Raw genomic sequence first — 41,500 nt, 5'->3', positions numbered from 1 at the left:
TGTTTACGATCGCGCGAGCTAAGGCGAGACAAGGCGAAAACGGCAGAGAAAGCGGAATGTACTTGAGGTACATGAGCCGTATCGCCGACGCGCAGCAGATCGTAACCAGGCTCTTAACGGCTGATCGGCTTGTAGCGGATCCGCTTGGGCTTGGCGGCTTCCTCGCCCAGGCGTTTCTTCTTGTCGGCCTCGTATTCCTGATAGTTGCCGTCGAAGAAGGTCCATTGCGATTCGCCTTCCGCCGCCAGGATGTGGGTGGCGATACGGTCCAGGAACCAGCGGTCGTGAGAGATCACGAACACGGTGCCAGCGTATTCCAGCAGCGCGTCTTCCAGCGCGCGCAGGGTTTCCACGTCCAGATCGTTGGAGGGTTCGTCCAGCAGCAGCACGTTGCCGCCCTGGAGCAGGGTCTTGGCCAGGTGCAGGCGGCCGCGTTCGCCGCCGGAGAGCATGCCCACTTTTTTCTGCTGATCGGCGCCCTTGAAGTTGAAGCGGCCGAGGTAGGCGCGGCTGGACATTTCGAACTTGCCCACGGTGAGGATGTCGGCGCCGGCGGCCACGTCCTCGAACACGGTCTTGTCGCCGTCCAGGCCCTCGCGGGTCTGCTCGACAAAGGCCATCTGCACGGTCTGGCCAATCTTGACCTCGCCGCTGTCCGGCTGTTCCTTGCCGGCAATCATCTTGAACAGCGTCGATTTACCGGCGCCGTTGGGGCCGATGATGCCGACGATGGCGCCCGGCGGGGCCTTGAAGCTGAGATTGTCGATCAGCAGGCGGTCGCCGAAGCCCTTGGACACGCCGTTGAACTCGATCACCTCATTGCCCAGGCGCTCGGCCACCGGAATGAAGATTTCCTGGGTTTCGTTGCGCTTCTGGGTTTCGTAGCTGGACAGCTCCTCGAAGCGGGCCAGACGCGCCTTGGACTTGGCCTGGCGGCCTTTCGGGTTCTGGCGCACCCATTCCAGTTCCTGCTTCATCGCCTTCATGCGCGCGCCTTCGCTCTTGGCTTCCTGCGCCAGGCGGGCTTCCTTCTGTTCCAGCCAGCTGGAGTAATTGCCTTTCCACGGGATGCCTTCGCCGCGGTCCAGTTCCAGAATCCATTCGGCGGCGTTGTCCAGGAAGTAGCGGTCGTGGGTGACGGCCACCACGGTGCCGGGGAAGCGCACCAGGAATTGCTCCAGCCATTCCACCGATTCCGCGTCCAGGTGGTTGGTGGGTTCGTCCAGCAGCAGCATGTCGGGCTTGGACAGCAGCAGCTTGCACAGCGCCACGCGGCGCTTCTCGCCGCCGGACAGCGGGCCGATCTTGGCGTCCCACGGCGGCAGGCGCAGCGCGTCGGCGGCGATTTCCAGCTGGTGTTCGACGTTGTCGTTGGCGCCGGCGGCGATGATGGCTTCCAGCTTGGCCTGTTCTTCGGCCAGCGCGTCGAAGTCGGCGTCCGGGTCGGCGTAGGCGGCGTACACCTCTTCCAGGCGCTTCTGCGCGCCCATCACGTCGCCCATGCCGCTTTCCACTTCCTCGCGCACGGTTTTTTCCGGGTCCAGCTGCGGTTCCTGCGGCAGGTAGCCGATCTTGACGCCGGCCAGGTGCTGCACCTCGCCTTCGTATTCCTTGTCCGCGCCGGCCATGATGCGCAGCACGGTGGATTTACCGGCGCCGTTCAGGCCCAGCAGGCCGATCTTGGCGCCGGGGAAGAAGGACAGGGAGATGTCCTTGATGATCTGGCGCTTGGGCGGAACGATCTTGCTCACGCGGAGCATGGACATTACATATTGTGCCATCGGTATTCACGCTGGATTGAAAGGGGATAAACCGGGATTCTACCAAATCCCCCGGTTTAGGCCAGCCACGCGGCCGCGTAGCCGGCCGCTAGAACAGTAGCGCCAGCGCCGCGGTCGCCAGCATGGCGAAGGCGCAGGCCACCTTGGCCACCGCGCCGACGATGAAGCCGATGAAGGTGCCGATGCCGACCTTGCCGGCCTGGAAGGCGTCCTTGCGGGCGATGAACTCGCCGATGATGGCGCCGACCAGCGGGCCGAGCAGCACGCCGGCCAGGCCGAAGAACATGCCGACGATGCCGCCGATGAAGGCGCCCCACAGCGCCTGGCTGCTGGCGCCGCTGGCCTTGGCGCCGAGCAGGCCGGCGAAGAAATCAATCACCAGGCCCAGCGCGGTGAGCAGGGCCATGATGATCAGGCTGATGGCGCCCAGGTGGTTGAAGTTGTCCAGCCAGGCGGCCAGCAGCAGCCCGCCGAACATCAGCGGCAGGCCGGGAATGATGGGCAGCATGGTGCCGGCCAGGCCGGCGATGACGAGCAGGGCGGCGAGACTGTAGCCGGCGATTTCCATGGTTGTCCTTGCGGGGGAGGGCGCCCGCGGCGTGGCCGCGGGCCGGGTGTCAGCGGGTGTACTCTTCCAGTAGCTGCAATTGCGCGCAATGCGGCTTGCCGCGGGAGGTGCGGCGCTTGTAGCTGCCGTCCGGCAGCATGTCCCAGGCGTTGACGTTGTCGTCCAGGTACAGACGCAGTGCTTCCTTGATCACCCGACGCTTGAGCTTGGCGTCGACGATGGGCACGCAGGTTTCGATGCGGCGGAAGAAGTTGCGGCCCATCCAGTCGGCGCTGGCGATCAGCAGGTCTTCCTTGCGGTCGTTGTGGAAGTAGAACACGCGCGGGTGTTCCAGGAAGCGGCCGACAATGGAGCGCACGCTGATGTTGTCGGACAAGCCCGGCACGCCGGGCCGCAGCGCGCACACGCCGCGCACGATCAACTGGATCTTGACCCCGGCCTGGCTGGCGCGGTACAGCGCGTGAATCACCTGGCTTTCCAGCAGGGCGTTCATCTTGGCGATGATCTGCGCCGGTTTGCCGGCCTGGGCGTGGGCGATTTCACGGTCTATCGCCTCCATCACCATGCTGTGCAGCGTGAACGGGCTCTGGAACAGCAGCTTGAGTTGGCTGGCGCGGCCCAGGCCGGTCAGCTGCACGAAGATGTCGTTGACGTCGCTGGCGATCTGCTCATTGCAGGTCAGCAGGCCGAAGTCGGTGTAGAGGCGGGCGGTGCGCGGGTGGTAGTTGCCGGTGCCCAGATGCACGTAGCGGCGCAGGCCGTGTTCTTCGCGGCGCACCACCATCAGCATCTTGGCGTGCACCTTGTAGCCGATCACGCCGTAGACCACGTGGGCGCCGGCGTCCTCTAGCCGGCTGGCCCAGCCGATATTGGCTTCTTCGTCGAAGCGCGCCATCAGTTCCACCACCACGGTCACCTGTTTGCCGGCGCGGGCGGCGGCGATCAGCGATTCCATCAGCACCGAGTCGGTGCCGGTGCGGTACACCGTCATCTTGATGGCCACCACGTGCGGATCGGACGCGGCCAGCGTCAGCATGTCTATCACCGGCTGGAAGCTCTGGAATGGGTGATGCAGCAGGATGTCGCCCTTGCGGATGGCGTCGAACAGCGGTGTCTTCTTGCGCAACATCTCCGGCAGCGTGGGGATGAAGGGCGTGAACTTCAGATCCGGCCGATCCACCAGGTCCGGCACCTGCATCAGCCGCACCAGATTGACCGGGCCGTTGACGCGGTAGACGTCGCGCGGCTTGAGGTTGAACTGGGTCAGCAGGAATTCTTCCATGTGCGCCGGGCAGGTGTCGGCGATTTCCAGCCGCACCGCGTCGCCGAACTGGCGCTGGCGCAATTCCCCCTGCAGCGCGGTGCGCAGGTTTTTCACGTCCTCGTCTTCCACCGTCAGCTCGCTGTCGCGGGTCACGCGGAACTGGTAGCAGCCCTTGACCGCCATGCCGCTGAACAGCTCGTGCACGTGGGAGTGCAGGATGGAGGACAGGAACACGAAGGTGTGGCGATGGCCGTCGCTGACTTCGGCCGGCAGCTTGATCACGCGCGGCAGGATGCGCGGCGCTTGCACGATGGCGATGCCGGAGGCGCGGCCGAAGGCGTCGCGGCCTTCCAGTTCCACCGCGAAGTTAAGCGATTTGTTCAGCACCTTGGGGAAGGGGTGGGACGGGTCCAGACCAATAGGGGTCAGGATGGGCATCAGCTCGCGGAAGAAAAAGTCCTGCACCCATTGCTGCTGCGCCTGGCTCCACTCGCTGCGGCGCAGGAAGATGATGTTTTCCTCGCGCAGCGCCGGGAACAGCACTTCGCTCATCACCGCGTACTGGTCGCGCACCAGCTGGTGCGCGGCGGTGGCCACCTTGGCCAGCGCCTGTTCCGGCGTGGAGCCGTCGGCCAGGATGCGCTCCGGCGTGGCCACGGCGGTTTCCTGCAGCCAGGCCACGCGCACTTCGAAGAACTCGTCCATGTTGGAGGACACGATGCACAGGAATTTCAGCCGTTCCAGCAGCGGCAGGTTGGCGTCTTCGGCCTGGGCCAGCACGCGGCGGTTGAATTCGAGCAGGCCCAGTTCGCGGTTGATCAGCAAGTCTTGCGTGTGTGACATACGGGGTTCAAGCCAACAGTGGAGAGTTCAGGGAAAAACAAAGCCCTCGCTTGGAGGGCTGGGCATGGAGATTAGTTCTGCGGCGGGGTATAGCCCGCCGGGGCGTCGGCGCCGTCGCCGAAGAAGTAGGCTTCCAGCTGCGCGGCCAGGTACTGGCGGGCGCGGGCGTCGGCCAGGCTCAGGCGGTTTTCGTTGATCAGCATGGTTTGATAGCGCAGCCAGCCTTGCCAGGCTTCCTTGGATACATTCTCAAACACACGCTTGCCCAGTTCGCCCGGCAGCGGCGGGAAGTCGAGGGCTTCGGCTTCGCGGCCCAGCTTGACGCAATTGACGGTTCTGCTCATGGCGCAATCCTTAAAATATCGGAAAAAGGTTAATTCAACATTGTGTCACAGAGATGAAACGCTTCCAACCACGGCGCGGCCCTAGTCTTACAAGACCTTGACGAAAACCTTGGACCGGCGTTGATAGTTGTAGAACTGCTGCCGCGCCAGCGGCAGCGCGCTCTTGTCCGCCTCGGCGAAGCCGCGTTCGACGAACCAGTGCGCGGTTTGGGTGGTGAGCACGAACAGCGATTGTAGACCCTGGGTGCGCGCCTGGTATTCCACGTGCTTGAGCAGCATTTCGCCGAAGCCGCCGTCGCGCTTGTCTTGCGCCACCGCCAGGCAGGCCAGTTCGGCGGTGCCGGCGTCGGTGAACGGGTGCATGGCCACGCAGCCGTAGATCTTGCCGTCGTGTTCCAGCACCGAGTACTCGCCGATTTCCACTTCCAGGTGTTCGCGGCTGCGCTTGACCAGCACGCCTTGTTCTTCCAGCGGCTGGATCAGGCCGATGATGTCGCCGATGTCTTCGATGCTGGCGTTGCGCACCCGTACCAGAGGATCGCGCGCGATCATGGTGCCGTTGCCGCCGCGGGTGAAGTGCTCCACCAGCAAGGCGCCGTCGGCGTGGCGGCTGATCAAGTGGGCGCGCGGAATGCCTTCGCGGGTGGCGCGGATGGCGTAAGGGAGATAGGCGCTGACGTCGTCCTGCAGCTGGCCGGAGGCCAGCAGGTCTTCGGCCTGCTGAGCGGTCAGCGTGCTGATCAGTTCCTCGTTCAGCATCACGCCGCGCTGCTCGATCACGAAAATCAGTTTTTCCGCCTTCAGGGTGATGGCGACGTGGGTGGCCAGCTCTTCCATGGTCAGGTTGAAGGCCTCGCCGGTCAGCGAGTAGCCGATGGGCGACAGCAGCACCAGTTCGCCATGATCGAGGCGGGCGCGGATGGCGGCGCCGTCGGCGCGGCGTACCTGGCCGGTGTATTGCATGTCCACGCCGTCCAGCACCCCCAGCGGCTGGGCGGTGACGAAGTTGCCGCCGGCCACGCGCAGGTGGGCGCCGTGCATCGGCGAATCGGGCATGCCCATGGACAGCAGCGCCTCGATATCGCAGCGGGTGGCGCCGGCCGCCTGCTTGACCACGTCCATGGTGGCGGCGTCGGTGACGCGGCGGTCGCGGTGGAACAGGCGGGCGATGCCGTGGCGTTTCAGCAGTCCCTCGATCTGCGGGCGGATGCCGTGCACCAGCACGATGCGCACGCCCAGGCTGACCAGGAGGTTGATGTCTTGCGCCAGGCTGGCGAATTCGCCGTCCTGCAGGGTTTCGCCGCTGACGGCCAGCACGAAGGTCTTGCCGCGGTAGGCGTTGATATAGGGGGCGGCTTCGCGAAAGGAAAGCACGAATTCGCGGGTAAGCATGAGGGCTGCGGCTCCGGCCGGGAAACTAGGGTTCAGCCGGATAGCGTAGCAGGAATGACGATGTTTTGCAGAAGGACGATGACGGGCGCGCATGAAAAACGCCCCTGGAAAAACCAGGGGCGTGCGTGGGTGGCCGCGAGCGGCTCAGCTGCCTTTTTTCTGCAGGATCTGCTGGACCTTGAGAATGTTCAGCGCCTGCGACAGCTGGTTGTCGTTCTTCGGATTGGGATCGCGCGGGCCGAACTGGCTCTTTTCTTCCGGCTTGGCCTTGTCCTGGCCGTCGTCCGGCTTGGCCGGCGCGGGGGCCGGCTTGGGCGCGGCCGCGGGCTTGGCGCTGCTCTTGGCCGGGGCCTTGTCCTCGCCGTTGGGATTGGCCAGGTGGTTTTCCAGGTCCACCTCGCGCAGGCGCAGCGCCTGTTCGGCCGCAGTCAGCGTGCCGTCTTCCACCACCACGTCGGGCACTATGCCCTTGGCTTGGATCGAGCGGCCGTTGGGCGTGAAGTAGCGCGCGGTGGTCAGCTTGATGCCGCCGGCGTTGCCCAGCGGCATGATGGATTGCACCGAGCCCTTGCCGAAGGTCTGGGTGCCGACCAGCACCGCGCGCTTGTGGTCCTGCAGTGCGCCGGCGACGATTTCCGACGCCGAGGCCGAGCCGCCGTTGACCAGCACCACCAGCGGCACGTTGCGGGCATCCTGCGGCAGCTTGGACAGCGGGTCGCTGCCGTTGGGGCGCGCGTAGTTCTGCAGATTGGCGGTCAGCCGCATCTTGGCGTCAGGAGTACGGCCCTCGGTGTACACCACCAGTTGGTTCTTGGCCAGGAAGGCGGCGGAAACGCCGACCGCGCCGTTGAGCAGGCCGCCCGGGTCGTCGCGCAGGTCCAGCACCAGGCCCTTCAGGCCCTGCTTGTTCTCCTTGTACAGCGCCTGGATGCCGGCGGCCAGATCCTCGGAGGTGTGCTCCTGGAACTGGGTGATGCGCACATAGCCGTAATCCGGTTCCAGCAGCTTGTACTTGACGCTCTTGGTTTTGATCACCGCGCGCGCCAGCGTGAATACCAGCGGTTTGGTTTCGGTCTTGCGGGCGATGGTCAGCGTGACCTTGGTGCCCGGCTTACCGCGCATCTTCTTCACCGCGTCGGTCAGGGACAGGCCGCGCACCGGGGTGTCGTCGATCTTGATGATCAGGTCGCCGCTCTTGATGCCGGCCTTTTGCGCCGGGGTATCCTCGATAGGGGACACCACCTTGACCAGGCCGTCCTCGGCGCCGATTTCGATGCCGAGGCCGCCGAATTCGCCCTGGGTGCCTTCCTTGAGTTCCTTGAACGCATCCGGGTCCATGTAGTCGGAGTGCGGGTCCAGCCCGGTCAGCATGCCCTTGATCGCCGCGGTGATCAGCTTCTTGTCTTCCACCGGATCGACATAGTCCTGCTTGATGCGGCCAAACACTTCGGCGAAGGTGCGCAACTCGCTCAGCGGCAGCGGGGATTCGCCCTTGTCGGCAAAGGCTTGCATGCTCAGCGTCAGCACGCCGCCGGCCATGGCGCCGGCCACTAGCCAGGCAATCTTCTTCATTCTTTGGCTGCTCATGATTTGTTATCTGTCTCCGTTGCCCGGTTCAGCGCGCCCAGGCTTGCGGGTTTAGGGGGCGTCCCATGTGTCGGATTTCAAAGTACAGGCCGGATTCGCCGCTGTCCAGTGTTCCGGTGTTGCCGATTGTGTCACCGGCCTTGACGCCGCTGCCCACGGATTTGCCTATTACCGATAGTCCGGTATAGACCGTCATGTAGTTGCCGCCATGGTCGATCAGGATGGCGTTGCCGAAGCCGCGCAGTTGATCGGCGAACACCACGGTGCCGTCGGCCACGCTGCGCACCGGGGTGCCGTTGGCGGTCTGGATGAACAGGCCTTTCCAGCTGACGCCTTGCTGGCGCGGCTTGCCGAAGCGGCCGACCAATTGCCCGGCCACCGGCATCTTCATTTTGCCCTGCAGGCTGACGAAGGCGCGACCGGCGGCGCTGTCGTCGGCCACGTCGGTGATCGCTTCCTCTTTCACCGTGACCGTCCGCTTGGCTTCCTCCGGCACTGGCTTGCCCTGTTTCTTGGCGCTTTCCGCCAGCTTGCGACGGCGCTCGTTCTCTTTGCGCGCCGCTTCGCGGGCGGCGGCCAGTTTGGCCTTGCGTTCCTCCGCCGCCTTGCGCGCGGCTTCGGCGCGGCGGCGCTGGATTTCCCGGTTGATCTGGGCGATCAGGCCGGTCAGGCGCTTTTCGTTTTCCTGCAGCTGGCTGAGCTTGCTTTGGCCGGACTTGATCTCGCCGGTGACCTTGCTCAACTCCTGCTGCTGGCTGGCCTTGTCCTGCTGCAGCGAGCTCTTTTCCTGGCTCTTGCGGTCCGACAGCGAGTTGAGGCGGGCCAGTTCCTGCTCCAGCTGGAAGGACAGTGCTTCCAGTTCATGCTGGTGGGTGATCAACTGGGCGACCAACTGCTGCTGGGCGCGGGCGATATGCTGATAGTAGGCGAGGTCGCGCGCGTTCTGATTGGGATCATTCGCGTTCATCATCAGCTTCATCGCATCGTGCTGGCCGTTCTTGTACTGGCGCGCCAGCATCTGGCCGACGCGCTGGCGCACCGCGGCCAGGTTGTTGCGGCTGGCGTTGATCTGGGCGCGCAGCGCTTCGAGCTGCTGCTCGGAACTGCTTTGTTTCTTTTCCAGCTTTACCAGCGCCTGGTTGGTCTGGGCGATGGCCTGTTCCGATTCCTTGATCGCCGACTGGGCCTCTTTCTGCACCACCTGTTTCTGGGCGATGTCCTTTTTCAGCGTGTCGATTTCCTTGCGCACCGATTTGAGGTCTTGCTGATGCGGCGTGGTGGACAGCGCGGCGGAAGCCGGCGGCGCGGCGTGGCTGGCTGCGGCGAGCAGGGTCGCCATCAGGACATAGGATTTCATTGCCGGGAATGTGCTTTCTCTTGGGCCGCGAGCCGGACGCCCCGTCCTCGAGCGAGGGGTCCGGCTCCTTGACGCCGGCGAAGCCGGCGGCGGCGGGTCTTGGAGTCCGTTCTAAAGTCTCGCCAGCCAGAGCGAAACAAGGCGCAAACGCTTGAAGCAGCGGAATGCACAAAGCGGTACATGAGCATTCAGAAAGCGTTTTTAACGCTGTATTGCTGAAGCGCAGCAGACTATTAGAACAGATTCTTATTGGAATTCGATCAACGATTGACCAGTCATCTCCGTTGGTTGTTCCAGGCCCATCATCGCCAGCAGCGACGGTGCGATGTCGCGCAGCGAACCGCCGGCGCGAATCCGGGCCGGACGGCCGACGTAGAGGAAGGGCACCGGGCTCAGCGTGTGCTGGGTGTGCGGCTGATGATGCTCGGCATCGTACATCTGCTCGCAATTGCCGTGGTCGGCGGTGATCAGCACTTCACCGCCGGCGGCGCGCATCGCTTCCACGCAGCGGCCTATGCAGCCGTCCAGCGCTTCCACCGCCTTGACCGCGGCGTCGAAGATGCCGCTGTGGCCGACCATGTCGCCGTTGGCGTAGTTGCAGATGATGGCCTGGTACTGGCCGGAGGCGATGGCGGCGACGATCTTGTCGGTGACTTCGCCGGCGTTCATTTCCGGCTGCAGATCATAGGTGGCCACCTTGGGCGATGGCACCAGGATGCGATCCTCGCCGGGATAAACCTGTTCCTCGCCGCCGTTGAAGAAATAGGTAACGTGCGGGTATTTCTCGGTTTCGGCGATGCGCAGCTGTTTCAGGCCCTGGCTGGCCAGGTATTCGCCAAAGCCGTTGCTGATCTTTTGCGGCGGATAGGCGATGGACAGTTGGCTGTAGGCCTCGCCGTAGGAGGTCAGCGTGGCGAAGTCGGCGAACTTGGGCTGGCGCGCCTTGAAGCCGTCGAAGGCCGGGTCGGTCAGCGCGCTGACCAGCTGGCGCGCGCGGTCGGCGCGGAAATTCATGAACACGACGACATCGCCGTCCCGCATGCCGGCCGTTTCGCCGATGGCCGTGGCCTTGACGAACTCGTCGTTCTCATCGCGGGCGTAGGCGGCTTCCAGCGCTTCCAGGCCGCTGCGGGCATGGTACAGGCCTTCGCCTTCCACCAGCAGGCGGTAAGCCGGTTCCACGCGTTCCCAGCGCTTGTCGCGGTCCATCGCCCAGTAGCGGCCGGTCACCGATGCCAGGCGCGCGGACGGGCATTCGGCCAGCACCGCGTCCAGCCGTTCCAGATAGGTCTTGGCACTGCGCGGCGGGGTGTCGCGGCCGTCCAGGAAGGCGTGCACCAGGATGCGCGCGACGCCGGCGGCCTGGGCCGCGCGGATCAGCGAATGAATGTGGTTTTCATGACTGTGAACGCCGCCGTCGGACAGCAGGCCCATGATGTGCAGCGTCGAGTCCTTGGCCTTGGCGATCGCCGCGCCCAACACCGGGTTGGCGGCGAAACGGCCGTCCTCGATGTCGCAGTCGATGCGGCTGATGTCCTGCTGCACCACGCGGCCGGCGCCGATGTTCAGATGGCCGACTTCCGAGTTGCCGAACTGGCCGGAGGGCAGGCCGACGAAATTTTCCGAGGCATTGATGGTGCCGTAGGGGAAGGTCTGGCGCAGGCGGTTCCAGTTGGGCATCGAGGCATGCAGAATCGCGTTGTCATCGCCTTCGGTGCGATGGCCAAAACCGTCGAGAATCAACAACAACACCGGTTTGATGGATTTCATGGCATTCACATTCTGAATATTAGAAAATCTTGATGGTATTGGATTTAGTGTAGTATTGTACCGCAGTCAGACTAAATATAATGACTCTACAGGGAGAGAAGCCTTGCTGTTCAACGATGACCAGATCGAGCAGACCTCGAGGGCGATGAAGGCGATGTCGCACCCGCTGCGTCTGAAGATCATATCGGTGCTGGAAGACCAGGAAGTGAGCGTGCAGGACATAGTCGAGCAGGTCGGCACGTCGCAGAGCAACATTTCTCAGCATTTGGCCATTATGCGCGACAAGGGCGTGTTGCGCACGCGCAAGGACGCCAACCGCGTCTATTACCGCGTTGGCGATATCCGCACGCTGGAGGTGCTGAAGATGATGCGCGAAGTATTCTGTGGTTTCGGCGAGTAAATCGCCGCCAGTCGAATCCGCGCTACCGGCATGAGCCGGTTTTGTCGCTGAAATTGGAATGTCAAAACGCCGCGCTTCTCAAGGAAGCGCGGCGTTTTTGCGTCAAGCTGAACCGCCGGGGCTCAATTACTTGGCGGCGGAAGCCGACTTGTGCTCGCCTTTCTTGTGAGCGTGCTTCTTGTGCTTGGCGGGCGCGGAAGCATGCTTCTTGCCGGCTTTCTTGTGTTCGGCCTTGTGCTCCATCTTCTTCTCGGCAGGAGCGGAAGCCGGGGTGGCGGCCAGGGCGGTGGTGGCAAAAGCAGCGGCGATCAGAGCGGAAATCAGTTTTTTCATGATTGTGACCTTTCTTGTGTAAAGCCGGCGGTGCATGCCGGCTGCAATCCCAAATGGGTGAGATATGCCCTGTCTGGGATTTGCGCCTGGCGGGAAAGTTCACACAAATTCATAAAAACTTGCCGTGGCGCAAATTCATGCCATCGGCTTGAAGCTCAGAACAACCAGTAACTGGCGGCGACGCCGGCGAAAATGACGGCGCCGACGCGGTTGTTGTCGAGAAAGGCCTTGAAGCAGGCGGCGCGGTCGCGTTCGCGGATGTCCAGGTACTGTTTGGCCATCAGGGCGATGGCGCAGAGCAGGGACAGGTAATAAGGCCAGTTCAACGCCAGGTGCAGGCCGATGCCGGTCATCAGCGCGAGGAAGGCGGCGTGGAACAGCATCACGGCCAGCACGTCGTGATCGCCGAAGGTGAGCGCCGAGGTCTTGATGCCGATCTTGATATCGTCAGGCTTGTCGCTGATGGCGTAGGCGGTGTCGTAAGCCAGCGTCCAGCAGGCATTGGCCAGCAACAGCAGCCAGGCCAGCGCCGGCACCTCGCCGGCCTGGGCGGCGAAGGCCATCGGGATGCCGAAGGAGAAGGCCAGGCCCAGATAGGCCTGCGGCACCGGGAAGAAACGCTTGGTGTACGGATAGGTGGCGGCGATGAACAGCGCCGGCAGGCTCAACAGCAAGGTCAGACGGTTCAGCGGCAGGATCAGCAGCAGCGACAGCAGGGCCAGGCCGGCGGCCAGCAGCAAGGCTTCTTTCTTGCTGACCGCGCCGCGGGCGAACGGGCGCAGCCGAGTGCGCGCCACATGGGCGTCGAAATCGCGGTCGGCGTAGTCGTTGACCACGCAGCCGGCGGAGCGCATCAAGAAAGTGCCAATGATGAAAATCAGCACGATGAGCGGATCGGGCCGGCCGTGGCCGGCGATCAACAGCGCCCACAGCGTCGGCCACAGCAGCAAAAAGGTGCCGATGGGCTTGTCCATGCGCATCAACTGCATGTACACGGAGAAGCGGTCCTTGAAAACGGCGGCGGTGATCACAGCAAAGTCTCCAGTTCCGGCAAAAACAGTTCGCAGATCAGCAAGGGCGCCTGGCGCAGCAGGAAGCGGCAGCGCCGCGCCGGATAGCTTTGATGCGGGCTCAGCGCCGCCGCGGGTTCAAACAGCGGATGGTCGGCGTCTATCAATTGGTAATGCAAGGGGTCGCGGCGTAAATCCGGCAACTCGCTGAACAAGGTCAGGCCCAGGGAGCGGCTGCCGCGGTCTAGAATGGGCAGCCAGTCCGCGCAGTCCAGGCGCGCTACGCTGCGGGCGAACACCACCGGGGTGTCGTCCAGGGTCAAGGCCACTTCGCGCGCCAGCAGCGGCGCGCCGGCGGCCAGACTCAGCAGTGGCGCTTCGTCAGCCAGGCAAGGGCCGGTTTGCTGCTTCAGCACGCGCACGGCGAAGCGGCGGCCGGTGGCTTGCAGCCGTTCGGTCAGCGAGCCGGCTTCGGTGAGGCAGGATAGTACGGCGGCGGGCAGCGCGGGGGGCTGCGGTCGCCAGAGTGCGTGATGGGGCATGGCGCGCATTATGCCAAAGCCGGCGCGGCCTTGTCCCGTCCCATCTGCGGCCTGGGCGCGCGCATCTGTCTATCCCCAAGCGCGCGCCGGCACATTATCATGTTGGCATTGCTGTTTGGCTGGGGGCTGAGGTGATAGAGACCGCATTGTGTTTGCTGGGTTTTCAATTGGCGGGAGAAGTGCTGGCGCGAGGCTTGGGCCTGCCGCTGCCCGGCCCGGTGCTGGGCATGTTGTTGCTGTTTGTCGCGCTGAGCGTGCGCCGCGGCGTGCCGGTCACGCTGCAAATCCAGGTGCCGCGTTTTCTGGCGCATATGTCCTTGCTGTTCATTCCGGCCGGCGGCGCGGTGCTGGCCTACCAGGGCTTGCTGGCCGAGCACGGCGCGCGGCTGGCGGCGGTGCTGGCGCTGTCCACGCTGACCACGTTGCTGGTGCCGGGCCTGGCCCTGCACTGGATGCTGGCGCGGCGGCGTCGCAGGAGCGGCCATGGCGGGCATTGAGGCATTGGGCGCCTTGCGCGCGTCGCCGTTGACCGGGGTGTTTGTCACATTGCTGGCTTATCGTCTGGCTTTGTGGCTGAATCGGCGCTGTCATGGCCACCCCTTGTCCAATCCGGTGCTGATCGGCGTGCTGTTGCTGTTGGGCTGGCTATTGCTGTCGGGCACCGATTATCGCCAGTACATGCAGGGCGCGCAGTTGATCCAGATGTTGCTGGGACCTGCGACGGTGGCGCTGGCGGTGCCCTTGTACGGCAATCTGAGCCGCCTGAAGCGCGCGGCGGGGCTGCTGGCGCTGAGCATTTTGCTGGGCGGGCTGGCCGGCATCGTCAGCGCGGTGGGTTTTGGCTGGCTGTTCGGCCTGCCGCACGAGGTCTTGCTGTCGCTGAGCACGCGCGCGGTGACCACGCCGATCGCGATGAGCGTGGCCCAGGGCATAGGCGGGGTGCCCGAGTTGTCGGCGATGTGCGTGATCCTGTCCGGAATTTTCGGCGCGGTGGTGGCGCGGCCGCTGTTCGCCGCGCTGGGTTTGCACGATGATATGGCGCTGGGCGTTGCCACCGGCATTTCCGCGCATGGGATAGGAACGGCGCGGGTGTTCCAGTTGTCGGAGACTGCGGGGGCGTTCGCGGGGCTGGCGATGGGCTTGAACGGCTTGCTCACCGCCTTGCTGGTGCCCTTGCTGCTGGCGTTGTTCCCGCTGTAGGCGGACCGGCGGTTTTCATTGCGCAGTCGCGCCAAGCCGCGCATCCCGTCATCAGCGGATGCCCGACTTGGCTCGCTTGCGGCGGAATTAAAAATATTTTTACGAGGGGTGTGTATGGATTTGATTTTGTGGCGCCATGCCGAGGCCGAGGAAGGTTCCGACGATCTGGCCCGCGCCTTGACGCGACGCGGCCAGCAGCAGGCCAGCCAGATGGCGTCCTGGCTGCGGGTGCGCCTGCCGCGCGACTATCTATTGCTGGCGTCCGAGGCCAAGCGCTCGCAGCAGACCGCCGCGCTGCTGGCCAAGAGCTTTCAGACCGTGCCGGCGCTGAACCCGACGGCATCGCCGCAAGAGGTGCTGGAGGCGATAGGCTGGCCGGAAGCGAACCGCACCGTGGTGCTGGTCGGCCATCAGCCTTATATCGGTTGGCTGACATCCGCTCTGTTGTCGGAGCAGCAACAGTTGTGGAGCGTGAAGAAGGGTTCGATCTGGTGGCTGAGCCACCGCGAGCGCCATGGCATTGAGCAGACGCGCTTGAAGGCGATGATGACGCCGGGCATGTTGCAGCCCTGAGCCGAAACCTAAAAAGGCCCCTCGATCGAGGGGCCTTTTTCTTGTCGGTCTCCAAGGTTTCAAACGACGGCGTCGGTCTCCTGCGCCAATCGTTGTCGCAGCGTCTTGCTGACCTTGACCATGCTGGCGAGCGCGGCCTCCACCTCGGGCCAGCCGCGGGTTTTCAGGCCGCAATCGGGATTGACCCACAGTTTTTCCGGCTCGATCACTTGCAGCGCCTTTTCCAGCAGTTGCTGAATTTCCGCCTCAGGCGGCACTCGCGGGCTGTGGATGTCGTAGACGCCGGGGCCGATGGCGTTGGGGTAGCGGAAGTGGCCGAAGTCCTGCAACAGCTCCATGTCCGAACGCGAGGTTTCGATGGTGATCACATCGGCGTCCAGCGCCGCGATGGCCGGCAGGATGTCGCCGAACTCCGAATAGCACATATGGGTGTGGATCTGGGTGGCGTCGGCCACGCCGTGGCAAGACAGGCGGAAGGCCTGGCCGGCCCAGTCCAGATAGGCGGCGCGGTCGGCGCGCTTCAGCGGCAGGCCTTCGCGGATTGCCGGTTCATCGATCTGGATCACGCGGATGCCGGCGCTTTCCAGGTCGCGCACTTCGTCGTTCAGCGCCAGGGCGATCTGGCGGCAGACTTCGCCGCGCGGCAGGTCGTCGCGGACAAAACTCCATTGCAGGATGGTGACCGGGCCGGTCAGCATGCCCTTGACCGGACGCGGGGTCAGGCTTTGCGCGTATTCCGCCCATTCCACGGTCATCGGCTGTGGCCGCGCCACGTCGCCGAACAGAATCGGCGGCTTGACGCAACGACTGCCGTAGCTTTGCACCCAGCCGCCGGCGGTGAACACGAAGCCGGACAATTGCTCGCCGAAGTACTCCACCATATCGTTGCGCTCGGCCTCGCCGTGCACCAGCACATCGATGTCCAGCGCCTCCTGGCGGCGGATCGCCAGCTCGATTTCCTGCTGCATCGCCTGGCGGTAGGCATCGGCGGACAGTTCGCCGCGCTTGAAGCCGGCGCGGGCGCTGCGGATGGACGCGGTTTGCGGGAAGGAGCCTATGGTGGTGGTGGGCAGCAGCGGCAGCTTGAGCCAGGCTTGCTGCGCGGCGGCGCGGACCGGATAGGCGCTGTGGCGTTGATCGGCGTCGGCTGGCAGCGCGGCCAGCCGCTGTTGGACATCGGGACGGTGGATCAGCGGGCTGGCGGCGCGCTGTTGACGGGCGTAATCGCTGCCGGCCAATTCATTGGCGATGGCGTCGCGGCCTTGTTCCACGCCGCGCTTCAATACCTTCAGCTCGTTCAGCTTCTGCACCGCGAAGGCGAGCCAGGTCTTGACGTCGACATCGAGCTGGGTTTCCGCGGCCAGGTCGAAGGGAGTGTGCAGCAAGGAGCAACTGGGGGCAATCCACAAGCGCTCGCCCAATTCGGCGGCCAGCGGCAGCAGGCCGGCCAGCACGCGGGACAGGTCGGCGCGCCAGATATTGCGGCCATCGATGACGCCGGCGGACAGCACCTTGTCCTGCGGCCAGCCGGCGGCGAAGGCTTCCAGCTGCAGCGGCGCGCGCACCAGGTCCAGGTGCAGGCCGGCCACCGGCAGGCGCTTGAGCCGTTCGGCGTGTTCGGCGACGCTGCCGAAGTAAGTGGCCAGCAGCAGGTTCAAGGAACCGTCCTGCAATTGCCGGTAGGCGGGCTCGAAGGCGGCCAGCCATTCTTGCGGCAGGTCCAGCGCCAGGATGGGCTCGTCGATCTGCACCCATTCCACCTTGGCCTCGGCCAGCGCGGCCAGCAGCTCGCGGTAGGCTTGCAGCAGGCCGGGCAGCAGCGCGCGCTTGTCGAAGTCGGCGCCCTTGCTCTTGCCCAGCCACAGCAGGGACAAAGGCCCCAGCAGCACCGGCTTGGCGCGCAGGCCCAGCGCCTGGGCTTCGCGCACTTGCGCCAGCAGGCGCTGCGGCTGAGCCTGGAAAGCGGTGTCGGCATGCCATTCCGGCACCAGGTAGTGGTAATTGGTGTCGAACCATTTGGTCATTTCCAGCGCCGGCTGTTTGGCGTTGCCGCGCGCCAGCTGGAAGTATTGTTCCGTGCTCAGTTGCGCCGGGTCGAAGCCGAAGCGCGGTGGCACCGCGCCCACCAGCAGCTGCGCGTCCAGCACATGATCGTAGAGGGAGAAATCGCCAACCGGTGACAATTCCACGCCGGCGCCTTTTTGCAGCAGCCAGTGGCGCTGGCGCAGTTCGCGCGCGCCGCCGAGCAGCGCGGTCTCGTCGATTTCATTCTTCCAGTAATTCTCCAGCAGGGTTTTCAGTTCGCGTTTGGCGCCGATGCGGGGAAAGCCGAGCAAGTGCAGGGTGGTCATGGGTGGACTCCTTGGTTCGTGATGTCCCTAGCATTGCGCAAGCTGCTGTATGATACAAACTCATTATTTTGCCATTTAACATGAAATGAATTCATGATGAGCATTCTGGAAATCCGACATCTGCGCACCCTGCTGGCGCTGGCCGAAACCGGCAGCGTGTCCTTGGCCGCCAGCCGCCTGTTCCTGACCCAGTCGGCGCTGTCGCACCAGTTGAAACAATTGGAGCAGGGCTATGGCATGAGCTTGTTCGAGCGCAAGACCCAGCCATTGCGTTTTACCGCCGCCGGCGAGCGTTTGCTGACGCTGGCGCATGATCTGAACGCGCGAGTGGCGGCGGCGGAGCGCGACCTGGCGCGGCTGCGCCAGGGCGAGGCCGGCGAATTGCGCGTGGCGGTGGAGTGCCATACCTGCTTTGACTGGCTGATGCCGGCGATGGACGCGTTCCGCCAGCATTGGCCGGGCGTGGAGCTGGACATCGTGTCCGGTTTCCACATCGACCCGGTCAGTCTGCTGCTGAGCCACCGCGCCGATCTGGCCATCGTGTCGGAGGCGGAAACCCAGGCCGGCGTCGATTTCCAGCCGCTGTTCGCTTATGAAATGGTGGGCATCGTCGCGCGCGACCATCCGCTGGCGCACAAGCGCTGCTGGCTGGCGGAGGATTTCGCCGACGAGACGCTGATTCATTACCCGGTGCCGGACGAAATGCTGGACCTGGTGCGCAAGGTGCTGCGGCCGGCGGGGATCAATCCGGCGCGGCGCAGCAGCGAACTGACCATCGCCATCATCCAGCTGGTGGCCAGCCGCCGTGGAGTGGCGGCTCTGCCGTATTGGGCGGTCAAGCCCTATCTGGAGCGCGGTTACGTGGTGGCGCGGCCTATCGGCGAGCGCGGTTTGAGCAGCGAGCTGTACGCGGCGGTGCGCAGCGACGATGGCGGCCTGGCCTATATGCAGGACTTCCTGGCCACGGTGCGCGAGCAGAGCTTCGCCACCTTGCCGGGGCTGACGCCGCTGGGCGCGACCAATTGACTCAGGGCAGGGCCAGTTGCCGGCGCAGCGGCGGCAGTTGATTCCAGACGCAGCGCATGCGCTCCGGATGAGCCTGGCCGTAGGCCTGGCTGAACACCAGGTAGTTGCTTTCGGTCTTGAGCGGGGGCTGCAGCTTTTTCATGTGCAGTTGCGGCTGGCCGGCCAGATAGGCATCGCCGCCGGGTTCATGCATGGCGAAAGCGGCGATGCGCCCGGCCTGCAACTTGGCGAAGTTTTCCGCCATATTGCCGCCTTCTTCCGACGCGATGCGCCGGGCTTTCAATTCGCGAGTGATCGCCCAGCCGCGGTTGACGCCCACTTTCTCATCCTCGGGCAGGTCCAGCCGGAGGCCGTCCCAGCGCAGCGCCGATTGCTGCGGCACATAGAGCACATAGGACATGGCGGCCAATCGGTAGCGCGGATCGACCTGGCCGTCGCGCATCGGGTAGCGCATCTGCTTGGCTCGGTCAGTCTGGAAGGACAGCATGGCGGCGGCGTCGGCCTGGCTCAGCGCCAGGCTGCGCAGCACGCGCCGCGCCGGCAGCGGGCGGAATTGCGGGCTCAGGCCGCAGCGCTCCGCCGCAGTCTTGACCAGTTCGATGGCGGGGCCGGACAGCCGGGGCGGGGAGTAGTCGACGAAGGGGGCCGGCTCGGCATTGCCGACGACGATGCGCAAGACGGGCGCGGCGTGCGTCCATCCGCCGGCCAGCAGGGCGAGCAGAGCCAGTACGGGCTTGGGCATGGGCGCGTCCTCGCGGCAATGATCATGGTTTCATTTTATGAGCCCCGGCTCGGCTTTGTCATGCGCTTCGTCAGCATGGGCTTCCAAACCCAGTTCCTGGATCTTGCGGGTCAGGGTGTTGCGGCCCCAGCCCAGCAGATGGGCGGCTTCCACCTTGCGGCCGCCGGTGTGCGCCAGGCCGCTGCGGATGCAGCTGGCTTCGAAGCGGCGGGTCAATTCGTCGATGATGCCGGTTTCGCCGCCGCGCAGACGGCGGCTGACTTCCTCGGCCAGCAGCAGCGGCCAGTCGGCCTGGGCATCGCCGCTGGCGCTGTGCGCGCCGGCGGCGGCGGGTTCGCGCAGTTCCTGCGGCAGGTCGGCCACTTCCACGGTCTGGCCGGGAGCCATCACGCTGATCCACTGACACAGATTTTCCAGTTCGCGCACATTGCCGGAGAACGGGCTGTGCTTGACCACGTCCATGGCGGCATCGCTGAGGCGCTTGGTCTCTACGCCCAGTTGCACCGCGCTCTTGGACAGGAAGTGGCGCGCCAGCAGCGGGATATCCTCGCGCCGCTCCCGCAGCGGCGGCAGCCGCAGCCGGATCACGTTCAGGCGGTGGTAGAGGTCTTCGCGGAACTGGCCGTCGCGCACTCGCTGCTCCAGGTTCTGGTGGGTGGCGGCGATGACGCGGACATTGGCCTTGATCGGGGTGTGGCCGCCGACGCGGTAGAAGTGGCCGTCGGAGAGCACGCGCAGCAGCCGGGTCTGCAGTTCGGTGGGCATGTCGCCGATCTCGTCCAGGAACAGCGTGCCGCCTTCGGCCTCTTCGAAGCGGCCGCGGCGGGTGGCCAGCGCGCCGGTGAACGCGCCTTTTTCATGGCCAAACAGCTCGGATTCCAGCAAGTCCTTGGGTATGGCGGCGGTATTGAGCGCGATGAAGGGGCGACCGGCGCGCACGGAATGGCGGTGCAGCGCTTCGGCGACTCTTTCCTTGCCGGTGCCGGATTCACCGGTGATCAGCACGGTGACGTTGGATTGCGACAACCGACCGATGGCGCGGAACACGTCTTGCATCGCCGGCGCCTGGCCCAATAGCGCGGGCATCGCTTCCGTCGCGTTGTCCGCGGCGCTGGCCGGGCTGTTTTCCGCCAGCGCGCGCTCGATCAGCAAGACCGCCTGGTCGACGTCGAAGGGTTTGGGCAGGTATTCGAAGGCGCCGCCCTGGAAGGCCGCCACCGCCGAGTCCAGGTCCGAGTGCGCGGTCATGATGATGACCGGCAGCGCCGGATGCTCGCCCTTGACCTTGGCCAGGAACTTCAGTCCGTCTATGCCGGGCATGCGGATGTCGGAGATGATCACTTGCGGCGTGCGGTCGTAGAGCGCGTTCAGCGCGTCGTCGGCGCTGGCGAAGCTGTCGAAGCCGATGCCGGCGCGGCCCAGCGCTTTTTCCAGCACCCAGCGTATCGCCTTGTCGTCGTCAATAATCCATACCGCTTGCTTCATCACGGAATCCTCATGGTGGGGCTCGCCGGCCTTGGCCGGTCGCCGCAAGGTGTTTTTATCGTTCAATGCTTAGTCGGTGGCGAAAGGCAGCATCACCGTGAAACAGGTCTGTCCCGGCCGCGATTCGAACTCGATATTGCCGCCATGCTGATGGACGAAGGCCTGGGCCAGCGTCAGCCCCAGGCCGGTGCCTTCGGCGCGGCCGGTGACCAGCGGGTAGAAAATATGGTCCTTGATCTCGTCGGGAATGCCGGGGCCGTTGTCGACGATCTGCAATTTCAATGCCAGGGTGTGGCGCTTGCGCGCCAGCGTCGCCTGGCGCGCGACCCGGGTGCGCAGCACCAGCTCGCCCTTGCCCTTCATCGCCTGGGTCGCGTTTTTGACGATGTTGAGGACCACCTGGATCAGTTGTTCCTTGTCCGCCACCAAGAGCGGCAGGCTGGTGTCGTAATCGCGGCGGATCTGCAAGCCGTGCGGGAATTCGGCCAGCGCGATGCTGCGCACGCGTTCCAGCACTTCATGGATATTGATTTCGGCGCGCACATGGCTGCGGTGCGGCGCCAGCAGGCGATCCACCAGCGACTGCAGGCGCAGCGCCTCTTCCTTGATCACCGCGGTGTATTCCTTCAGCTCGGGGCGGTCCAGCAACTCGTGCTCCAGCAATTGCGCCGCGCCGCGGATGCCGCCCAGAGGGTTCTTGATTTCGTGCGCCAGGTTGCGGATCAACTCGCGGTTGGCCTGGTGCTGCAGCAGCAAGCGCTCTTCATTGGCGATCTTCAACTGCTGATCCAGCGGTCGCAGTTCGATCAAGGCCAAGCCGCCGTCGGCGTCCACCGGGGTGATGGACAGCGCGATGTGCAGCGCCTGCTCGCTGTGCTGCGGGATCAGTTCCAGATCGTGTTCGATGAAGCTGGCGTTGTGGCGCAGCGCGGTGGCCAGCGCCTGGCGCAGCGCCGGGCAGGGCTGGAACAGTTCGAACAGGCTGTGGCGGCGCAGCTCGCGGCTGCCCAGCGCCAGCAGGTTCTCGCAGGCGGGATTGACGAAGTGGAGCGCGCCGTCGGCATCAGCGATCAGCACGGGGGTGTCCAGCAGTTCTAGTCCGGCAAAGCTGGTCGGCGGCATGGTGTGGGGTGTCCTGTGGGCTCGGTCGCGAAGGGCATGCGTTGGCGCAGCAAGATTCGGGCCATGCCCGTGGGATGGGGAATGGCCCGTTTAATGGCAGTATGCACCAAGATGGTGCGTCAAACTAGTTTTGCCCCAATTCGCGGCGCAGCGCTTCCACGTTCTTCTGGCGATCGGTGACTTCGTCCTGCAGCTTCTGCACCCGGTCCAGGTATTTCTGGTAATTGCGGGTTTCGTCGCCGTTGCGCGTGGCCTTGCCATCGGTCAGCGCCTTTTGCGCATCGGCCAGCGCTTTCTGCTCATTGGCCAGTTCCTGTTCCAGGATCTTGCGGCGGCCGCTATCGCGCTGTTTCTGCGTGCCGGGGTCGACGCTGGGGAAGCTGCTGGACGGTTTGGCTGGCGCCGCGCCGCCGCCGCCGCTGCTGTTGCCGCTGTTCTTGTGCTGGCTGGGATAGGAGGAGAGCGGGTTGAGCCGTATCGGCTGCGCGCCACGGATGGGCACATTGGTGAAGGTGACGTTGCCGTCCTTGTCCACGTACTTGTAAACGGTGGCCTGCGCCGAGGCGCTGAGCAGCAGCAATAGACAGAGGGATAGCGTTTTCATGAGCGGCGGAGTCGGATTCTTGGTTTCGGCATTGCTAATGATATGCAAATCGGCGGGCCAAGTCATATATGAAAACGGCAGCCATGAGGCTGCCGTTTCGTTTGCCGGGATGATCCGCTTCGCTTACAGCGAGTAATACATCGCGAATTCAACCGGATGCGTGGTCATGCGGGTCAGGTTCACTTCCTGCATCTTCAATTCGATGTAGGCGTCGATCCAGTCATTGGAGAACACGCCGCCGCGGGTCAGGAACTCGCGGTCCTTGTCCAGAGCGGCCAGCGCCTCGTCCAGGCTGGCGCACACGGTCGGGATCAGCTTGTCCTCTTCCGGCGGCAAATCGTACAGGTTCTTGTCCGCGGCGTCGCCCGGGTGGATCTTGTTCTGAATGCCGTCCAGGCCGGCCATCAGCAGCGCGGAGAAGCACAGATAGGGGTTGGCCAGCGGATCCGGGAAGCGCGCTTCGATGCGGCGGCCCTTGGGGCTGGCCACGTGCGGAATGCGGATGGAAGCGGAGCGGTTCTTGGCGGAGTAGGCCAGCTTCACCGGCGCTTCGTAATGCGGCACCAGGCGCTTGTAGGAGTTGGTGCCCGGATTGGTGATCGCGTTCAGCGCCTTGGCGTGCTTGATGATGCCGCCGATGTAGTAGAGCGCGGTGTCGGACAGGCCGGCATAGCCGTCGCCGGCGAACAGGTTCTTGCCGTCCTTCCAGATCGACTGGTGCACGTGCATGCCGGAGCCGTTGTCGCCGACGATGGGCTTGGGCATGAAGGTGGCGGTCTTGCCGTAGCTGTGCGCCACATTGTGCACCACGTATTTCAGGATCTGGGTCCAGTCGGCGCGCTGGGTCAGGGTGCTGAACTTGGTGCCGATCTCGTTCTGGCCGGCGGTGGCCACTTCATGGTGATGCACTTCCACCGGAATGCCCAGTTCTTCCAGCAGCAGCACCATGGCGGAGCGGATGTCCTGGGAGGAGTCCACCGGCGGCACCGGGAAGTAGCCGCCCTTGACGCCCGGGCGGTGGCCCATATTGCCGCCTTCGAATTCCTCGGCGGACGCCCATGCGGCTTCCTCGGCCTTGATCTTGACGAAGCAGCCGGACATGTCGGTGCCCCAGGTCACGCTGTCGAAGACGAAGAATTCCGGCTCCGGGCCGAAGTAGGCGGTGTCGCCCAGGCCGGATGCCTTCAGATAGGCTTCGGCGCGCTTGGCGATGGAGCGCGGGTCGCGGTCATAGCCCTTGCCGTCGGCCGGGTCGATCACATCGCAGTGCAGGAAGACGGTGGGTTCGTCGTAGAAGGGGTCGATGCGAGCGGTGGCCGGGTCGGCCATCAGCAGCATGTCGGATGCCTGAATGCCTTTCCAGCCTGCGATCGAGGAGCCGTCGAAAGCATGGCCGTGCTCGAACCATGCTTCCGGATCGTCCAGCAGCACGTGGGCCGGAATGGTCACGTGTTGTTCTTTGCCGCGGGTATCGGTAAAGCGCAGGTCTACGAATTTGACATCGTTTTCGGTAATCAGCTTGACTACGTCTGCAACCGCCATGGTTTTCTCCTGAAAGGCTACATGCATCATGTGCGAATTAGTGTACGGCTAACGCTTAAGCATTAAGCGTGCCAGCTTAAAATCGCCGAGATTCCATTGTGTCATAGCCCAAAAACGGGCGCTAGCAGAGTTGAATGAACCAGCTTGGTGCCTGTACCGAAGTCGTGCACCAAAATGGGGCTGATCTTGCGTTGCAGCGGCGCGCTGGTATGGATAATCTGTGTATATAAAGGTATGAGGGCGGTCTTGGCCGCGAGGAGAGCTTGCATGGATCAAATGACGCAGATATTGCAGCAGGCGCAGCGCCGGGCCGAAGAACAGGGGTTGCCCTATCGCGGCGCGCTGACGCCGCAGGAGGCGCACCAGTTGAAGCAGGCGCTGCCGGAGGCGACCTTGCTGGACGTGCGCAGCGCGGCGGAATGGCAGTTCGTCGGCGTGGTGCCCTATGCCCAGCGGCTGGAGTGGCGAAGCTTTCCCGGAATGCAGCCTAATCCGCGTTTCATCGAGCAATTGCAGGAGATGCTGCCCAAGGATGGGATACTGATGCTGATGTGCCGCTCCGGCGTGCGCTCGGACGAAGCCGCGCGCCTGGCCGCCGCCGCCGGTTATACCGAGGCCTACAACGTGCTGGAAGGTTTCGAGGGCGATAAGGACGCGGCGGGGCATCGCGGCGCGCTGGGCGGCTGGAAGGCGCGCGGCCTGCCCTGGCAGCAGGGCTGAGGTGGCGGCAAGCGGCGCGACGTGGTTGATGTTTGCCGTGTTCCACGGCAAAGTGTCGTTCTGGCGCCGCTCGCTTGCGAGCAAGACGGCGAGAGCCGCCAACAAAACCCAGCCGGAGTCCGCGTGTTTGCCTGGCGGCGAGGTTTTGTTAGCCGCTTTTATATACATAACATGCCGACATTTTGGAAAGCTGACTCATGACCGACCGTTACGCCGTTATCGGCAATCCCGTTTCCCATAGCCAGTCGCCCTTCATTCATAACGAATTCGCCAGCGCGACCGGGCAGGACATCAGCTACGACAAGCTGTTCGCCGAGCTGGGGCAGTTCAACGGGGTGGTGTCCGAATTCGTCGCCGCCGGCGGCAAGGGTTTGAACATCACGCTGCCGTTCAAGGGCGACGCTTACCGCTTCGCCAATGAAGTGACCGAGCGAGCGCGCGCCGCCGAAGCGGTCAACACCCTGAGCTTCCGCGACGGCAAGGCCTATGGCGACAATACCGACGGCGTCGGCCTGGTGCGCGACATCGTTGATAATCTGGACTACCCGATCGCCGGCGCCAAGGTGCTGATCCTGGGCGCGGGCGGCGCGGTGCGCGGCGTGCTGGAACCCATCCTGGCGCAAAAGCCGGCCGCCTTGACCATCGCCAACCGCACCCTGATCAAGGCCGAGGCGCTGGCGCATCACTTCGCGCCCTGGGGCAAGGTGGAGGCCATAGGCTACGAGCAGTTGAAGGGACGCAGCTTCGACATCGTGATCAATGCGACATCGACCAGCCTCAGCAATGAGCTGCCGCCGATTCCCTACGGCCTGTTCACGGCTCGCACCCTGGCTTACGACATGGTGTACAGCAAGGGCCTGACCCCTTTCCTGCAGCGCGCGCAGGCGGAAAACGCCGGCATGCTGGCCGATGGCCTGGGCATGCTGGTGGAACAGGCGGCGGAATCCTTCGCCATCTGGCGCGGCGTGGAGCCGGCCACTCGCAAAGTGACCAATATGCTGCGTGAAGTGCTGGCCTGACGCTCGCCGGGTCCGGCGGGTCCGGACCCATAGACACAAGGCGTCGCTTTCCTCTCCCGCGGTTTGAATCCCAATCCCCCTTGCCCTGCGAGGGGGCTCGCTTTGCGAGTCAGATGATGCGTCTTTTCCTGAAAGTGCTGGCGGCCCTGATGGCCGCCTTTCTGCTGTATAACCTGTGGATCTTCGGCCATATCGTCTATTGGCGCGGCCACAATCCGGCGGCAAGTTCTTTCATGAACGAACAGCTGGCCAAGCTGCAGCAGGATGACCCCGAGGCCGAGCTGCGCCACAAATGGGTGAGCTATGAGCAGATCTCGCCCAATCTCAAGCGCGCGCTGATCGCATCCGAGGACGCCAAGTTCGTCGACCACGAAGGTTTTGACTGGGACGGCATCGAGGCCGCGTTCGAGAAGAACCTGAAGAAGGGCAAGATCGTCGCCGGCGGCTCCACCATCAGCCAGCAACTGGCCAAGAATCTGTTCCTGTCCAGCAGCAAGACGCCATGGCGCAAGCTGGAGGAAGCCTTGATCACGGTGATGCTGGAAACGGTGCTGGACAAGCGACGCATCTTCGAGATCTACCTGAACGTGATCGAATGGGGCAACGGCGTGTTTGGCGCCGAGGCGGCGTCGCGCCATTACTATCGTTCGAGCGCGGCGCGGCTGTCGTCGGCGCAGGCGGCCAAACTGGCCGCGATGGTGCCCAATCCGCGTTATTACGACAGCCATCGTGGCGCGCCCGGCCTGGCGCGCAAGACCCGCATCATCCAGCGGCGCATGGCTTACGTGGAGCTGCCCTGATCCCAGGGGCGCAATTGGAGCCGCGGGCGGGCGCATGTTACAATCGCGACTTTCTTCAAGTGCGCCGTGCGCTAGGCATGGCGGCTACACATGGACTTACCCAGTTACCCCGTAATCCAATCCCGATTTACCGTTAGAGAATAAAGCCCGCCTCCGACCGCCCGCGCCGCGCGCCATCGAGGCGGAAGGAGACGTGCATGACGGTTGCCTTCAAGCAACAATCCGCCGATCGTCTGCAAGAAAGCCTGGCCCTGGTGCAGCGCCTGATCGAGCGCCAGCGGCAGTTGGAAGATCTGGTATCCCGTCCGGAGGCGAGCGAACCGCCGACGGATCCGTTGGCCCCGCATTACAATCTGGAAGCGCTGCGCCTGAAGCTGGAGCAACTGCATCCGGCCGATGTCGCGCATATCCTGGAAGCCTTGCCGCTGGAAGAACGCCTGCTGGTCTGGGACCAGGTGGACGGCGCGCGCGACGGCGCCATCCTGCTGGAGGTGTCAGACGCGGTCAGGGAATCGCTGATCGAAGTGATGGAGCACGGCGAGCTGGTCAACGCCGCCGAGCAGCTGGACGCCGACGAACTGGCCGAGCTGGCGCCGGACATGCCGCGCCAGGTGGTGTACGAAGTGATGGGCGGCCTGGACGAGGAAGAGCGCGCCCAGCTGCAGTCGGCCTTGTCCTACGATGAAGACAAGGTTGGCGCGCTGATGGATTTCGACCTGGTCAAGATCCGCGCCGACGTCAGTTGCGAGGTGGTGCTGCGCTATCTGCGCCGCTTCGATGAACTGCCGGCCCACACCGACAAGATCTTCGTTATCGACGAGCAGGGCTTGTTGATGGGCGTGTTGTCCATCCGCAAGCTGCTGGTGTCCGATCCCGACGCGCAGGTGTCCGAGGTGATGGCCACCGAACTGGTCAGCTTCAATCCGGACGAAGACGCCGCCGACGCGGCGTTGGCCTTCGAGCGTTACGACTTGATCACCGCGCCGGTGGTGGACGAGGCCGGCAAGCTGATCGGCCGGCTGACCGTGGACGAGATGGTGGACGTGATCCGCGAGGAATCCGACAGCGAAGTGCTGAACCTGGCCGGTCTGAAAGAGGAAGAAGACCTGTTCGCGCCGGTGATCGATTCAGTGAAAAACCGCTGGGCCTGGCTGGCGATCAATCTGTGCACCGCCTTCGTCGCCTCGCGCGTGATCGGCGTATTCGAGCATTCCATTTCCCAGTTGGTGGCGCTGGCGGCGCTGATGCCCATCGTCGCCGGCATTGGCGGCAATTCCGGCAATCAGACCATCACCATGATCGTGCGCGCGCTGGCGATGGGACAGATGCAGCTGAACCAGGCCTGGCGGCTGTGGCGCAAGGAGTTGCGGGTCAGCATGATCAATGGGGTGTTGTGGGGCGGAGTGATAGGCAGCGTGGCCTGGCTGCTGTACGGCAGCTTCTCGCTGGGGCTGGTGATGTTGGGCGCGATGTTGCTCAACCTGATGCTGGCCGCCACCATGGGCGTGCTGATTCCCTGCCTGATGCAGCGTTCCGGTCGCGATCCGGCGCTGGGCTCCAGCGTGCTGATCACCGCCTGCACTGATTCCGGCGGCTTCTTCATCTTCCTGGGTCTGGCCACCCTGTTCCTGTTGTGACGACCATGTTGACGATAGCCGAGGCGCTGCGCCTCTACCCCTTGCCCCGTCTGGAAGCGCGCATGCTGTTGCAGCAGGCGGTGCCGGCGCTGACTCACGCTCGCATCGTGGCCTATCCCGAACAGGCGTTGAGCGCCGAAGAAGAGGCGAATTTTCGCGTGCTGGCCGCCAGGCGCGCCGCCGGCGAGCCGGTGGCCTATCTGATCGGCCGGCGCGAATTTTACGGTCGCGACTTCACCGTGGGGCCGCAGGTATTGATTCCGCGTCCGGAAACCGAGCACTTGATCGAAGCGGCGCTGCAGCGGTTTGGCGGCCGTGCCGCCCGCGTTGTCGACCTGGGCACCGGCAGCGGCGCCATCGCGACGACGCTGGCGCTGGAAGCGCCGGAGTGGCGAGTCCGCGCAGTGGATTTGTCGCCGGAGGCGCTGACCATCGCGCGCGGCAACGCCGAACGCCTGGGGGCGCAGGTCGAGTTTCATCAGGGCAGCTGGTACCAAGCGCTGCCCGCGGACGCGGTCTTCGATCTCATTGTGTCCAATCCGCCCTATATCCGCTCGGATGACGAACATCTGGGGCAGGGGGATGTGCGCTTCGAGCCGCGAATGGCGCTGACCGACGAGGCCGACGGGCTGGCCTGCCTGCGCGAGATCGCCGCCGGCGCGCCTAGGCGCTTGCTGCCGGGCGGCTGGTTGATGGTCGAACACGGCTACGACCAGGGGCCGGCGGTACGTGGCCTGTTCGCCGCCGCCGGCTTGCAGCAGGTGGAAACCATTGTCGATCTGGCGGGTCTGGACCGAATCACCCTTGCAATGATGAAAGCTGACTGATGTGGTTTAAGTTGTCCTGTCTGCGCCGGCTGTGGCCGGCGTTGTTGTTATCGCCGCTGGCGTTTCTGCTGGCGATATCGCCGGATTGCAATCGCGAGTTGTTCCTGATCTTGCACGAGGCCGGCCGCGTCGCGCCCGGCGCGTTCTGGCGCCTGTTGAGCGTATTGGGAGACTGGCCCACGGTGCTGGCCCTGCTGCTGGCCTTGAGCTGGCGGCGGCCGGACAAGCTGCCGGCCTTGCTGGCCGGCTGTGGCATGGGCGTGTTTCTGGCCATCGTGCTCAAGGCTGGCTTTGCCGAGCCGCGGCCGCCGCTGGTGCTGCCGCCGGGCTCGGTGCAATTGCTGGATGATCTGCCCGGCAATGGTTCCTTCCCGTCCGGCCACGCGATGGCGTCGGCGACGCTGGCGAGCTTTCTTTACTATTCCGGCATGCTGCGCCGGGGCGTGGTGCTGACGACGGTGGTGATCTTGGTGATGCTGTCGCGCTTGGCGATAGGCGTGCATTGGCCATTGGATGTGACGGTGGGCGCCTTGCTGGGCTGGGCCGCGATGTACGCCGCCTGCGTTTGGGTCTGGCCACGGGGCTGGCCGGAGGAGTTGAGCGCGCGCGTGCAGATGGCGCTGTTGGCGCCGCTGGCCGGGCAGTTGCTATGGCTGTTGTACAAGTCTGGCAGTCATGAGGAATATGCGCTGAGGTTGGCGCTTTGTGCGCTGGTGCTGGCGGCGGGGTGCTGGCGCTGGCGGCGTTTGCGTCAGGTCTGAGGCGAGCGCGGGGGGGTATCAAGACAAAGGCGGCCATGGGCCGCCTTTGTCGAAATCGGGCCGGCGCGCCGGCAAAAGCATTACAATGACGCCATGCCGGTTATGCCTGCGGCCTGATCAATGATGGTGGCCGTGTTCGCCGTGGGCGTGGCCATGGCTGACTTCGTCGGCGCTGGCGGCGCGGACTTCCACCACCTTGGCGGCGAAGCGAATGCTCTGGCCGGCCAGCGGGTGGTTGGCGTCGACCACGGCTTTGCCGTCGGCGATATCGGTGACGCGGAACAGCAGCACATCGCCGGTTTCCGGATCATCGGCTTCGAACATCATGCCGACTTCGACGTCTGCCGGGAATACGTCCAGATCTTCCACGCGGATCAGTTCTTCTTCCGGGTCGCCGAAAGCATCGTCAGGCGTCATCTTGACATCGATGGAGTCGCCAACGGCCTTGCCTTCCAACGCTTCTTCCACCAGCGGGAAGATGCCGTCGTAGCCACCGTGCAGATAGCTGATCGGCTCTTCGGTCTTGTCGAGGAGGTTGTTGTCAGCGTCGAACATCTCGTAGTGGAGGGTAACGACGGTGTTTTTGGAGATTTGCATGAGTGCGGATCCGTGAAGGAAGGTAAATAAAGCGGATGGCGGCGCGGGGCAGCCATCTAAAGCGTTTCAGCTGCGCCGCTATCGCGCGCATCCCATATTGTAAACCATTGCCGGGCGTTTCAGCCCGTGAAACTGCCATGAACACAACAACATTGCTGGGCGGCATGTCGCCCGAACAATTCCTTGCCGAGTACTGGCACAAGAAGCCGCTGCTGATACGTGGCGCGCTGACCGATGTCGGTCCGCTGGCGGACTTTTCCGTGTTGTCGCAACTGGCGACCCGCGAAGACGCCGAATCGCGCCTGATCGAATACCGCAACGGCCGCTGGAGCCTGGAGCGTGGCCCATTCCGTCCGGCGCGTTTCCGCCGTCTGCCGGAAACGGATTGGACCCTGCTGGTGCAGGGTGTCAATCAGCACTTGCCGCATATCGACGAGATCCTGTGGCGCTTCAACTTCATTCCTTATGCGCGGCTGGATGATTTGATGATCAGCTACGCGCCGCCGGGTGGTACCGTCGGCCCGCACTTCGATGCCTACGATGTGTTCCTGCTGCAGGTGGGCGGTCGCAAGCGCTGGCAGATCTCCACCCAGCATGACGATGATTTCATCGAAGACGCGCCGATCCGGGTGCTGAAGGACTTCCGCTGCGAGCAGGAGTTCGTGCTGGAACACGGCGACATGCTCTACTTGCCGCCCAAGTGCGCTCACCACGGCGTGGCGCTGGATCCGGGCATGACCTATTCGATCGGTTTCCGCGCGCCGCCGGCGCAAGAGCTGGCGACGCAATTCCTGGTGCATCTGCAGGACCGGCTTTGCGTGGACGGCGTGTACGCCGATCCTGGCCTGCGACTGCAGCAGGATCCTGCCCGCATCGGCGATGACATGATCGATCAGGTCAGCCGCCTGCTGGAACAGGTGCGCTGGGACCGCGCGACGGTGGGTGATTTCCTTGGGCATTACCTGACCGAACCCAAGGCGCATGTTTTTTACGACGCTCCCGAGGACGAACTGGACGAAGACGAATTCGAGCAGGCGGCGGTGGAGCAGGGTTTGGTGCTGGACCGCAAGAGCCAGATTCTGTTCTGCGGCGAAGATTTCTATTGCAATGGCGAGAAACTGGACACGGTGGCAGCGGATGCGGCGGCCTGGCGCGGGTTTGCCAATGCCAGAAGCATCGATGGAGTCGCGCTTAGCGTCGGCATGCGGGAATGTTTATACGAGGGATACCTGGCAGGCTATTGGCATCTCGCGATGAATGTAGCAAAATAGCCACAGAAATTGTTCGGATGCGCAAGTGATATCGACAAATTCTGGCCTCAAGGACGGGGGTAAACGCCCGTTTTTGTGGCTATGCTGCTTTGCGGAAGAGGATTATGGGCAAAGGTGTTTTTTTGGAATTTTGCCCCCTATACAGCCTTTTTATTCGTGATACAATTTGCGCACTGATGGATTTTCAGTCGCCCGGCTTATTTCGAAGACCGTGCGATAACTGACGTCTTGTTCAACTTATCCTCAAAGGTAATGAAAAAATGAAACAGTCGCTCCTCGTTGCTGCCCTGCTGGCTGTAGCCCTGTCCGCTTGCGGTAAGAAAGCTGAAGCTCCGGCTGAAGCTTCCGCTCCTGCTGTTGAAGCATCCGCTCCGGCTGCTGCTCCGGCATCCGCTCCGGCTGCTGAAGCTTCCGCTCCGGCTGCTGCTTCCGCTCCGGCTGCTGAGGCTTCCGCTGCCAAGTAATTCTTGGCCAGCGACAAAAAAACCGGCTATGGCCGGTTTTTTTGTGTCTGTAGCAAATAGAAAATAGTGTGTTGCAACATGAAAACAACACTATTGTCTGTTTGCTACAAAGCGTTACATTTTGCTTGACGATGGGCTGCTTGTTCCCGTCGGCGTTTAAGTAAATAGAAGGCGCAAAAAAAGCCCGCAATAGCGGGCTTTTTTATCGCGCGCTAATCCGCGCTTATTGCAACTCGGTTTGCAGTTTGGACAGCGCGGCCTTGCTGAACGCATCCGACAGCGGCTTGCCTTGCTTGTCCTGGATGGACACCGTGGTGGAGCCGGGCGCGTTTTCCTTGATCTGCACACGGTATTCCTGTTCGGTGGGCTTGGCGGACTTGCCGTCGTCGCTCTTCCAGAAGGCGAGGCTGGACCAGAAGCCGCCGGACTCGTTCTTGTCGGTTTCGCTCTTGGCCGGCTTGACGAAGTAGACACCCTGGGAGCGATCGCGGTCGCTGACCACCAGGCCGACGCGATCCAGCGCCAGGCCGACGCGGCGCCAAGCGCGGTCGAACTCGTCGCTGAGCACCAGCTGGCCGTCGACGATGGGGGTTTGCGGCTTGGCCGGAGCGCTCAGCGTCTGTTTGACTTGTTCGCGTGCTTTATCTTCCGCCATGCCCAGATTCATCATGAAGCGGCCCAGCAACTCGGCCTCCAGGCCCGGGTCGGTGGCGCGTGGCTGCCAGATGGTGTTGGTCTTGGTGGAGTCGGCATAGACTTCTTCCATGCCGCGGTGGGAGAAGTAGACTTCGGTGCCATTGGCGGTCTTTTCCAGGCGGATGCGGAACTTGTCGCGCTCGCCGGTGGAGTAGACGCTGCCGAGGCCGACGGTTTCCAGCAGCTTGCGCAGGCCGTCGTTAGGCAGCTTGGCGCGGTTTTCCGCCCAGTCGGTTTCCATCACGCCCACGGCCGGGTCTTCGCTCTTGATCACGAAGCCGTTGTCCTGCCAGAAGGCTTTCAGCGCCGGCCACAGTTGTTCCGGGCTCTTGCCCGACACCACCAGCCAACGCTGGGTGCCGGCGCGCTCCATCTTGATATTGTCCAGCTTGTTCAGCGCGACCGAACTGCCGGCCGCTGGTTGTTGCGCCTGGGTGCCGGCATTGGTGTCCTGCGCCGCGGCGGCGGCGCTGGCCGCGCCGGGGATGGTGTACTTGTTCTGGACTTGCGGCGCGGTCAGGTCCGGCGGCACTTCCAGGGTGTTGACGGTCTTGGGCTTGTCGGACTGGTAGTCCAGCTTCTTGGTCAGCGGCTGTTGCGAGCTGCAGCCGGCGAGGATGCCGGTTGCCAGCAGAATCGCGGCGGGCGCGGTTCGTTTCATGCGGTCTCCCATCATTTCAGCAGGGGATGGTTTCAAAGGACTTCAGCTTGTTTCATGGCCGCTTCCACTGCGGCTTGAGCGCCAGCGGACAGCGGGGTCAGCGGCAGGCGGATGCCGGCGGGGATCCGCTTCATCCGCATCAGCGCCCACTTCGCCGGAATCGGGTTGGGTTCAATAAACAGGTGCTTGTGCAGGCCTTGTAGTTTGTCGTTGATCTCGCGCGCCAGCTTCGCGTTGCCGCTGGTGGCGGCCTTGCAAAGCTCGTTCATCAGCTTGGGGGCGATATTGGCGGTGACCGAGATCACGCCGTGACCGCCGCAGAGCATGAAAGCCATGCCGGTGGCGTCGTCGCCGGAATAGAGCGTGAAGCCCGCTGGGGCGCGCATGAACAGATCGCAGGCGCGACCGATGTCGCCGGTGGCGTCTTTCAGGCCCACGATGTTCGGGTGTTCTGCCAGGCGCAGCGCGGTGTCATTGCTCATGTCGGCCACGGTGCGGCCAGGCACATTATAAAGGATGACCGGCAGCTTGCTGGCGTCGGCGATCGCCTTGAAATGCTGGTACAGGCCTTCCTGGGTCGGCTTGTTGTAATAAGGTACGACCGACAGCACGTAGTCGGCACCGACCTCCTGGGAGAGCTGGCTCAGTTCGATCGCTTCGGCGGTGGAGTTGCCGCCGGCGCCGGCGACGACCTTGACCCGGCCCGCCGCATAATCGACGACGGCCTTGACCACGGCGATGTGCTCGTTCACGCCCAGGGTGGCGGATTCGCCGGTGGTGCCAACCGCGACAATGCCGTCGGTGCCATTGTCAATATGGAAATCGACGAGTCGTCGCAGTGCCTCGTAGTCGACCGTGCCGTCTTCCGACATCGGGGTGACCAGGGCGACCAAGCTACCGGTAAGCATAGTTCAGCCTATCTCAGGGAATAGAAAACAAGATTCACGATTGTAGCGGAATTCGAGAAGCTGGCAAAAGGTGCTCGGCGATTCCTTGACGGATGGCTCGGGAAAATGGCCGCACTGTGCTAGAATCCCACGTTTTTCCGATACTTACGGCTATCTGGCTGAAGGATCCCTAAGCGTGATTACCACAAGCAACATTACCATGCAGTTTGGCGTCAAACCTTTGTTCGAAAAGGTTTCCGTCAAATTTGGCGAAGGCAACCGTTATGGCCTGATCGGCGCCAACGGTTCCGGCAAATCCACTTTTATGAAGATTCTGGGTGGCGACCTGGAGCAGACCAGCGGCGAGGTGGCCATTGAAAACGGCTTGCGCCTGGGTAAGCTGCGCCAGGATCAGTTCGCCTATGAAGATCAGCGCGTCATCGACGTGGTGATGATGGGCCATACCGAGATGTGGGCGGCGATGAGCGAACGCGACGCCATCTACGCCAATCCGGAGGCCAGCGAAGACGATTATATGCACGCGGCCGAACTGGAAGCCAAGTTCGCCGAGTATGACGGCTACACCGCGGAAGCGCGCGCCGGCGAACTGCTGATGGGCGTGGGCATTCCGGTGGAACAGCACGCCGGCCCGATGAGCGAAGTGGCGCCGGGCTGGAAGCTGCGCGTGCTGCTGGCGCAGGCGCTGTTCTCCAATCCTGACATCCTGTTGCTGGACGAACCGACCAACAACCTGGACATCAACACCATCCGCTGGCTGGAACACGTGCTCAACGAGCGCAACTCCACCATGATCATCATTTCGCACGACCGTCACTTCCTGAATTCGGTGTGCACCCATATGGCGGACTTGGACTACAACACCATCCGCATCTACCCGGGCAACTACGACGACTACATGATCGCGTCGGCTCAGGCAAGGGAGCGTCAGCTGTCGTCCAACAGCAAGGCCAAGGAGCGTATTCAGGAACTGCAGGAGTTCGTGGCCCGCTTCTCCGCCAACAAGTCCAAGGCGCGCCAGGCGACCAGCCGACTGAAGCAGGTGGACAAGCTGAAGTCCGAAATGGTGGAAGTGAAGCCGTCCAGCCGTCAGAACCCGTTCATCCGCTTTGAAATGGACGACAAGTTCAAGCTGCACCGTCAGGCGGTGGAGGTGGATCACCTCAACAAGGCTTACGACAGCAAGGTGCTGTTCAAGGACCTGAGCCTGATTCTGGAAGCCGGCGCCCGCCTGGCCGTCATCGGCCCCAACGGCGCGGGCAAGACCTCGCTGGTCAAGCTGCTGGCCGGCGCATTCAACGCGCCGTTCGCCGAAGGCCTGAGCGCGGACCGCGGTTCGATCAAGTGGGCGGAGAAAGCTCAAGTCGGCTATTTCGCCCAGGACCACGAAGCGGATTTCGACAGCGATATGACGCTGACCGAATGGATGCGCGAATGGGGTCAGGAAGGCGATGACGAGCAGGTGATCCGCGGCACGCTGGGCCGTCTGCTGTTTGGCGGCGACGAAGTGGGCAAGCCGGTGCGGGTGCTGTCCGGCGGCGAGAAGGGCCGCATGCTGTACGGCAAGCTGATCCTGCAAAAGCCGAATGTGATGATCATGGACGAGCCGACCAACCATATGGACATGGAGTCGATCGAATCCCTGAACATGGCCTTGGAAAAGTACAAGGGCACCTTGATCTTCGTCTCCCATGACCGGCAGTTCGTCAGCTCGCTGGCGACCCATGTGCTGGAACTGGACGGCAAGGGCGGTTACGACTACTACACCGGCAACTACGAAGACTATCTGGCCAGCAAGGGCCTGGAATAAGCCTACGCGCCAGGGCAGTTACAAGTGGTAACTGACCTGTAGAGCAGTTGCTTTACCGGCGGGAGTGAGTGCGCTATATTGCAGTGCGTCTTGTGCGCTGCAATGGCTGCGGCGCACAAACTCCCGCTTTTATTTTTCAATAAGAAAAATATTCAATAAAAACAGGTGTTTGGCCGTAGATGGTCGATGGTGGAGTTGTTGGGTCCGGCCTCTGGGCGGATTGCCTGTTATCTACAAAGTCAGTAAGGAAAATCCATGCGCTTGAAAGGTAAAGTCTCCATCATCACCGGCGCCGCCAGCGGCATCGGCAAGGCGACCGCCGAGAAATTCGTGAAGGAAGGCGCGGTCGTCGCCGTTTGCGACCTCAATCTGGATGCCGTCAACGCGGTGGTCGATGAACTGCAGCAAGCCGGCGGCGAGGCCATCGGCTACAAGGTGGACGTGACCAACAAGGGCCAGATCGCCGAAATGGTGGCCGACCTGAAAAACCGCCGCGGCCGCATCGACGTGCTGGTCAACAATGCCGGCATCGTCATGGATGCGCAGCTGATGAAGATGACCGAGGACCAGTTCGACAAGGTGATCGACATCAATCTGAAAGGCGTCTACAACTGTGCCCGTGCGGTGATCGACACCATGGTGGAGCAGGGCGGCGGCGTGATCCTGAACGCGTCCTCGGTGGTGGGCGTCTACGGCAACTTCGGCCAGACCAACTACGCCGCATCCAAGTTCGGCGTGATCGGTTTCGTCAAGACCTGGGCCAAGGAACTGGGCAAGAAGGGCATCCGCGCCAATGCGGTGTGCCCGGGCTTCGTCGCCACTCCCATCCTGCAGTCGATGCCGGAAAAGGTGATCCAGGCGATGGAAGACAAGGTGCCGATGCGACGCATGGCCGACCCGACCGAGATCGCCAATGTCTACGCCTTCCTGGCATCCGACGAGGCCAGCTACATCAATGGCGCCGCCATTGAAGTAACCGGCGGGCTGACGCTCTGATCCGACGCTGTCGCATACAAAAACGCCCCGCTAGCGGGGCGTTTTGTTTTGCTTGACTGGTCCAGCCTCAATCCTCGCTGTCCGGATCTCGCGCCAGCAGCGCGGCCTCGACTTCGCGTCGGTGCAGATGCGGCGCGAACAACTCGATGAAGGTGTAGGCGAAACCGCGTAGATAGGCGTCCTTGCGGATGCCTATCTTGGTGGTGGACGGCTCGAACAGCTGGCCGGCGTCCAGCAACTGCAGATTGAGATCGCGCTCCGGCTCGTAAGCCATGCTGGCGATGATGCCTATGCCCAGGCCCAGGCTGACATAGGTCTTGATCACGTCGGTGTCGATCGCGGTCAGCACCACATTGGGCGCCAGGCCTTGGTCGGCGAAGGCCTTGTTGATCTTGGAGCGGCCGGCGAAGGCGAAGTCGTAAGTGACGATGGGGTAGCGGGCGATGTCCGCCAGTGTCAGAGGGTGATCCAGCTTTGTCAGCTCGTGTCCTTCCGGCACCACGATGGAACGGTTCCATTCATAGCAGGGCAGCATCGCCAATTCCTTGTACAAGGCGATGCCTTCGGTGGCGATGGCGAGGTCGGCTTCGCCGGACACCACCATTTCGCAGATCTGAGTGGGACTGCCCTGCTTGATCGACAGCCTCACCTTGGGGTAACGTCGAACGAACTCGGCGATGGCTGGCGGCAGCGCATAGCGCGCCTGGGTGTGGGTGGTGGCGATGGTCAGCGCGCCTTCCGCCTCCTTGGAGAATTCGTCGCCCACCCGCTTCAGGTTCTGCGCCTCGCGCAGAATGCGCTCGGAAATGCGCAAGACCTCCTTGCCCGGCTCGGACACCGAAACCACCCGCTTGCCGTTGCGGATGAAGACCTGAATGCCCAGTTCGTCCTCCAGCAGGCGGATCTGCTTGGAAATGCCCGGCTGCGAGGTGTGCAGTTTTTCCGCGGCCTCCGATACGTTCAGCCCTTGCTTGGCCACTTCGACCAAGTAACGCAGTTGTTGCAGCTTCATGCGACGCCATCCTCTTAAAACCTGTAGTAATTAAATACTAACACAATATTCTTTTAGGTTTATAAGCGGCTTGGGTAGGATTGTCGTGAAATTTCCTGCCTGGAGCTTTTGATGAGCCTGGAAGCAAAACTCGACGCGGCCGCCGCCTGTCTGCGCGCGATCGCCGCCGAGCACCCGGACGTGGTGCTGGCCAATAGCTATGGCGCCGAAGACATGGTGCTGACGGATCTGATCGTGCGGCTGGGCCTGCCTATCGCCGCCTTCAGCCTGGATACCGGCCGCCTGCCGGCGGAAACCTACGACTTGATGCAGCGGGTGGAAGAGCGCTATCCCAGCCACCCGGTGACGGTGTATTTCCCGCAGGCCGCCGCGGTCGAGCACTACGTCAAGCTGCATGGCATCAACGGTTTCTATCAAAGCGTCGATCAGCGCAAGTCCTGTTGCCAGGTGCGCAAGCTGGAGCCGCTGAGGCGCGCGCTGGCCGGGCGCTCGGCCTGGATCACCGGCCTGCGGCGCGAGCAATCACCGACGCGTCAGGACCTGCAGGTCAGCGCCTACGACGCCGACAATGGCCTGCAGAAGTTCAGCCCGCTGCTGGACTGGAGCGAGCGCGATGTCTGGGACTACCTGCGCGCGCAAGAGGTGCCTTACAACGCTCTGCACGACCGTCACTATCCCTCCATTGGCTGCGCGCCCTGTACTCGGGCGATCTCGGTGGGCGAGGATGTCCGCGCCGGGCGCTGGTGGTGGGAAAACCCTGAATCCAAAGAGTGCGGCCTGCACCAGGCCAGCCCCTTGAAACGCCCGGCATAGCGCCGTCTGGAAGAGCCCATGTATCAATATGATGAAGTCGACCACCGCATCGTGCGCGAGCGCGTGGCCCAATTCCGTGATCAGACCCGGCGCTACCTGGCCGGCGAATTGAGCGAGGACGAGTTTCGCCCGTTGCGGCTGATGAACGGCCTCTATGTGCAGCGACATGCGCCGATGCTGCGCGTCGCCATTCCCTACGGCCATCTGCGCAGCGGCCAGTTGCGCAAGCTCGCAGACATCGCCCGCCGCTACGACAAAGGCTACGGTCATTTCACCACCCGTCAGAACATCCAGTTCAACTGGCCGGAACTGGCCAGGGTGCCGGATATCCTGGAAGAACTGTCCACGGTGGAAATGCATGCGATCCAGACCTCGGGCAACTGCGTGCGCAATACCACCACCGACGCCTTCGCCGGCGTGGCCGGCGACGAGCTGTTGGATCCGCGGCCCTGGTGCGAAATCATCCGTCAATGGAGCACGCTGCATCCGGAATTCGCCTTCCTGCCGCGCAAATTCAAGATCGCGGTATCCGGCAGCGTGGAAGACCGCGCGGCCACCCGGGTGCACGATATCGGTCTGCATGTGGTGCGCAGCGAAGCCGGCGAAGTCGGCTTCAGGGTGATGGTGGGCGGCGGTCTTGGGCGCACCCCCATCGTTGGCGACGTGGTCAAGGAATTCCTGCCCACTCCGCATCTGCTGACCTATCTGGACGCGGTGCTGCGGGTGTATAACCGCTTTGGCCGCCGCGACAACAAATACAAGGCGCGCATCAAAATCCTGGTCAAGGCGATGACGGTGGAAGGCTTCGCCGCCAAGGTCGAGGACGAATGGCTGCATATCAAGGGCGGTCCGGCCACCTTGCGCGACGAGGATGTCGCCCATTACGCCAGCTTCTTCACCGATCCGCCCTATCAGGCGCTAAGCGCGTCTTCCGAATTCGCTGCCTTGCTGGCGCAGGACAAGGCCTTCTCCCGCTGGGCGGAGCGCAATACCCGCGCGCACAAGCGGCAGGGCTATCGCTCGGTGGTGTTGTCGCTGAAACGCACCGGGGTGCCGCCGGGCGACATCAGCGCGGAGCAGATGGATGCTGCGGCCGAGTTGGCGGACCGCTTCGGCTTTGGCGAACTGCGCGTTGCTCACGAGCAGAACCTGGTGTTGCCGGACGTGCCGGAGCGGGATTTGCACGCGGTGTGGCAGTTGGCGCGGCAGCACGGCTTCGCCACGCCCAATATCGGCTTGTTGACCGATATCATCTGCTGCCCCGGCGGCGATTTCTGCTCCTTGGCCAATGCGCGTTCGATTCCGGTGGCGGAAGCGATTCAACGCACTTTCGAGGATATGGACTACCTGTACGACCTGGGCGATATCGACTGCAACTTCTCCGGCTGCATGAACGCCTGTGGCCATCACCACATCGGCAATATCGGCATTCTCGGCGTCGACAAGAATGGCGAGGAGTGGTACCAGATCACCCTCGGCGGCAGCCAGGGCTCGGCCACCAGCATAGGCAAGGTGATAGGCCCGTCCTTTGCCCAGGTCGATGTGCCCAAGGCCTTCACCACCATCATGGGTGTTTACCTAGAACAGCGCGGAGCGGGCGAGCGTTTTATCGAAACCGTGCGCCGCATCGGCCTTGACCCTTTCAAGGAGCGGGTGTATGCCAAGCATCATTAAACAAGGGCAGTTGCGCCCGGATGACTGGAATTTGCTGCGCCAGGATGAAAACGGCCAGTTGCCAGAAACCGCCGCGGGCGGCAATGTGATCGTGCCGCTGGCGGACTGGCTGGAGCGCCGCGCGTTCTGGCGCAGCCATGCGGCGCGGGTTGGCGTTTGGCTGAGTCCGGACGATGATCCGGCGCGGCTACTGGCCGATTTGCCAGAGCTGGAGCTGATCGCCGTCGATTTTCCGGCTTTCACCGACGGCCGCGGCTACAGTCATGCCCGGCTGCTGCGTGAACGTTACGCTTATCGCGGGGAACTGCGGGCGATCGGAGATGTCTGGCAAGACCTGCTGCACTCCATGGCGCAAGTCGGATTTGATGCTTTTGCCATCAAGGAAGGCAAGACGCTGGAATCTTCGTTGGATGGTTTTAATACTTTTAGCGAAAACTATCAGGCCACCGTGCTGAATCCGCTGCCACTGTTTCGTAGGCGCGTCACATAGGCGTAATGTGTCGCTTATGCGAGACAAAGGCCGTGCAGAAACGCTTTTTTTGATGTTTTTTTGCAACGGATTGCTCGCAATCTGTGGCGCCTCAAGTTGACATGGGGTTGCAGCGTTTCTATAGTGCGGGTTAACTGCATAAACACAGTTTGCAGATCACCCTGTTGTTTGCAGTAAAATTGTTCGTGTGGTCTTTGCGTCAGCCCGCATTGCTACCCATTTTATAGATTAAAGAGGGAATAACATGACTAAACAGCTGAAACTGAGCGCCCTGGTTGCTGCTCTGTTGGTTTCCGCTAGCGCTTTTGCTGCTAAACCTGGCTATGCCGTTGACCAGTCCACCGAATCCGTGACTCGCAACAACTACGGCGAGTGCTGGAGAACCAACTTCTTCGACAAGGCCAAGGACGGCCTGGTTGAATGTGGCGATCGCGAAGCTGCCAAGCCGGTAGCCGAAGCTCCGAAGCCGGTGCTGGTTTCCGAAAAAGAAAAAGTCACCCTGTCCGCTAAA

At 63.1% G+C, this 41,500-nt stretch carries 39 protein-coding genes (1 of these 39 cut by a window edge); 18 read left to right on the top strand and 21 right to left on the bottom strand.

The features are described 5' to 3' along the window. Positions 1 to 113: 113 nt before the first annotated feature. The 8 genes from ettA to gpmI all read right to left on the bottom strand — a co-directional run bounded on the left by ettA (position 114) and on the right by gpmI (position 10,906). Positions 114 to 1,781: an energy-dependent translational throttle protein EttA gene (gene ettA, locus VI26_RS07430; RefSeq protein WP_048409111.1), complete on the bottom strand. Its 1,668-nt coding sequence runs from the start codon at positions 1,779 to 1,781 to the stop codon at positions 114 to 116. Between the two features lie 88 nt (positions 1,782 to 1,869). Beyond that, a complete protein-coding gene (locus tag VI26_RS07425) occupies positions 1,870 to 2,349 on the bottom strand; it encodes a DUF456 domain-containing protein (protein ID WP_048409110.1) in 480 nt (159 codons plus the stop codon). Positions 2,350 to 2,398: 49 nt separating this feature from the next. Further along, positions 2,399 to 4,456, bottom strand: a complete 2,058-nt coding sequence (gene ppk1, locus VI26_RS07420) for a polyphosphate kinase 1 (RefSeq protein WP_048409109.1) — start codon at positions 4,454 to 4,456, stop codon at positions 2,399 to 2,401. A gap of 71 nt (positions 4,457 to 4,527) precedes the next feature. Then, positions 4,528 to 4,800, bottom strand: a complete 273-nt coding sequence (locus tag VI26_RS07415) for an oxidative damage protection protein (RefSeq protein WP_048409108.1) — start codon at positions 4,798 to 4,800, stop codon at positions 4,528 to 4,530. Between the two features lie 87 nt (positions 4,801 to 4,887). Beyond that, on the bottom strand, positions 4,888 to 6,192 hold the full coding sequence (argA, locus tag VI26_RS07410; protein ID WP_048409107.1) for an amino-acid N-acetyltransferase: 1,305 nt from the start codon (positions 6,190 to 6,192) through the stop codon (positions 4,888 to 4,890). 144 nt (positions 6,193 to 6,336) lie between these two features. Then, on the bottom strand, positions 6,337 to 7,764 hold the full coding sequence (locus VI26_RS07405; protein WP_048409106.1) for a S41 family peptidase: 1,428 nt from the start codon (positions 7,762 to 7,764) through the stop codon (positions 6,337 to 6,339). Positions 7,765 to 7,807: 43 nt separating this feature from the next. Then, positions 7,808 to 9,136, bottom strand: coding sequence for a murein hydrolase activator EnvC (locus tag VI26_RS07400; protein ID WP_048409105.1), 1,329 nt, complete (start codon positions 9,134 to 9,136; stop codon positions 7,808 to 7,810). Positions 9,137 to 9,382: 246 nt separating this feature from the next. After that, a complete protein-coding gene (gene gpmI, locus VI26_RS07395) occupies positions 9,383 to 10,906 on the bottom strand; it encodes a 2,3-bisphosphoglycerate-independent phosphoglycerate mutase (RefSeq protein WP_048409104.1) in 1,524 nt (507 codons plus the stop codon). A 103-nt stretch (positions 10,907 to 11,009) separates the two neighbouring features. Here gpmI and VI26_RS07390 point away from each other — a divergent pair, with 103 nt between their 5' ends. Continuing rightward, the gene (locus VI26_RS07390; RefSeq protein ID WP_019100570.1) at positions 11,010 to 11,306 is read left to right on the top strand and encodes a helix-turn-helix transcriptional regulator; all 297 of its coding nucleotides are present in this window, start codon (positions 11,010 to 11,012) and stop codon (positions 11,304 to 11,306) included. 126 nt (positions 11,307 to 11,432) lie between these two features. On the opposite strand, the gene VI26_RS07385 is transcribed toward VI26_RS07390, so the two are convergent. The 3 genes from VI26_RS07385 to VI26_RS07375 form a co-directional block, all read right to left on the bottom strand. Next, the gene (locus VI26_RS07385; protein ID WP_048409103.1) at positions 11,433 to 11,639 is read right to left on the bottom strand and encodes a hypothetical protein; all 207 of its coding nucleotides are present in this window, start codon (positions 11,637 to 11,639) and stop codon (positions 11,433 to 11,435) included. A gap of 155 nt (positions 11,640 to 11,794) precedes the next feature. Continuing rightward, on the bottom strand, positions 11,795 to 12,628 hold the full coding sequence (gene ubiA / locus VI26_RS07380) for a 4-hydroxybenzoate octaprenyltransferase (RefSeq protein WP_048409118.1): 834 nt from the start codon (positions 12,626 to 12,628) through the stop codon (positions 11,795 to 11,797). Between the two features lie 38 nt (positions 12,629 to 12,666). Then, complete coding sequence (locus VI26_RS07375) at positions 12,667 to 13,191, bottom strand: chorismate lyase (protein ID WP_231580972.1); 525 nt, start codon at positions 13,189 to 13,191, stop codon at positions 12,667 to 12,669. Between the two features lie 131 nt (positions 13,192 to 13,322). Here VI26_RS07375 and VI26_RS07370 point away from each other — a divergent pair, with 131 nt between their 5' ends. The 3 genes from VI26_RS07370 (at position 13,323) to VI26_RS07360 (ending at position 14,964) form a co-directional block, all read left to right on the top strand. Further along, on the top strand, positions 13,323 to 13,688 hold the full coding sequence (locus VI26_RS07370) for a CidA/LrgA family protein (RefSeq protein ID WP_048409101.1): 366 nt from the start codon (positions 13,323 to 13,325) through the stop codon (positions 13,686 to 13,688). Next, the gene (locus VI26_RS07365; RefSeq protein ID WP_048409100.1) at positions 13,675 to 14,391 is read left to right on the top strand and encodes an LrgB family protein; all 717 of its coding nucleotides are present in this window, start codon (positions 13,675 to 13,677) and stop codon (positions 14,389 to 14,391) included. Before VI26_RS07370 ends, VI26_RS07365 begins: the two co-directional genes overlap by 14 nt. Before the next feature lie 114 nt (positions 14,392 to 14,505). Continuing rightward, a complete protein-coding gene (locus VI26_RS07360) occupies positions 14,506 to 14,964 on the top strand; it encodes a histidine phosphatase family protein (protein ID WP_048409099.1) in 459 nt (152 codons plus the stop codon). Positions 14,965 to 15,023: 59 nt separating this feature from the next. On the opposite strand, the gene metE is transcribed toward VI26_RS07360, so the two are convergent. Next, entirely contained in the window at positions 15,024 to 17,315 is a 2,292-nt protein-coding gene (gene metE, locus VI26_RS07355) for a 5-methyltetrahydropteroyltriglutamate--homocysteine S-methyltransferase (protein WP_048409098.1), read from the bottom strand. Between the two features lie 93 nt (positions 17,316 to 17,408). Here metE and VI26_RS07350 point away from each other — a divergent pair, with 93 nt between their 5' ends. Then, on the top strand, positions 17,409 to 18,341 hold the full coding sequence (locus VI26_RS07350) for a LysR family transcriptional regulator (protein ID WP_048409097.1): 933 nt from the start codon (positions 17,409 to 17,411) through the stop codon (positions 18,339 to 18,341). A gap of 1 nt (position 18,342) precedes the next feature. Here VI26_RS07350 and VI26_RS07345 read toward each other — a convergent pair whose 3' ends face one another. The 5 genes from VI26_RS07345 to glnA form a co-directional block, all read right to left on the bottom strand. After that, the gene (locus VI26_RS07345; RefSeq protein ID WP_048409096.1) at positions 18,343 to 19,083 is read right to left on the bottom strand and encodes an ABC transporter substrate-binding protein; all 741 of its coding nucleotides are present in this window, start codon (positions 19,081 to 19,083) and stop codon (positions 18,343 to 18,345) included. 30 nt (positions 19,084 to 19,113) lie between these two features. Continuing rightward, positions 19,114 to 20,568, bottom strand: coding sequence for a nitrogen regulation protein NR(I) (gene ntrC, locus VI26_RS07340; RefSeq protein ID WP_048409095.1), 1,455 nt, complete (start codon positions 20,566 to 20,568; stop codon positions 19,114 to 19,116). A gap of 69 nt (positions 20,569 to 20,637) precedes the next feature. Continuing rightward, positions 20,638 to 21,690, bottom strand: a complete 1,053-nt coding sequence (gene glnL, locus VI26_RS07335) for a nitrogen regulation protein NR(II) (protein ID WP_048409094.1) — start codon at positions 21,688 to 21,690, stop codon at positions 20,638 to 20,640. A gap of 124 nt (positions 21,691 to 21,814) precedes the next feature. Next, positions 21,815 to 22,294 carry a DUF4124 domain-containing protein gene (locus VI26_RS07330; RefSeq protein WP_048409117.1) on the bottom strand — a complete coding sequence of 160 codons (480 nt, stop codon included), beginning with the start codon at positions 22,292 to 22,294 and terminating at the stop codon, positions 21,815 to 21,817. A gap of 123 nt (positions 22,295 to 22,417) precedes the next feature. Continuing rightward, positions 22,418 to 23,836, bottom strand: coding sequence for a glutamate--ammonia ligase (gene glnA / locus VI26_RS07325; protein WP_048409093.1), 1,419 nt, complete (start codon positions 23,834 to 23,836; stop codon positions 22,418 to 22,420). Positions 23,837 to 24,103: 267 nt separating this feature from the next. Here glnA and VI26_RS07320 point away from each other — a divergent pair, with 267 nt between their 5' ends. The 6 genes from VI26_RS07320 (at position 24,104) to VI26_RS07295 (ending at position 29,600) form a co-directional block, all read left to right on the top strand. After that, positions 24,104 to 24,556, top strand: a complete 453-nt coding sequence (locus tag VI26_RS07320) for a rhodanese-like domain-containing protein (RefSeq protein ID WP_048409092.1) — start codon at positions 24,104 to 24,106, stop codon at positions 24,554 to 24,556. A 197-nt stretch (positions 24,557 to 24,753) separates the two neighbouring features. Beyond that, complete coding sequence (gene aroE / locus VI26_RS07315) at positions 24,754 to 25,575, top strand: shikimate dehydrogenase (protein WP_048409091.1); 822 nt, start codon at positions 24,754 to 24,756, stop codon at positions 25,573 to 25,575. 116 nt (positions 25,576 to 25,691) lie between these two features. Continuing rightward, complete coding sequence (gene mtgA, locus VI26_RS07310) at positions 25,692 to 26,375, top strand: monofunctional biosynthetic peptidoglycan transglycosylase (protein ID WP_048409116.1); 684 nt, start codon at positions 25,692 to 25,694, stop codon at positions 26,373 to 26,375. Positions 26,376 to 26,572: 197 nt separating this feature from the next. Further along, positions 26,573 to 28,012, top strand: a complete 1,440-nt coding sequence (gene mgtE / locus VI26_RS07305; protein ID WP_048409090.1) for a magnesium transporter — start codon at positions 26,573 to 26,575, stop codon at positions 28,010 to 28,012. A gap of 8 nt (positions 28,013 to 28,020) precedes the next feature. Beyond that, on the top strand, positions 28,021 to 28,839 hold the full coding sequence (gene prmC / locus VI26_RS07300) for a peptide chain release factor N(5)-glutamine methyltransferase (protein WP_082150940.1): 819 nt from the start codon (positions 28,021 to 28,023) through the stop codon (positions 28,837 to 28,839). Next, positions 28,839 to 29,600, top strand: a complete 762-nt coding sequence (locus VI26_RS07295; RefSeq protein ID WP_048409088.1) for a phosphatase PAP2 family protein — start codon at positions 28,839 to 28,841, stop codon at positions 29,598 to 29,600. Before prmC ends, VI26_RS07295 begins: the two co-directional genes overlap by 1 nt. A gap of 117 nt (positions 29,601 to 29,717) precedes the next feature. Here VI26_RS07295 and VI26_RS07290 read toward each other — a convergent pair whose 3' ends face one another. Further along, a complete protein-coding gene (locus VI26_RS07290; protein WP_048409087.1) occupies positions 29,718 to 30,197 on the bottom strand; it encodes a peptidylprolyl isomerase in 480 nt (159 codons plus the stop codon). 137 nt (positions 30,198 to 30,334) lie between these two features. Between VI26_RS07290 and VI26_RS07285 the strand changes: the two genes are divergently transcribed. Then, positions 30,335 to 31,468 carry a cupin domain-containing protein gene (locus VI26_RS07285; RefSeq protein WP_048409086.1) on the top strand — a complete coding sequence of 378 codons (1,134 nt, stop codon included), beginning with the start codon at positions 30,335 to 30,337 and terminating at the stop codon, positions 31,466 to 31,468. 687 nt (positions 31,469 to 32,155) lie between these two features. Here the strand turns inward: VI26_RS07285 and bamC are convergent. Further along, positions 32,156 to 33,289: an outer membrane protein assembly factor BamC gene (bamC, locus tag VI26_RS07280; protein WP_048409085.1), complete on the bottom strand. Its 1,134-nt coding sequence runs from the start codon at positions 33,287 to 33,289 to the stop codon at positions 32,156 to 32,158. A 32-nt stretch (positions 33,290 to 33,321) separates the two neighbouring features. After that, entirely contained in the window at positions 33,322 to 34,197 is an 876-nt protein-coding gene (gene dapA / locus VI26_RS07275) for a 4-hydroxy-tetrahydrodipicolinate synthase (RefSeq protein WP_048409084.1), read from the bottom strand. A 175-nt stretch (positions 34,198 to 34,372) separates the two neighbouring features. Between dapA and VI26_RS07270 the strand changes: the two genes are divergently transcribed. Both VI26_RS07270 and fabG read left to right on the top strand, forming a co-directional pair. Further along, positions 34,373 to 36,004 carry an ABC-F family ATPase gene (locus VI26_RS07270; protein WP_048409083.1) on the top strand — a complete coding sequence of 544 codons (1,632 nt, stop codon included), beginning with the start codon at positions 34,373 to 34,375 and terminating at the stop codon, positions 36,002 to 36,004. Between the two features lie 255 nt (positions 36,005 to 36,259). Continuing rightward, entirely contained in the window at positions 36,260 to 37,000 is a 741-nt protein-coding gene (fabG, locus tag VI26_RS07265; protein WP_048409082.1) for a 3-oxoacyl-ACP reductase FabG, read from the top strand. A 67-nt stretch (positions 37,001 to 37,067) separates the two neighbouring features. Here fabG and cysB read toward each other — a convergent pair whose 3' ends face one another. Further along, entirely contained in the window at positions 37,068 to 38,012 is a 945-nt protein-coding gene (gene cysB / locus VI26_RS07260) for an HTH-type transcriptional regulator CysB (protein ID WP_048409081.1), read from the bottom strand. A gap of 111 nt (positions 38,013 to 38,123) precedes the next feature. On the opposite strand from cysB, the gene VI26_RS07255 reads away from it, so the two are divergent. The 4 genes from VI26_RS07255 to VI26_RS07240 all read left to right on the top strand — a co-directional run. Further along, complete coding sequence (locus tag VI26_RS07255; protein WP_048409080.1) at positions 38,124 to 38,825, top strand: phosphoadenylyl-sulfate reductase; 702 nt, start codon at positions 38,124 to 38,126, stop codon at positions 38,823 to 38,825. An 18-nt stretch (positions 38,826 to 38,843) separates the two neighbouring features. Further along, the gene (locus VI26_RS07250) at positions 38,844 to 40,499 is read left to right on the top strand and encodes a nitrite/sulfite reductase (protein ID WP_048409079.1); all 1,656 of its coding nucleotides are present in this window, start codon (positions 38,844 to 38,846) and stop codon (positions 40,497 to 40,499) included. After that, positions 40,483 to 40,989: a DUF934 domain-containing protein gene (locus tag VI26_RS07245; RefSeq protein ID WP_048409078.1), complete on the top strand. Its 507-nt coding sequence runs from the start codon at positions 40,483 to 40,485 to the stop codon at positions 40,987 to 40,989. The genes VI26_RS07250 and VI26_RS07245 overlap by 17 nt, the downstream gene beginning before the upstream one ends. Before the next feature lie 244 nt (positions 40,990 to 41,233). After that, positions 41,234 to 41,500 carry the start of an OmpA family protein gene (locus tag VI26_RS07240; RefSeq protein ID WP_048409077.1) on the top strand. 411 nt of this gene lie beyond the right edge of the window, so 267 of the gene's 678 nt are visible here — the first part of the coding sequence; the start codon lies at positions 41,234 to 41,236; its stop codon lies beyond the right edge, outside the window.

The sequence above is a fragment of the Chromobacterium sp. LK1 genome, from assembly GCF_001043555.1.
GTDB classification, from domain to species: Bacteria; Pseudomonadota; Gammaproteobacteria; order Burkholderiales; family Chromobacteriaceae; genus Chromobacterium; species Chromobacterium aquaticum.
Note: the sequence above shows the minus strand (reverse complement) of the source record. Positions and strands in the feature narration are given on the sequence as shown.

Excerpts from the sequence above, each read along its gene's own strand:
- glnL (WP_048409094.1), bottom strand. The coding sequence starts at position 21,690 with ATGCCGCCGACCAGCTTTGCCGGACTAGAACTGCTGGACACCCCCGTG.
- cysB (WP_048409081.1), bottom strand. The coding sequence starts at position 38,012 with ATGAAGCTGCAACAACTGCGTTACTTGGTCGAAGTGGCCAAGCAAGGG.
- bamC (WP_048409085.1), bottom strand. The coding sequence starts at position 33,289 with ATGAAACGAACCGCGCCCGCCGCGATTCTGCTGGCAACCGGCATCCTC.
- glnA (WP_048409093.1), bottom strand. The coding sequence starts at position 23,836 with ATGGCGGTTGCAGACGTAGTCAAGCTGATTACCGAAAACGATGTCAAA.
- dapA (WP_048409084.1), bottom strand. The coding sequence starts at position 34,197 with ATGCTTACCGGTAGCTTGGTCGCCCTGGTCACCCCGATGTCGGAAGAC.
- VI26_RS07415 (WP_048409108.1), bottom strand. The coding sequence starts at position 4,800 with ATGAGCAGAACCGTCAATTGCGTCAAGCTGGGCCGCGAAGCCGAAGCC.
- VI26_RS07350 (WP_048409097.1), top strand. The coding sequence starts at position 17,409 with ATGATGAGCATTCTGGAAATCCGACATCTGCGCACCCTGCTGGCGCTG.
- fabG (WP_048409082.1), top strand. The coding sequence starts at position 36,260 with ATGCGCTTGAAAGGTAAAGTCTCCATCATCACCGGCGCCGCCAGCGGC.
- gpmI (WP_048409104.1), bottom strand. The coding sequence starts at position 10,906 with ATGAAATCCATCAAACCGGTGTTGTTGTTGATTCTCGACGGTTTTGGC.
- ppk1 (WP_048409109.1), bottom strand. The coding sequence starts at position 4,456 with ATGTCACACACGCAAGACTTGCTGATCAACCGCGAACTGGGCCTGCTC.
- VI26_RS07290 (WP_048409087.1), bottom strand. The coding sequence starts at position 30,197 with ATGCAAATCTCCAAAAACACCGTCGTTACCCTCCACTACGAGATGTTC.
- VI26_RS07295 (WP_048409088.1), top strand. The coding sequence starts at position 28,839 with ATGTGGTTTAAGTTGTCCTGTCTGCGCCGGCTGTGGCCGGCGTTGTTG.
- VI26_RS07320 (WP_048409092.1), top strand. The coding sequence starts at position 24,104 with ATGGATCAAATGACGCAGATATTGCAGCAGGCGCAGCGCCGGGCCGAA.
- ubiA (WP_048409118.1), bottom strand. The coding sequence starts at position 12,628 with ATGCAGTTGATGCGCATGGACAAGCCCATCGGCACCTTTTTGCTGCTG.
- VI26_RS07285 (WP_048409086.1), top strand. The coding sequence starts at position 30,335 with ATGAACACAACAACATTGCTGGGCGGCATGTCGCCCGAACAATTCCTT.
- ntrC (WP_048409095.1), bottom strand. The coding sequence starts at position 20,568 with ATGAAGCAAGCGGTATGGATTATTGACGACGACAAGGCGATACGCTGG.
- VI26_RS07330 (WP_048409117.1), bottom strand. The coding sequence starts at position 22,294 with ATGAAAACGCTATCCCTCTGTCTATTGCTGCTGCTCAGCGCCTCGGCG.
- VI26_RS07425 (WP_048409110.1), bottom strand. The coding sequence starts at position 2,349 with ATGGAAATCGCCGGCTACAGTCTCGCCGCCCTGCTCGTCATCGCCGGC.
- VI26_RS07255 (WP_048409080.1), top strand. The coding sequence starts at position 38,124 with ATGAGCCTGGAAGCAAAACTCGACGCGGCCGCCGCCTGTCTGCGCGCG.
- VI26_RS07375 (WP_231580972.1), bottom strand. The coding sequence starts at position 13,191 with ATGCCCCATCACGCACTCTGGCGACCGCAGCCCCCCGCGCTGCCCGCC.
- VI26_RS07345 (WP_048409096.1), bottom strand. The coding sequence starts at position 19,083 with ATGCCCAAGCCCGTACTGGCTCTGCTCGCCCTGCTGGCCGGCGGATGG.
- aroE (WP_048409091.1), top strand. The coding sequence starts at position 24,754 with ATGACCGACCGTTACGCCGTTATCGGCAATCCCGTTTCCCATAGCCAG.
- VI26_RS07400 (WP_048409105.1), bottom strand. The coding sequence starts at position 9,136 with ATGAAATCCTATGTCCTGATGGCGACCCTGCTCGCCGCAGCCAGCCAC.
- VI26_RS07365 (WP_048409100.1), top strand. The coding sequence starts at position 13,675 with ATGGCGGGCATTGAGGCATTGGGCGCCTTGCGCGCGTCGCCGTTGACC.
- metE (WP_048409098.1), bottom strand. The coding sequence starts at position 17,315 with ATGACCACCCTGCACTTGCTCGGCTTTCCCCGCATCGGCGCCAAACGC.
- argA (WP_048409107.1), bottom strand. The coding sequence starts at position 6,192 with ATGCTTACCCGCGAATTCGTGCTTTCCTTTCGCGAAGCCGCCCCCTAT.
- VI26_RS07250 (WP_048409079.1), top strand. The coding sequence starts at position 38,844 with ATGTATCAATATGATGAAGTCGACCACCGCATCGTGCGCGAGCGCGTG.
- mtgA (WP_048409116.1), top strand. The coding sequence starts at position 25,692 with ATGCGTCTTTTCCTGAAAGTGCTGGCGGCCCTGATGGCCGCCTTTCTG.
- mgtE (WP_048409090.1), top strand. The coding sequence starts at position 26,573 with ATGACGGTTGCCTTCAAGCAACAATCCGCCGATCGTCTGCAAGAAAGC.
- ettA (WP_048409111.1), bottom strand. The coding sequence starts at position 1,781 with ATGGCACAATATGTAATGTCCATGCTCCGCGTGAGCAAGATCGTTCCG.
- VI26_RS07385 (WP_048409103.1), bottom strand. The coding sequence starts at position 11,639 with ATGAAAAAACTGATTTCCGCTCTGATCGCCGCTGCTTTTGCCACCACC.
- VI26_RS07405 (WP_048409106.1), bottom strand. The coding sequence starts at position 7,764 with ATGAAGAAGATTGCCTGGCTAGTGGCCGGCGCCATGGCCGGCGGCGTG.
- VI26_RS07245 (WP_048409078.1), top strand. The coding sequence starts at position 40,483 with ATGCCAAGCATCATTAAACAAGGGCAGTTGCGCCCGGATGACTGGAAT.
- VI26_RS07360 (WP_048409099.1), top strand. The coding sequence starts at position 14,506 with ATGGATTTGATTTTGTGGCGCCATGCCGAGGCCGAGGAAGGTTCCGAC.